We start from the raw sequence: 56282 nt of genomic DNA on the forward strand, positions 1-56282 counted from the left end.
TCATCGACGCCCTCTGCCAGGACGACCTGGTCGGCGGTTTCTTGTGCTTGTGTCATTGTCCCCTCCGCTCTGCGTCCCGCATCATAGCACGGGTGCAGCGCCCACTTGGAAAAATGCCGCGCCCGGGTCTCTGGGGGCGCGGCACTACTGTCAGGCCATTCAGGCCGGTGACGGTTTACTTGCTGAAGATCTTGTCGGCGGGGATATCCGCACCGGCATTCTCAACGAACCATTTTGCTGCACCGGGGTGCCACATCATGACTTTGTTCTTGTCCCAGTTCTCGGGCAGGGTCGATGCGGCGGCACGGTGGATGCCCTGCATCCGCTCGTTGTCCGACATGACCGTGTCCACGACCGCATAGACAAAGCTCTCGGGCAGGTCGCAATTGGCGATGGTGAAGTTCCACATCGACACCGACCGCGCCGGCGCTTCCAGCGTGGTGTAGGTATCCGCCTTGATTTCAAAGGCCGACACCGGGAAGGCCTCCATGATCTTGGCCTGTTCCTCTTCGGTGAACTCGATGATGTTCACATCCGTCTGCACTTCGAGCTGGCTGACCGCGGGCACCGGCACACCGGCAGCAAAGGCGATCACGTCGAGAAGACCGTCCTGAAGCTGCCCGCCAAGGTCGGACCAGCCGCCATTGCGGCGCTCGAACTTGACGCCCAGCTCTTCCATCATGCGCGGGAAATAGGTGTCCGAGGTCGAGCCCGCCGGACCAAAGCCGATCCGCGCCCCATCCGGGATATCCGCGATGCTTTCGATGCCCGACGAGGCCAGCGCAGTCACGCTAAAGGGCGTCTGATACATCGGGAACATGGCACAGGCATTGGTCATCTGCAGACCGGGGGCAATCGGGTTGGTCCCTGCCAGCGATTCCGCCGCCGGGCCCATGGTGGTCATGCCGAACTGTGCCTCGCCGGTGTGCACCAGTGCCATGTTCTGCATCGGGCCGCCGGTGACTTCGCCGCCGCCAGTGATGCCGAGCTCATCCGCCACAAGGTTGGCCCAGCCCGAACCATAGGCGAAATAGGTGCCGCCCTGGCTTGCCGTGCCCACGGTAAAGCTCTCGGGCCAGCCGGTGCGATCCTCGTCACCTGCCGCGAAAACGCTCGTCGTGCCCAGCGCCGTGGTCAGGGCAAACGCAGTAATTTTGCCGAGTTTCATAATAGGTCTCCTCCAAATGTCTCACCGGCATTGTGCCGGTCTCCCATGTGGGGCCGTATTGTTAAGCCTCGCCGCGCCAATGCAACGCGGGCGCGCCCGCTTTTTGGCCGGAATGCTGATTTAATCGGCGTCATGGGTGGGAAAGGGGACATGCGCCTCTGTGCCATGTCCCCCTGACGGTACATCGCAGCGGATTTGGGCCTGAAATCACGCAGAGTAGGCCCGCGATTGATCCTGAAACTGCCCGAAAACTGACCGCAAACGGGACGCAAACGGGAGGCCGGGGCCTAGCCTTCGGCGATAAACGCCTCTCGCGACAGCCCGTATTTCTGCATCTTCTCATAGAGCGCCTTGCGCGACAGGCCGAGCGCCTCATAGGTCTCCTTGAGACTGCCGCCATGCGCCGTCAGGCTCGCCGCGATGAGCGCCTTTTCATGCGCCGCCACCCGCTCGGCCAGCGTCGCCTCCGGCTGATCCGCCGCCGGCCCGATGTCGAGATCAAGCCCAAGCGCAAACCGATCCGCCGCATTGCGCAGCTCGCGCACATTGCCGGGCCAGGGCCGCGCCGCCACCGCGTTGAGCACCGCGCCGGGAATATCGGGCACCGCAAGTTTATACCGCGCGGCGGCCTCAGCCACGAGCGTGGTAAAGAGCTTGGGCACATCCTCGCGCCGCTCGGTCAGATCGGGAATGCGCAGCGTCACCACATTGAGCCGATAGAGAAGATCGGGCCGAAACGTCCCCTCCGCCGCCGCCGCCCTGAGGTCTTGCTTGCTCGCCGCGACAAAGCGCACATCGAGCGTCACCGGCTCGTTCGAGCCGAGCCGCGTGATCGTCCGGTTCTGGATCGCATGCAAAAGCTTGGCCTGCATCGGCTGCGCCATGCTCTCGATCTCGTCGAGAAACACGGTCCCGCCGCGCGCATGTTCAAACCGGCCCGCCCGCGCCCGCATCGCGCCGGGAAAGGCCCCCGCCTCATGGCCGAACAGCTCGCGTTCGATCAGGTCGGCGGGCAGGGCGGCACAGTTGATATGGACGAACGGCTTTTCCGACCGCGCCGAAGCCCGGTGCAGCGCCCGCGCCGCGACCTCCTTGCCGGTGCCGGTCGCGCCTTCGATGAGAACATCCGCCTCGGTCCCGGCAATGGCGCGGATATGCTGGCGCAGCCGCACCATCGCATCCGACCGACCCGTTAGCCGCGCCTCGATCACGTCGCGCCGCCCCACCTGCCGCCGCAGCGCCCGGTTCTCGAGCGTCAGCCGCCGCTGTTCCAGCGCCCGCCGCACCGAGGACACCAGCCGCGTCGGCGAATAGGGCTTCTCGAGAAAATCATAGGCCCCGTCGCGCATCGACTGCACCGCCAGATCGACATCGCCATGACCGGTGACCAGGATCACCGGAATGGCGGAATCGATCTCCAGCGCCCGCGCCATGAGCTCGAGCCCATCCATCCCCGGCATCCGGATATCGGTCACCAGAATGCCGGGAAAATCCCGCGCCACATGCGACAGCGCCTCGCTCGCATCCGCGAAACAGGCCACATCGAGATCTTCGAGCTGCAGGCTCTGCGCCGCCGCCAGCCGCAGATGATCCTCGTCATCAACGAAAAGGATGGTTTCCGGTCTCATTGCGCCGCCACCTCGTCCTCGGCCACCCGATCCCGCGCATCATCAAGCTCGACGGCAAAGATTGCGCCGCCCTCGGGATGGTTGCGCGCGCTCAGCGTGCCGCCGAAATCGCGCACGATATTATAGGAAATCGACAGCCCAAGCCCGAGCCCCTTGCCCGGGCTCTTGGTGGTGAAAAACGGATCGAACAATTGCGCCATCGTGTCGTCGGTAAGCCCCTCGCCATGGTCGCGAACCTCGACGATCCAGCGCCCGCTGTCCAGCCCGGCCACCCGGATGCCGATCTCGGGGGCGGGCTGCGTCTCCATCGCGTCGAGCGCATTGGCCAGCAGATTGACCAGCACCTGTTGCAGCCGCACCTGCCCGCCCATCACGAAAATATCGCCCTCGGGCCGGTCGATGGTGATCCGCGCCTCGGCCGCCTTGATCCGGTTGTCCATCAGCGACAGCACATCCTCGAGCACCGGGATAAGCGGTACTGGTCCGATCTTTTCCTGCGGCCGCCGGGCGAAATTGCGCAGATGTCGCGAGATCGCCGCCATCCGGTCGGCCATCTGCAGGATCAGCCCCATGTTGCTGCGCGCCTCTTCCTGCCGCCCCCGCTCCATCAGGGTGAGCGCGTTCTCGGCATAGGCCTTCACCGCCGCCAGCGGCTGGTTGAACTCATGGCTGAGCCCCGCCGACATCTGGCCAAGCGCCGCCAGCTTCCCGGCCTGCACCAGCTCGCTCTGCGTCCGGCGCAGTTGATCCTCGGTGGCGCGCCGCTCGTCCACTTCCTGCAAGAGCTGCCGGTTCGCGGCGTTGAGATCGGCGGTCCGCTCCGCCACCCGGTCGATGAGCGTCTCCTGATAGATCCGCTGCTGCGCCTGCTGTTCGAGCGCCCGCGCCCGCCGCTGCAAGAACAGCGCCGCCACCAGCCCGGCAAAGAGGCTCAGAAGGATGAGCAGCGCCAGAACCTGCCGCGCCTGCGCAATCGCGGGCCCGGTGGGGGTGAGCACCCAGACCCGCCAGCCCGCCGCCGCAATCAAGCCGACATTCGACAGATATTCCTCCGGCCCCTCCCGGGTCTGAATGCGCAGCAGATCGACCGAAGGCGCCACCGCCTCATGCGCCACATCGAGCGTGCGAATCCGTTCGAGCGGATATTGCCGCGTCGCATCAATCGCGGCGAGCACCCCATCGGCCACCGGCCCCAGCGTGTTGAAATGCCAATCCTCGCGGTCCGATAGAAAGATCACATTGTTCGGATCGGTGACGAGAATGGTGTTGTCGCCATTGCGCCAGGTTTCTTCGAACCCGTGCAACAGGATCTTCACCGCCACCACCCCGAGGATCTCGGTCTCGTCGATGATCGGCGCCGCAAAGTAATAGCCCCGCTGCCCCGAGGTCAGGCCAAGCGCGTGAAACCGCCCACGCCCCTCGCGCATCGCATCGGTGAAATAGGGTCGAAAGGCAAAGCTGCGCCCGACAAAGGAATCCTCGCGCCGATAGTTACTGGCCGCGATGGTAAGCCCCTTGGCATCCATCACATAGATATCCGCCAGATCGAGCGTCAGCGCCGTCTGCCGCAGCTGTTCATTCACGAAAGGCAAGAGCCCGACATTGGTCGGATCATGCAAAAGGTCCGTCAGGATCGGCCGCTCGGCCAACAGCGCCGGCAGCGCCTCGGACCGCGACAGCGCCCCGCGCAGCGATTCCGTGGCGATCCGCAAAGTGGCGCTCTCGCGGTCGCTGGTCTTGGCCAGAAAGGATCGCTCGATCCGGGGCAGCGCCGCAAGGCTGAGCCCGATCGCCACCAGAACCAGCAACAGCAGGTTCCGCATGGCGCGGCGCATGTGATCGGATCGGGGCGGCGACGGGGCTTTCATAGCCCCGATTATGCGGCGCGGCGGGGCAATTGCCCAGAGCCTCCGTGCCGCCTGCGCTTGCAGGCCGCAAGCCCTGCCCGGGGCGGGATTTTGCCGCGCCTCGCCCCTATTGAGGGTCATTTTCCCCATTGTTATATGCTAGGGACCCCGATACCCCCGCCCACTGACCCCAAGATGACCCAAGAAAGCAGCCCCGTGACCGAGCCGCGCCAGAAAAAAGTAGAACGGCACGCCCGCCTCTCCGTCGCCCCGATGATGGATTGGACCGACCGGCATTGCCGCTATCTGCACCGGCTCCTGTCGCGTGAGGCGCTGCTTTATACCGAGATGGTGACAGCCCCGGCGCTGGTGCGGGGCGGGGCGATGCATCTGCTCGATCACGCGCCCGAGGAACATCCCGTGGCGCTGCAGCTTGGCGGCTCGGACCCCGAGGAACTGGCCGAGGCGGCTCGGCTTGGGGCCGAGGCGGGCTATGACGAGATCAATCTCAACTGCGGCTGCCCCTCGGACCGGGTGCAATCGGGCACCTTTGGCGCGGTGCTGATGACCGATCCGGGCCGGGTGGCCGACTGCTGCGCCGCGATGATCGCGGCCACCGATGTCGAGGTCACGGTGAAATGCCGCATTGGCGTCGACGACCAGGACCCCGAAGAGGTGCTGCCCGAGTTTCTCGCGCGCGTCGGGGCCGCCGGGGTGGGGCGCTTTACCATCCACGCCCGCAAGGCCTGGCTCAAGGGGCTGAGCCCCAAGGAAAACCGCGACATCCCGCCGCTCGATTACGATCTGGCGCGGCGCATGATCGGGCTTTTCCCGTCGCTGCATCTGTCGATCAACGGCGGGATCGCGACGCTCGATCACGCGGTCGAGCTGCTCGATCAGGGCTTTGACGGGGTCATGCTCGGCCGGGCCGCCTATCATCAGCCCGCCGATATTCTCTGCGCCGCCGACCGCCGCATTTTCGGCCATGACGGGCCTGACAGCACGGCCGAAGACGCGGTGCAGGCGATGCTGCCCTATATCGAGGCGCATCTCGCCGCGGGCGGGCGGCTCAACCAGATCACCCGCCATATGCTCGGCCTCTTTGCCGGTCGTCCCGGCGCGCGGGCCTGGCGGCGGATGCTGTCCGAGGGCGCGTCGCGCCCCGGTGCCGGCCCCGAGCTGGTCGAAGAGGCGCTGACCCAGATCGCCCCCGATCTCGCCGCCTGATATCTCGCCGCCTGAGAGGATGGGCTGACCCAAGCATCACCGCTTTTCCCCGGCCCGAGCCGCGTGTACACCGGACGGGACACGAACCCCGGAGACCGCCATGCCCGACACCACCCTCCTGTTGCAGATGCTTGCCCTTCTGATGGTCATCGGCGGCTTTGCCGGCGTGCTGGCCGGGCTTTTGGGCGTCGGCGGCGGCATCGTTCTGGTCCCGGCCTTCTACTATGCGTTTCAGACCCTTGGCTATGACGGCCCGCAGCTCATGCAGATGTGTCTCGCCACCTCGCTCGCCACGATCATCGTGACCTCGGTGCGCTCGGTCCTGAGCCACAACAAGAAGGGCGCGGTCGATTGGGACATCCTGCGCGGCTGGGCGCCGGGCATCGTCATCGGCGCGCTGATCGGCGTCTGGGTGGCCTCGGGGCTGCGCTCGGCCACGCTCACCGGCATCTTTGGCATTCTCGGCATCACCGTCGGCCTCTACATGGGGCTGGGCCGCGCCCATTGGCGGCTCGCCCCGGAGATGCCGCAAGGTGTCACGCGCATGATCCTGTCGCCCATCCTCGGCTTTCTCTCGGTGCTCATGGGCATCGGCGGCGGCAGCTTTGGCGTCCCGCTGATGAGCCTCTATGGCCGCCCCATTCACCGCGCCGTGGCCACCGCCGCGGGCTTTGGCATCCTGATCGCCGTGCCCTCGGTGCTGGGCTTTCTGCTGCTCGAGATCGACCCGGCGCATCGCCCGCCCTTCACCCTTGGCGCGGTCAATCTTGTGGCCTTTGTCGTGGTCATCGCCATGACGCTGATCACCGCGCCCTGGGGGGTCAAGCTCGCCCATGCCATGGACCCGAAACCGCTCAAACGGGTCTTTGCGGTCTTTCTCACCCTCGTGGCGCTCAACATGCTGCGCAAGTCGATGGGATGGTAGAGGCACTGGCCGAGACGGGCTGGGCGCTCTTCCCGGCCGAGGACGCGGTGAGCCGCTGGGCCCATCACGCCCGCGCCGCCGCCCTCGACCGCATTGTCACTGACGCCGCCCATCGCGAGGCCTGGCTCGATTGCGAAGGCACCTGGTTCGTGGGCGTCGATACGCTGCTGAATGACAGGGATGGCGCGCTGCCCGACGGCCCGCCGCTTTCGGGCACAGCCTATGAGGCGGCCCGCGCGACCTATGGCGCGCTGCCGCTCCATGCCGGGCAGGTGTCGATCACCTATCCCGGCTACCCCCGCCCCCGCGCGGGCGAGAGCGACGCCGCCCTGCGCTACCGCCGCGACCGCGACGCGGCCCATGTCGACGGGCTTCACGCCCAAGGCCCCGACCGCCGCCGTCATCTGCTCGAACGCCACGCCTATATTCTCGGCCTGCCGCTGAGCCACGCGGATCGCGGCGCAAGCCCGCTGGTCGTCTGGGAGGGCAGCCATCACATCCTGCGCCGCAGCCTGACCGAGGCGCTCTCAGGCACCGCGCCTGAGGATTGGGCCAGCGTCGATTTGACCGACATCTATCAGGCCGCCCGCCGCGAGGTATTCGACCGTTGCACAAGGGTGGAACTGCCCGCCAGCCCCGGCATGGCGACCTTGGTGCACCGGCTGGCGCTGCACGGGGTCGCGCCCTGGTCAGAGGGCGCCGAGGCCGAAGAGACCGGGCGCATGATCGCCTATTTCCGTCCTGAATTCGAAGATGTGACCCAGGACAGCTGGCTCACCGCCCCCTAAGCCCGCCTCTTAAACCTCTGCGCCAAACCCGCCTCAGCCGTCGCGCTTGAGCCGCGCCGCCCGTCCGCCGCGCCGCTTGCGCAGCATCGTGCCCCGGTCCGGCAATTCCGCCATGATCTCGCGCCGCTGATCCGGCGTCATCCGCGACCATTCGCGGATCTCGTCGATCGACCGGAGACAGCCGGTGCAAATCCGCGCCTCGGGATGCACGACACAGACCCGCACACAGGGCGATTCGATCTCGTCTCGGGTCCAGACCTGATCCTTACTCACAATGACCTCCCGATATGGCGCAACCGATCGAGCGCCCCTTGCAGGATATAGGAGGCGGCGACATGGTCGATCACCTCTGCGCGACGCTTTCGCGACGTATCCGCCTCCAAAAGCGCCCTTTCCGCTGCCACGGTCGACAGACGCTCATCCCAGAACCCGATGGGCAGATCGGTGAGCTGCGCAAAATTCCGGGCAAAGGCGCGGGTGGACTGACAGCGCGGGCCTTCCGAGCCATCCATATTGCGCGGCAGGCCGAGCACCACGCCAACCACGCTGCGCGCCGCGATAAGCTCTTGCAGACGCGCCGCATCGAGGGTGAATTTCTGCCGCTTCACGGTCTCAAGAGGCGTCGCCACCCCGCGCATCCCGTCGGACACGGCGACCCCCACGGTCTTGGTCCCGAGATCGAGCCCCATCAGCGCGCCCATCGCGGGCAGGCCCTCGGCAAAGCTCTCAAATGCGTCATGGATCATTCTGCCACCCCGGCTTGGCTCGCGGCCCCGTCGATCAGGTCAATCGCCTGCGCATTGCCGGCAAAGACCTCGCGCGCCTCTTGCGCGATGGCGCGGGCGCGGTCGCTCTCGCCCAGAACGCCCAGCGCCGTGATGAGCCGTGCCCATTCCTGCGGCGTGCCGCCCCGTGAGGCCAGCCGCTCGGACAATTGCCCGACCATGCCGCGCACAAAGGCGGCGCGATCCTCGGCGCTCATGTCTTCTGCGGCGGCAATGTCATCGGCATTTGGCCCCGGCAGCGCCGGGCTCTCGGGCAGGTCATAGCGCACGCCGGCCCGCGCCGCGACCTCGGGGATCATCGCCCGGATCGGGGTCAGCCAGGGCGCATCCGGCGCGCTCGTCCGCAGCAGCCCGTCCCAGATCCGCAACGTCGCATCGGCCCGGTCCACCTGCAGATAATAAAGTCCAAGGTAATAGAGCGCGGTCTCCTCGCCCGGCTCCCGCCGCAGCGCCGCCCGCAGCGCCGCCTCGGCCTCACCCGACACCGTGCCGCCCGCCGCCGAAATCATCAGATCGGCCAGGAGCGCATGATCGCGCCCCGTCGCCGCTTCGCCCTTGATTTCGACAATCCGCGCCTGCGCCTTCCGCGCCGCCGCAAAATTGCCAAGCCGCGCCTCGTTGCGCGCCAAGAGGCCAAGCCCCTGCAAATCATCGGGATTGCCCGCCACCGCTTCGCGCAGCTTCTCCATCAGCGCCAGAAAATCGCCCGCCACCTGCGGATCGGTCTGCGGCGTCTCGGCCTGCGCCGCCTCAAGCTCGGCCTGAGTCGGCAGGTTGGCCCGCATCCGCTCGGACGCGGCCAGCCGGTCCGACAGCGGCAGATCGCCATAGCCCGGCGCGCCAAGCAGCATGTAGAGCGCCGCAGCACCCCCCACCAGCCCGAGCACCAAGACCCCGGCCAACACCCGGCTCGGCCCCTTGGGCTGATCGCCCGCCGGGCCTTGCGCCTGCAGTTGCGCATCGGCGGTCAGAATGCGGCGCGACACTTCGGTGCGCAGCCGGGCCGCCTCGGTCTCGGTCAGCACCCCGCGTTCGAGATCGCGGTCAACGCCCCGCAACTGATCGCGATAGACCCGCAGATCATAGGCCGCCGGGGCCTCGTCACCGATCCGCCCGCGCAGGAGCGCCCGCATCAGCACAAGTGCCGCCAGCGCCGCCAGCCCGACCGAGATGATCCAGAACGCCCAAAAGCCCATAAACCTGCCACTCTCCTTAGCTCTCTGTGCATCTAACCTCTGTCACGGCGCGGCGAAAGGGGTTTGACCGCGCCGCGCCGCTTGGCCGCAGCGGGACAGCCGCATCTTCGCGGCGCGAGGGCAGGGGCGGGCAAGCGCCCGGAAAATGCACCCACGTCGGAAATTGGGCATTGCATGTCGCACTGCCGATGTGGTCCTCGGGCAGAATGCCGCACAAGGGCCCATGCCGCCTTGCGGCCCGATTCTGCCACAACCCCGGAAGTGATCATGAAACGTTATTCCGCCTTTGCCGTCGCCCGTGAAGCGCTGAACTATCACATGGGCTGGGAACGCGCCTGGGCCTCGCCCGAGCCCAAGAAGAAATACGACGTGATCATCATCGGCGCGGGCGGTCATGGCCTCGCCACCGCCTATTACCTTGGCAAGAATTTCGGCATCACCAATGTGGCGGTGATCGAAAAGGGCTGGCTCGGCGGCGGCAACACCGGCCGCAACACGACGATCATCCGCTCCAACTACCTGCAGGACGCCTCGGCGGCGATCTATGAAAAGGCCCGCTCGCTCTACGAGACGATGAGCCAGGACCTGAACTACAACGTGATGTTCTCCCCGCGCGGCGTGATCATGCTGGCCCAGACCGAACATGAGGTGCGCGGCTATCAGCGCACGGCGCATGCCAACGCGCTGCAAGGGGTCAAGACCGAGTTCATCAGCCCCGCCCGCGTCAAGGAAATCGTGCCGATCATCAATCTCAGCGGGCCGCGCTACCCGGTGCTTGGCGGGCTGTGGCAGGCCCGCGGCGGCACCGCGCGTCACGATGCGGTGGCCTGGGGCTATGCCCGCGCCTGTTCCGACATGGGCATGCATATCATCCAGAAATGCGAAGTCACCGGCGTCCGCCAAGAAGGCGGCAAGGTGGTCGGCGTCGACACCTCGCGCGGCCCCATCGACTGTGACAAGCTGGGCATGGTGGTCGCGGGCAACGCGGGCCATGTGGCGGGCATGGCGGGCTTCCGTCTGCCGGTCGAATCCGTGGCGCTGCAGGCGCTGGTGTCCGAGCCGATCAAGCCCTGCATGGATTGCGTCGTCATGGCCAACACCGTGCATGGCTACATGTCGCAATCCGACAAGGGCGAAATGGTCATCGGCGGCGGCACCGACGGGTTCAACAACTACACCCAACGCGGCAGCTTCCACCACGCCGAGGAAACCGTGCGCGCGCTGATCGAAACCTTCCCGATGATCGCCCGGCTCAAGATGCTGCGGCAATGGGGCGGCATCGTCGATGTCACCGGCGACCGCTCGCCGATCATCGGCAAGGCCCCGGTCGAGGGCATCTTCATCAACTGCGGCTGGGGCACCGGCGGCTTCAAGGCGATCCCCGGCTCGGGCTGGGGCTTTGCCGAACTGATGGCCAAGGGCTATTCGCCGCTCACCGCCGAATTCGGTCTCGACCGCTTCCACCAGGGCCGCTTTATCGACGAAAGCGTGGCCGCCGGGGTGGCGCACTGATGCAGGCCCTGATCCGGCATAGGCGGCAGGCTGCCGCCGGGCTGTCAGGCCCATGGAACCAGAAGCGGGGGGATGGCGTTGAGGCGCTGAATACACCCACTTCTGGAGGCGCATCATGTCTGACCATACCGACCACACGGAACACAACCACACCACGACCAGCAACAATGGCTTCATTGCCTTCGTCGTCGGCGGCCTCGTCGTCGCAGTGCTCGTCGTTGTCTGGCTCTTCTACGGTGGCTCTGACCTCGATGGGGCGCAAGACGTCAACATCTCGGTCGAAGGCGCTGGCGAAGCCGCGCAATCCGTCGGCGACGCGGCAAGCGACGCTGCCGAATCCACCGGCGAAGCTGCCGAATCCGCGGGCGAAGCTGTCACGCCCAGCGAATAACAACCTATCTACAGTACCGTCTTTGCGATCAGGGCGGCGCCTTCCGGCGTCCGCCCTTTTCGCGTGCGGTGCCCCCCTGAAGGAGAGTGTCACATGCTGATCCTGGACTGTCCGTGCTGCGGCGTGTCGGGCGAGGAAACCGAATTTCACGCCGGCGGCGAGGCGCATCTCAAGCGTTTCGGCCCCGGCTCGTCGGATGCCGAATTCCACGATTACCTCTTCACCAAGGAAAACCCCAAGGGCGTGCATCTCGAACGCTGGCGCCATGCCAATGGCTGCGGCAAATGGTTTCTCGCCGCCCGCGATACGATGACACTCGAGGTCTATGGCACCTATAGCGCCCAGACCACCGAACCCCCGCAAGACATCAAAGACAAGATCTCGGCAAAACGGCCGGGTTGGAGCTGGAGAGAGTTCTCATGAGCACACGTCTGGCACAGGGCGGCCGCCTCCTGAACAAGGGCCGCGCGATGGAATTCACCTTCAACGGCAAGCGTCTGCGCGGCTTTGAAGGCGACACGCTGGCCTCGGCACTGCTGGCCAATGATCAGATGCTGATCGGCCGTTCGTTCAAATATCACCGGCCGCGCGGCATCGTCGCCAGCGGCGGCGAAGAGCCCAACGCCCTCGTCGGCCTCGGCACCGGCAACAAGTTCGAACCGAACCAGCGCGCCACCACGACCGAGCTCTTCAACGGGCTGAGCTGCACCAGCCAGAACCACTGGCCGAGCCTCGAGTTTGACATCGGCGCGGTGAACTCGAAACTGGGCCGCTTCCTGCCGGCGGGCTTCTATTACAAGATGTTCATCCATCCCCGGCCGCTCTGGAAACATGTGTACGAGCCCTTCATCCGCCGCTCGGCGGGTCTCGGCAAGGCACCGACCGAGCGCGACGAAGACCGTTACGAACATCTCTACGCCTTCTTTGACGTGGTGGTGATCGGCGGCGGCGTCGCCGGTCTGCAGGCCGCGCGCAGCGCCGCCGAGGCGGGCGCAAAGGTGCTGGTGATGGAACAGACCGCCCATTGGGGCGGCCGCGCGCCGGTCGATGGCGGCACCGTCAACGGCCAGCCTGTGGATAACTTCGTGGACGAAACTCTGGCGGCCCTGCGCGACATGCCGAATGTCACCCTGCGCAACCGCATGATGGGCGCCGGCGTTTACGATCATGGCTATGTTCTGGGCTACGAACGGGTCACCGATCATCAGCCCTCGGCCCCCGGTCCGCGCCACCGTCTCTGGCGCATCCGCGCCGGTCAGATCATCACCGCCACCGGCGCCATCGAACGCCCGCTGAGCTTTGCCGGAAACGACATTCCCGGCGTCATGCTGGCCTCTGCCGTGCGTGATTATGCTGTGAATTACGGGGTTTCCGCCGGTGACCGCACCGTTGTCGTGACCAATAATGACGACGCCTACCTGACGGCCATCACCCTTAAGAAACTGGGCCTCGACGTGCCCGCCATCATCGACGCCCGGAGCGCGGGCGGCGGTGCGCTCGCCGATGAGGCGCGCGGCCTCGGCATCCGGGTCGAGACCGGCAAGGGCGTGGCCAAGGTCAAGGGCGGCAAACGCGTCACCGGCGTCAGCCTCTGCAACCAGGCCGGCGAAGGCGCCGAGATCGAAGAGATCGCCTGCGACGCGGTCGCCATGTCCGGCGGCTGGTCGCCGGTGGTGCACCTCTGGTCCCATTGCGGCGGCAAGCTGGTGTGGGATACCGCACAGGCGCATTTCCGCCCTGATGTGGATAACGCCCCCACCGGCGCCAAGGGCGAGGCTTTCGTCATCGCCGCAGGCACCGCCAATGGCGAATTGTCCCTCGCCGGGGCGCTCGCCGATGGCCATGAGGCCGGGCGCGAAGCGGCCCGCCGTCTGGGCCTCAAAGCCTCTGCCTCCGACGCCCCCAAAGGCGACAGCCCCGCTGAGGCCGCGATCGAACCGGTCTGGATGATGCCGCAAGGCGCGCCGATCAAGCTGCGGATGAAATCCTGGCTCGATTACCAGAACGACGTAAAGGTCTCGGACGTGCAGCTCGCCGCCCGCGAAGGCTTTGAATCCGTCGAACACGCCAAGCGTTACACCACGCTCGGCATGGCCACCGATCAGGGCAAGCTCAGCAATATCAACGGGCTCGCCATCCTGTCGGACGCGCTCAATCAGCCGATCCCGCAGACCGGCACCACCACCTTCCGCCCGCCCTATACGCCGATCTCGCTCTCGGCCATCGCGGGCGAGGCGCGTGACGAGCTGTTCCAGCCGATCCGCCGCACGCCCATTCAGGGCTGGCATGATGACAATGGCGCGGTCTATGAACCCGTCGGCCAATGGCGTCGCCCCTATTGCTTCACCCGGTCGGGCGAAGACAATCACGCCGCCGTCAGCCGCGAGATCCGCCAGACCCGCGCGCGTCTCGGCCTGCTCGACGCCTCGACACTGGGCAAGATCATCGTCAAGGGCCCGGATGCCGGGAAATTCCTCGACATGCTCTACACCAACATGATGTCGACGCTGAAACCGGGCAAATGCCGCTATGGTCTGATGTGCAACGAGAACGGCTTTCTCATGGATGACGGCGTTGTCGCCCGCATCGACGAGGACACGTTCCTGTGCCACACCACCACCGGCGGCGCAGAGTCGATCCATGGCCATATGGAAGACTGGCTGCAATGCGAATGGTGGGACTGGAAGGTCTATACCGCCAACGTGACCGAGCAATATGCCCAGATCGCCGTCGTCGGCCCCGAGGCCCGCAATGTGCTGGCCGAACTGACCGAGGAGGACATCAGCGCCGAAACCCTGCCCTTCATGGGCTGGTCCGACATCACGCTCGACGGCATCCCGGCGCGCGCCTACCGGATCTCCTTCTCGGGCGAGCTGAGCTATGAGATCGCGGTCGCCGCAGGCCATGGCCGGGCGCTCTGGGATCGTCTGATGGAGGTCGGCGCCAAGCATGACGTCATGCCCTACGGCACCGAAGGGCTGCATGTGATGCGGGCCGAAAAGGGCTTTATCATGATCGGCGACGAGACCGACGGCACGGTGATCCCGCAGGATCTCAACATGCAATGGGCGATCTCGAAGAAGAAAGAGGACTATCTCGGCAAGCGCGCCCAGGAGCGGAGCCATATGGCCGATCCGACCCGCTGGAAACTTGTGGGTCTGGAAACGCTCGACGGCTCGGTGCTGCCCGATGGCGCCTATGCCACCGAGGAGGGCGTCAACGAGAACGGCCAGCGCAAGGTGCAGGGCCGCGTCACCTCGACCTATTATTCGCCGACGCTCGACCGCGGCATCGCCATGGGCCTCCTGCGCCACGGCCCCGACCGCATGGGCGAAGTGATCGACTTCCCCAAGGTCGATGGCACGGTGGTTCAGGCCCGGGTCGTCGACCCGGTCTTCTACGACAAGGACGGAGAAAAGCAGAATGTCTGATGCCAAAAGCGCCCTCCCCGGCGCCCGCTACGAGGGCTTCGTCAAGCTTCGTGAAATGGGCCTGCAAGGCATGATCACCCTGCGCGGCGATCTCGCTTCGGCCAAGCTGGCGGCGGCGGTGCAAACCGCCACCGGCACCGCCGTGCCCGGCCAGCGCCAGATCGTCACCGAAGGCGACCGCGCCGCCGCCTGGATGTCGCCGGACGAGCTGTTGCTGCTGGTACCCTATGCCGAGGTGGCCGACATCATCGCCGCGATCGAGACCGCGCTGGCGGGCGAGCATTTCCTCGCCGTCAACGTCTCGGACGCCCGCGCCATGTTCCGCCTCGAAGGCGCGCTCTGCCGCGATGCCATGGCCAAGCTCAGCCCGGTCGATTTCAGTGAAGCCGCCTTCTGCCCCGGCGATTTCCGCCGCTCGCGCATGGCCCAGATCGCCGCCGCCATGTGGATGCCCGATGGGCAATCGCTGCAGGTGATCTGCTTCCGCTCGGTGGCGCAATATGCCTTCGATCTGCTGAGCGCCGCCGCCGCCCCCGGCAGCGAACCGCGCCTCTACGGCTGATCCGGCACAAGACAGGGTATCTGGCCCGGAACAAGGCCGAAGGCCGCCGGGTCAGCGCCTGCCCGTCCCATCGGGCTGGCGCTTTGGACAGGGGCGCGCGATATGGCACTGCACGGTGACGTGGCCCGATAAACCGTCAGGCCCACAAGCGATCAGCGCCACCCCACGGGCATCCGCCGTTCCCCGCAAGCGCTACGACCTCAAGCGAGGCGAAACCGCCACTCGCCCCACCTAATAGCGTTCCAGCGAGATCAGTGAGAAGACCGCCCAGCCCGGAACAAGGCCGAAGGCCGCCGGGCCAGCGCCTGCCCGTCCCGGCGGGCTGGCGCTTCTGCGGGCTCCCCGTGCGATGGGCAGGGCAGAGGCAGGAGGCGCGATAAAGCGCCTTTCACCAGCCTATGGCGCGCCACCCCACGGGCAGGCCCCAGCCCCACGCGCCTCTTGATAGATTTCCCGCAAATAAACAGGTCAGTGAGAGGACCGCCCTGCCCGGAACAAACCCGCAGGCCGCCGGGCCCCCGACACCACATCAGACGGGCCAGAGCTTGCCCGGGGGATGGCGCTGCCCGGCCTGTGACTTGACGCTTTATAGTCCCACGCCCTCGGACACTCGCCTCCCGCGCGCCCGTGGCCAGAGCGCCAGCCCGCCGGAACGGGCAGGCGCTGGCCCGGCGGCCCTGCGGGTTTGCCCCGGGCCCGAGCTTTTCCCCGGCATATCCGGCAAATCCCCGCCGCGCCCCTTGACCTCTGGCCCGTTCGGCCTCAATCAGGTGCATGAAGACCGATTTTCATAACCGATGAAGGGAGCCCAAGACATGGCATTCGAACTTCCCGATCTTCCCTACGCACATGACGCCCTCGCCTCCAAGGGCATGTCCGCAGAGACGCTGGAATATCACCACGACCTGCACCACAACGCCTATGTGACCAATGGCAACGCCGCCATCAAGGGCACCGAGTGGGAGGGCAAGAGCCTCGAAGAGATCATCAAAGGCACCTACGACCCCAAGGCCGTCGCCCAGAATGGCATCTTCAACAACATCAGCCAACTCTGGAACCACAACCAGTTCTGGGAGATGATGGGCCCCGGCGAGAGCAAAATGCCCAGCGAGCTTGAAAAAGCCCTGACCGACAGCTTTGGCTCGGTCGACGAGTTCAAGAAACAATTCTCCGCCGCCGGCGCCGGTCAGTTCGGCTCGGGCTGGGCCTGGCTCGTCAAGGACAGCGATGGCAGCCTCAAGGTCACCAAGACCGAAAACGGCGTCAACCCGCTCTGCTTCAACCAGACCGCGCTTCTGGGCTGCGACGTGTGGGAGCACAGCTACTACATCGACTTCCGCAACAAACGCCCCGCCTATCTCGAGAACTTCCTCGAGAAGCTGGTGAACTGGGAAAACGTCGCGAGCCGCATGTAAGCGCCGCGACCGCCGGGCGACCCACCGCCCCGCACCAGATCAGCCGCCCGATGCCCCCTCGGCCTCGGGCGGTTTTTTCATGGGGTAGGGGGGGATATCGGGGCGGCCACACCCCCTCAAAACCCCCACTGTCGCTTTGCTGTCGTTTTACCGACGCAATACCGACGTGGCATTTTCGGGAGGTTTCAACCCTTGAGCTCCGCCGCCAGCGGCCGCAGCGCCTCGGTCAGCGCGGCGATGTCTGGCACCGTCTGAAACAGATCGCGGACGCTCTCATGGGCAAAGCCCTCGGCCACCACATGATCGATCAACCCGAGCAGCGGCGTCCAGTAGCCGTCGGTGTTCACCACGAAAATCGGCCGCCCATGCAGCCCGATCTGCGCCCAGGTCAGCACCTCGAAAAACTCGTCGAGCGACCCCGCCCCACCGGGCAGCAAGACGATCGCATGCGAGTTCGAAAACATCACCTTCTTGCGCTCATGCATCGTCTCGGTGATGACCAGCGCATTGAGGTCGCGCTTGCCCGCCTCGAGGTCCATAAGGTGTTGGGGGATAACGCCAAAATTATTACCGCCCGCCTGCTGATTGGCCCGCGCGACAAGCCCCATGAGCCCGATATCCCCGGCCCCGTAGACCAACCGCCAGCCCTCAGCCGCAAGCGTCCGGCCCAGCGTTTCTGCGGCCTCCGCATAGGCCGGGTTTCCCCCGGTTTTCGAGCCGCAAAAGACACAGACGGACAAAGGGGTCATACCGGGGGCCTCGCTTGGATAAACTGTTGTTTTGACCCGTGATAGCGCCGTTGCTATGCTCCGGCAACTGCGCAGGACAAGCGCGGGACGACGGAAGGGTCGAGATGAAAAAGACACTGGGGATGGGAGACAGCCCGGCCATGATGGCTCTGGGCGGTCTGGTGGCGGCAGGCTTGGTGGCCGTGCTGCTCTTTCTGGCCGGGGTGATCCCCGATCGCTGGGCAGTGACGGACGCCCCGCCGACACCGGTTCAGACCGTCGCCCAGCCGGTCGAAACCTCGCCCGCCGAACAGGCGCCGCAATTGCCGCCCGCCCCGGAAATCAGCCTCTTCCGCCTCGATCCCGACGGCAGCGCCGTGGTGGCGGGCAAGGGCACGCTGGGCTGGCAGGTGATCATCACGCTCGAGGGCGAAGACCTGCATCAGGCGACCCTCGACGGCAAGGGCCAATTCGCTGAATTCGTGACGATTTCTGCCCATGATCAGCCGCGCATCCTGTCGCTCAAGATGACCCAAGGCGCCGACGGCCCGATGATCCGCGCCCCGCAAGAGGTGATCATCGCGCCGAGCATGACCGTGACCTCCGCCCCGCTCGAGACGCCGGAAACCCCGTCGATCGCCGCGCTCGATCTGCCCGAGGTCACCCTCCCTGAAACGCTGCCCGACACCGACACTGGCAGCCCCCAGACAGCGGCCCCGGCAGAGCCTGAGACGGCCCAGCCCGAAGCGACAGAGCCCGCGCCCCAGACCGTGCTCATGGCCGATGCCGAGGGGGTCAGCGTCCTGCAAGGCGGCGATCCCGCCCCCGAGGTGCAAAGCCGCGTCGCGCTCGATGCGATCACCTATGACGACACCGGCGATGTGGCACTTTCGGGCCGCGCGGCGGGCGATGGCTTCGTGCGGGTCTATCTCGACAATCAGCCCATCACCACCTCGCGGATCACCGAGGCCGGCCGCTGGCGCAGCGCGCTGCCGCAGGTCGACACCGGGCTCTATACGCTGCGCGTCGACGAGGTGAACGCCGATGGCACCGTCACCTCGCGGGTCGAAACCCCGTTCCGCCGCGAAGATGACGAGGTGCTCGCCGCCCGCGAGGCGCTGGCCGCCGATCCCACCGCCCGCGCCCGCATCGTCACCGTGCAACCCGGGGCGAGCCTCTGGGCCATCTCGCGCGAAACCTATGGCGAGGGCATCCTCTATGTCCGCGTCTTCGAAGCCAATCGCGACCGCATCCGCAACCCTGATCTGATCTACCCCGGTCAGGTCTTTTCCCTGCCAGAATAACCCTTTGCCGCCACGCCTCGCGCCGAGCACAGCCCATGTGCGGGGCGCAGACCGGCTTTCTCGCCCGGACTTCTGGAAAACCGGCAGGGGCCGGGTTAGGTGTGGGGCAATGAAAGGTCCCGCCCATGCCGCCCTCTGATCCCACGCAACCCACCACGCCAATGCCCGCCGATGGCTGGGGGGTGATCCGCCGCGTCGCGCCCTATCTCTGGCCCGAGGGCGAGGCCTGGGTCAAACGCCGGGTGATCGTCGCCCTGCTGCTCTTGCTGGTGGCCAAGCTCATCGCCGTCGCCACGCCGCCGCTCTACAAGGCCGCCGTCGACAGCCTCGCGGGCGACGCGCCGAACGAGACCTGGCTGCTCGCCATCGGGGCCATCGGGCTCACCATCGCCTATGGCATGGCGCGGCTGATGACCGTGGGCTTTCAGCAATTGCGCGATGCGGTCTTTGCCCGCGTGGCCCAGCGCGCCCTGCGCAAGCTGGCGCTCGAGACCTTCACCCATATCCACCGCATGTCGATGCGCTATCACATCACCCGCAAGACCGGCGGGCTGAGCCGGATCATCGAACGCGGGGTCAAGGGCGTCGATTTCCTGCTGCGGTTCCTGATCTTCTCGATCGGGCCGCTGATCCTCGAACTGACGCTGGTGGCGCTGGTGCTCTGGGCGGTGTTCGACGTCTGGTATCTGGTGGTGGTGGTCGGGGTCATCGCCGCCTATGTCACCTTCACCTTCAAGGTCACCGAATGGCGCGTGAAACTGCGCCGCCAGATGAATGACCAAGACACCGATGCCAACCAAAAGGCCATCGACAGCCTGCTCAATTTCGAGACGGTCAAATATTTCGGCGCCGAAGGCCGCGAGGCCGCGCGCTATGACAAATCCATGGAAGGCTATGAGGCGGCAGCCCTCAAAACCGCCTATTCCTTGGCCATTCTCAACTTTGGTCAGAGTTTCCTGATCACCGGTGGGCTGGTCATCGTGATGGTCATGGCGGCGATGGGCGTACAGTCCGGCGATCTCACCGTGGGCGATTTCGTCATGGTCAACGCCTATATGATCCAGATCACCATGCCTCTGAATTTCCTCGGCACGGTCTACCGCGAAATCCGGCAGGCGCTGGTCGATATGGGCGAGATGTTCGGCCTGCTCGATCAGGCCCCCGATGTGACCGACCGCCCCGGGGCCAAGCCGCTGGCGGTGAGCGAAGGCGCGCTGCGGTTTGAAAATGTGCGCTTTGGCTACGAGGCCGAGAGACCCATTCTCAAGGGCATCAGCTTTGACGTGCCGGCTGGGCAAACCGTGGCGGTGGTCGGCTCTTCGGGCTCGGGGAAATCGACCATCGGGCGGCTGCTCTTTCGCTTCTACGATGTGCAGGGCGGGGCGATACGCATCGACGGGCAGGATCTGCGCGACGTGACCCAGCAGAGCCTGCATGAGGCCATCGGCGTCGTGCCGCAGGACACCGTGCTCTTCAATGACACGATCCGCTACAACATCGCCTATGGCCGCGCCGGGGCCACCGAGGAGGAGATCATCGAGGCCGCCCGCGCCGCCCAGATCCATGACTTTATCCTGACCCTGCCCGATGGCTATGACACCGCCGTCGGCGAACGCGGGCTCAAGCTCTCGGGCGGCGAGAAACAGCGCGTCGGCATCGCCCGCACCCTGCTCAAGAACCCGCCGGTGCTGCTTCTGGACGAGGCGACGAGCGCGCTCGACAGTGAGACAGAGCGCGGCATTCAGGCGGCGCTGGCCCGCGCCACTCAGGGACGCACGGCGATCACCATCGCGCACCGCCTCTCGACCATCGCCGATGCCGATCTCATCATCGTGCTCGAGGCGGGCGAGATCGTCGAAAGCGGCTCGCATGATGCGCTCTTGGCGCAGGACGGGCGCTATGCCGCGCTCTGGCGCACGCAACAGGCGGAACGCGTTTAGCGCATAGCGCCGATGGGCTGATGATGGGCCGGGTTTCCGAAACTCGCCCATCGGCGGTCATCTTCTGTCCATCTTTGCCCCGCATACCGCGCGCATGATCGACACGTTGCATTCTGCCCTGCCGCGCGCCCTGCGTCTGACCCTGCTGTTCGCGGCAGAGCTGGTGCTCGTCATGCTCGCGTTTCAGCTCTTTGCCTCCTTGGAATGCCGCGCCACCTCGGTCGAGGGCGCCTGCCGCGCGCTGCGCGGCGTCGGGCTGCGCGGTGTGTCGCTCCTGGTGCTGCTGGCGGTCTATTTCTGGGCGGTGCGGGCGGCCTGGCAGGCGTTCCTCCGGCTGGCCGCGGCGCGCAATGGCGGCACCCGCTGGGTGGCGCTGCATGTCGCGGGGCTCATGCTCATCATCCTGCCCATGGCGCTTGTGCCCGATCACGCGCTCAACCCGCTCTTTCACCGCATCCTGCCGCTGATGGTGCTGGGCGGCGGCATGGCGGCGGTGGGCGGTCTCTTCTGGCTGGCAGGGCCCCGTGACTGGCAGCAATGGCTGCGGCCCCGGCTGGTGCCGGTTCTGGCGCTCGTCCTCCTCGCCGCCCTCCTGCCAAATCTGGCCGAGGCCATCGGCCCGATCTGGTATTGGGAGACCCTGACCCAGATCACCTTTGCCGGGGTCGCCCTGATGCTCGCGCTGGTGGCCGATGTGCCGGTGGTCGACCCGGCGGCGCAGATCATCGGCACCAATGGCTTTCTGGTCGCAGTCGCCGATAGCTGTTCTGGCGTCGAAGGCTTTGTTCTGGTGAGCGCCTTTCTCGCGCTCTACGCCGTGCTCTTTCGCGACCGGCTGCGGCTCACGCGGTTCTGGCTCTGCGTCTGGCCCGTGGCGCTCTTGCTGAGCTGGCTCTTCAACGTCATCCGCATCACCGTGCTGATCATGATCGGGGCCTATGCCTCGCCCGACCTCGCGGTGAACGGCTTCCACAGCTTCGCGGGCTGGCTCTTCTTCATGCTGCTCGCCATGGCGGTGCTTTTGGTGGTCGACCGCATCGCAGGGCTGCGCCGCGTCCCCGGCCGCGACGCCCCGGCGATCCCGCTGGCCGAAGATGCGCTGGCCGCGCGCATTCTGCCCTTTGTCCTTTTCATGGTGGCGGGCGTGCTGGCCCAGAGCTTTTGGGCCGATCCGATCCTCGCCTACCCGTGGCAGGCGCTGATCATGGCGCTGTCGCTTTGGTGCTTTCGCGTGCCCCTGCGCGCCTACCTCTGCCGCCCCTCGGCGCTGGCCTTGGGGGCCGGGGTTTTGGTGGGTCTTCTATGGGTCAAATCCGCACCGTCGTCTTACAGCCCAAATACCGACGCGTTACAGACCCTGTCTCAGGCCGGTCTCCTCCTCTGGATCGCGGCGCGCTGTCTCGGCACCACGCTGCTCGTCCCGGTGATCGAAGAGCTCTTCTTTCGCAGCTATCTTCAGGCCCGCCTGACCCAAGGACTGACCGGCCCGCTGGGCCGCCCATTTGCTGTTTTACTGGCGATTGCCGTCTCCGTCGGCTGCTTTGCCCTGCTGCATGATCGCTGGATCATGGCCGCCGTGGCCGGCGTCATCTTTGCCGCGCTCTATCACCGTCGTGGGCGTCTCGCGGACGCCGTCGCGGCCCATATGGTGGCCAATCTGATCATCGCCATCGCCGCCGCCTCGACCGGCGACTGGGCCCTGATCTAGGCGGCGCATATGAAAAGACCGGCGGACCCAAAAGGGCGCGCCGGTCCTTGTTTCCTTGACCGATCCGGGCTTAACCGCGGCGGCGCTTGAGCTCCCAAGCCAGTGCCAGCATCGCCATCACAGCCGCCAGCGCCAGCAGGCCAGAGCTTGCATCGATTTCCGGCACCGAGCTCACATTGCCCGACCCGCCGGTCGACCCGTGACCCCAGCGTTCATAATACCAGTCCCAGAACCACCAGCCCCGAGATTGTGCCGAAGCCGCCCCGGCCGTGGTCAGCACGGCGAGCGTCGAAAGAAATGCCGTTTGAGTAATACGCAGCATGATATCTCCCCAAGAAATGACCTGCAGATAGCTTAGCTAATGCCTTCGAAAAAAAGCAAAGTTTAACCACAGTTTTGCCAGATTTCACCAAAATCGGGAAACAGATTCCCCTTATTTCAAAGACTGTTCTCGCTTCATGGTCAATTCTGGCCGCAGACCCCCTCAGAGCCATCCTGCCTCAGAGTCGCGTCGAATCACGGGCCCTATTCTGCCGCGTTGAGCGGTGTCTTGGCCGCGCTGACCAAAGGGGTCGGAGGCGTGCCAACCGTCACATTCTCCGACCACAGGATTTCCGGCGGCGGTGTCCGCCGCGCCGCCCGGTCGAGCGCCAGATCCCGCGCCGCCCGGCTCGCCCGGCCCAGTGAAAGTGCCGCCAGAAGCCGCGACAGCCAGATCAGATAGGTCGTCGCCCAGACCCTTAGCGCCAGCATCGACGGCGTGAAAATCAACGTCAGAACGGTCGCGATCCCAAGGCCAAAGACCACCGCCGTCGCCAGCTGTTTCCACCAGAGCGCCGTCGGGCTGTCGAAGGAATAGCCGCCATTGACGAAATCGAGGCTGAGCCCGAACATCATCGGCGTGAGCCCGGCCATGGTGGTGATCGTGGTGAGCAGCACTGGACGAATACGCGCCTCGGCGGTCCGGGTGATCGCCTCGATCCGGGGCATATAGCGCGAATATTCCTGATAGGTGTCGATCAGAACAATGTTGTTGTTCACCACGATCCCCGCCAGCGCGACGATGCCGGTGCCGGTCATGATGATCGAAAATGGCTGGTTCATCACCATCATCCCGATCAGCACACCAGTTGTCGAGAGCACCACCGCCAAGAGCACCAGAACGGCATTATAGACGCTGTTGAACTGCGCCAGCAGGATGATGAACATGAGGCCCAGCGCCCCCAGAAAGGCCTTTTGCAGGAAGGCGCCGCTCTCGGCCTGATCTTCCTGATCGCCGGTCCATTCATAGGCGATCCCAGCGGGCAGCACCCCGCTGTCGAGCCACTCGGTCAGATGGGCGATCCTCTCGTTGGCATTGATCGGAACCGTTGTTTCATTGCCCTTTTCATCGCGATCTATGCGGGTGAGCCCGGTCTCGACGGCGGCCTTGATGTCGAAAAACCGGGTCTGGTCAATCCGGTCGATCTGGGCGAGACCCTGCACGGGTTTGCGGGTGATGAAATTCGACAGCGGCACGAGGCCTTCGTTGGTGCGGACCTTGAGCGTGTCGAGGGTGGAGAGGACGCGGTCTTTTTCGGGGAGGCGGACGCGGATGTCGATTTCTTCGTCGCTGGTCTCGACCGGCATGGTGTCCAGAAGGATCCCGCGGGTGACGAGCTGAACCATGGCGCCGACGGTGGCGACATCGGCACCAAACCGGCCAGCCTTTTCGACGTCCACATCGATCTGCCAGTCGATAGAGGGCAGGGGCAGCGTGTCCTCGATGAGCGTAAGCCCCCGAGTTTCTTCGAATTTCTCGCGTGCGGTCTCGGTGAAATCGCGCAGGAGCTGCCAATTGTCGCCCTTGATCCGCAGGTGAACGGGCTTGGCGGAGGCGGGGCCGCGTTCGAGGGCGAGGATCTCGATCTTGATGCCGGGGATCTGCGAAAGGCGGGCTGTGAGCTCGTCGATCGTGCGGTCGCCATCGGCCTCAGGGTCGGAGATTTGTCGTGTGAAATCAAGGCCAAAGAGGCTGAACCAGGTCTCGCGGCGGGTCGGGCGGTCCTCCCAGGCGATGAGCTCGATCTGGACCTGGCCGATGGTGTCGCGGGGCGGTTGCGCGCCGCCGGTGTTGTTGTTGAGCCCGCCGTCGCCGGCAAAGGCGAAGGCGCTTTTGACATTGGGGTGTTCGAGCACGATCTCCTCGGCCTGACGCACGAGGCTATCTTGTTGTTCCAGCGAGAGATTTCCGCGCGCGCGCACATAGACGATGGCGTTTTCCGGCTCGGATTCCACAAAGAATTCAACGCCGCGATTGTTGCCCATGTAGAAGATCAGCACCGAGCCGACGAGCACGAAAATCGCCGCAAAGGCCAAGAGCGGCGCGACCGGATTGGCGGCGATGAGGTGGATGAAACGGCCAAAAACGCTACGTCGGTGTTGCGTCGGTATCTCGTCGGCATCGCGACTGTGGCGATTTCGGACCATTCCAGCGGCCAATCGGCGGATCCGGGCAAAGCCCGCGCCGAGCCCGACAAAGAGCGCCACCACCGAGGCGAGCCCCAGAGCCGCCAGCGCCACCACCCCCAGCATGAGGACAAAGGCCCCGATGAGCGTCGGGATGACCGAGACCACAATCGCCCCCATATTCATCGCGCCAAAGAGCAGACCCACCAGCGCCATCAGCGCCGGGATCAGCGCCGCCGCAAGCATCAGCGCCGCAATCGCCACCGGGAAGAGCAGCAGATGCCAGAGCAGCCGGCCCTGGCTCAGCGTGTCGATGCGCATCGACAGCCAGCGCTCGATCCGGCCCGTCACCCCGCCGACCACCGGCAGGTAAACCAGCGCCACCAGCAGCGAGGCCGAGAGCACAAAGATCAGCGTGACCGGCAACATGCCCATGAACTGCCCCGGAATGCCGGGCCAGAAGAGCATCGGCAAAAAGGCACAGAGCGTCGTCGCGGTCGAGCTCACCACCGGCCAGAACATCCGCTTGGCCGCCTCGACATAGGCGTGCATCGGGCCGGAGCCCTCAGAGATCCGCTTGTCCGCATATTCGACCACCACGATGGCCCCATCGACGAGCATCCCCACCGCGAGGATCAGCCCGAACATCACCATGTTGGAGACGGTCACGCCCATCACGGCGAGCAGCGCGAAACACAACAGGAAGGAGGTCGGGATCGCAAACCCCACCAGAAGCGCCGGGCGGATGCCGAGGGCGGCGAGCATGACGATCATCACCAGCGCGATGGCGGTGAGCACCGAGCCTTCGAGCTGTTTCACCATGGAGGCCACGGTGCGCGACTGATCGCCGGAGGTGCCGACAGAGACCGTGGCGCGCAGCTCGTCCGGCCAGGAGGCGCGGGCGGCGTCGACGGTTTCGCGGACCAGCGCGGCAGTGTCGATGATGTTGAAGCCTTTGCGTTTGACCACCTGCAGCGCGACGGTGGTCTCGCCATTGAAGCGCGCGGTGCCGAGCCGGTCCTCGAAGGTGAGGTTGATCTGGGCCAGATCGCCGAGCGTGATCACCCGGTCGCCATTGGTCTTGATCGGCAGTTCGTAAATGTCGCGCGGCTCGTTGAAGGAGGCGGGGATTTTCACCGCGAAACTGCCCGTCTCGCTGCGGATCTCGCCCGCCGCGATGAGCTGATTGTTGTTGCGCACCACGTTGATCAGCTCGCCCGCGGTGACGTTATAGGCCTCGAGCCGGAGCGGATCGATCACCACCTCGACCATCTCGTCGCGATTGCCCGCGATCCCAGCCTCGAGCACCGGATCGAGCGCCTCGATCTGATCCTGCAGCGTCTTGGCAATCTGCGCCATGGTGCGTTCGGGCACATCGCCCGAGAGGGTCACGACGAGAATGGGAAATTCCGAGAAATTGATCTCGTTGATCGTGTATTTCTCGTAACCTTCGGGGAATTTCGCCTCGGCCGCGCTCATCGCGTCGCGGACATCGGCCATGATCTTGGTCTTGTCCCAGCCAAATTCGAACTCGAGCGCCACGCCGGCATAGTTTTCCGCCGCGGTGCCGGTCATCTTGTCGAGCCCGTCGAGATCGGAAAGCTCGGTCTCCATCACCTTGACCAGAAGGGTTTCGCTATCCTCGGCCGAGATGCCGGGGAAGGGGACAGAGACGAAGAGCGCCGGGATTTCGATGTCGGGCTCGCCCTCTTTGGGCAGGCTCAGATAGGCCATCGTGCCGGCGAGCACCGACAGCACGATAAAGGCCAGCACCATGCGGGCGCGTTCAGAGGCCCAGTCGACCAGCCCGGTCATTGCGCATCTGCCTGATAGCTTGGCCGAACCCGGACCCCGTCGGTGACATATTCCTGACCGATGACGATGACATCGGCGTTGTCGGGCAGACCGGCGAGCCAGACGCCCTCGGGCGTGTCGCGCAAGAGCTGCACCGGGCGGAAGGCGGCGGTGTCCTCTTCCGTGACGAGGCGCACGCCCATGTCGCCCTGATCGTTCAGGGTGAGCACCGATTGCGGCAAGAGATGCGCCGAAGCGCCATCGGCGGCGATCAGGATCTCGGCGGTCTGGCCGTCGCGGATCGCCAGATCGTCATTCTCGACGGTGACTTCGACCCGGAAGGTGCGGGTGACTTCGTCGGCGGAGCGCGACAGAAAGCTCACCTTGCCCGCGACCTGTTTGCCGGAGGCGAGCGTCGCGGTGGCGGGTGCGTCGAGCGTCACGCGGTCGACCTCGGTTTCCGGCACGAAACCCACGAGGATGATCGGATCGAGCTGCAGCACCGTGGCGCAAAGCGCGCCGGGTTGCAGCAGGCTGCCGCGTTCGGCGGTGTCGGTTTCCAACAGCCCGGCGAAGGGCGCGGTGATGGTGAGCCGGTCGATTTCCTTTTGCGCGGCGGCGATCCCGGCCTGGGCGCTTTCGATCCCGGCGCGGGCGGCTTCGATCCCGGCGGCGGCGCTTTCCAGCCCGGATTGCGCGGATTTGAGCCCGGCCTCGGCGCTGCTCAGCGTGGCTTCGGCACCGCGCACGGTGGCCTCGGTCGCGGCGACGCGGGTGTCGGAGGCATAGCCGCCCTGGCTCAGCCGTTTGGCGGCGTTGTCGTTGATCTGTGCCTCGCTCAGCCGGGCCTTGGCCTCTTCGACGCGGGCGCGGCTCTCGGCGACGCGGGCCTCGGCCTCGGGGACTTTGGCGCGGGCCTCGGGCAGGCGGGCGCGGGCCTCGGCGAGCCGCGCCTCGGCCTCGGCCAGCGTCGCCTCGCGGGTGCCGGGATCGAGCGCGCAGAGCGGCTCGCCCGCCTCGACAAAGCTGCCCTTGCGGCGCGGCTCGGAGGTCACGAGACCGGAGGTTTCGGCGCGCACCTCGACCTGGGCGTCGGCCTCGGTCCGGCCACGCAGCACCACGGCGCTGTCGATCTGGCGCGCGACGGAACGGGTGACGATCACCCCGGGCAGGGCGGCGCCCGTCTCGGCATCCGGCTCGGCACTCGTGTCGGGCGTCGCGGCGGCGGCGGTGTCGGGCGCGCCGAACCGGTCGCGTTCGAAGACGAAGAGATAGATCAGCACCATGACGACGATGGCGGCCAGGATCGGAAACAGACGCATCAAGCACCCAATGGTTTGGCTTTTCATCATCGGCCGGGCGGCGGGGCTGGGGCGAGGCTCTGAAAAGCGGGTTGTAACGAAAATAGCTGATTTGATCTAAACGGGCCAGTTTAGGGTACGTCTTTGCGCTTTGGCTTGCAATATGACGGATTGGCGCAACAGTTGCGGCCCTTGGCAGCGGCAAGGCGACAGGTTAAGACGGGGCAAATCGACCAAGGGGCCAGGCCAACGTGAGCGATACAGACAGCTTTATTAACGAGGTGAGCGAAGAGGTTCGCCGGGATCGGCTCTTCGGATTGATGCGGCGCTATGGCTGGATTGCCGTGCTGGCGGTTCTGCTGCTGGTGGGCGGCGCGGCCTATAATGAGTGGCGCAAGGCGAATGAGCGCGCGGCGGCAGAGGCGCTGGGCGACGGTATTCTCGCAGCCTTGGAACAGGATGAGGCCGAGGCCCGCGTGACGGCGCTGCAGGCGATTGACGCGCCGGACCCGTCGGCGGATGCGGTTGTGACGCTGCTCGCGGCGGGGGAATCGCTCGGCTCCGATCCCAAGGCCACGGCAGAGGCGCTGGTGGCGCTGGCCGAGCGCGGCGATGTGCCGATGGTTTACCGCCAGATTGCCACGCTCAAGGCGGCGGCGATCGGCGCAGAGGGGCTGGCGGCCGAGACGCGGCGCGAGCTGCTCGATGGGCTGGCGCTGGGCACTGGCACGATCCGGGTGCTGGCCGAGGAACAGCTTGCCTATCTCGACATCGAGACCGGCAACCAAGAGGCGGCCTTGACCCGGCTTGAGGCGCTCTATGTGGATGCCGAAGCGAGCGAAGGCCTGCGGCAGCGGGTCGGTCAGATCGTTCTGGCGCTTGGCGGCGAGCTGAGCGGCGAGGCCGCCAGCGATGTTGCACGGCAGGCGGACGGCGGTTAACGTCGCAAACGACAGCCAATTAGGGGGCGCAGAGTGGTGACCAGACAGATTGCGATCGCGGGGTTGATTGCCCTTGGTGCGCTGGCCGCATGTGCCAAGCGTGAGCCGATCCTGCCGGGCGTGCGCGAAGAGATTCGCGAGGACGCTGGCGAAGAATTCGGCATCGTCACCAACGCACAGCGGACCAATCAGGCGCTGCCGATCCGGCTCGCTCCGGTGACGGCCAATGCCAATTGGGTGCAGCGCAGCGGCTCGCCGATGACCCGGGTGGCGCATCCGGCGCTGTCGGCAGCACCGCAGCGGATCTGGTCGGCCTCGATCGGGTCGGGCGACGGGCGCAAGGCGCGGATCACCGCCGATCCGGTGGTCGCAGGCGGCCGTGTCTTCACCCTCGACAGCGCGGCCACGGTGGCCGCGACCTCGACCGGCGGGCAGGTTCTCTGGACGCAGAATCTCGTGCCGCCCAATGATTCCGGCAATGACGCGAGCGGCGGCGGGCTGGCCTTTGGCGATGGCAAGCTCTTCGTCACCTCGGGCTTTGGCATGATCAGCGCGCTCGACCCGGCCACCGGGCGGGTGATCTGGGAGCAAAAGCTGCGCGGCACCGGGTCGGGCAGCCCGACGGTCTATGACGGGCTGGTCTATCTGGTCTCGGCCGATGACGAGGCCTGGGCGCTCGACACTGACAATGGCCGCATCAAATGGCAGCTCAGCGCCGCCCCCGATGCCAACAATATCCTCGGTGGCCCGGCCCCGGCCGTCTCCGAGAAATACGCCGTCTTTGCCTTTGGCGCGGGCGAATTGCAGGGCGCGTTCCGCAAGGGCGGTCTGCGGCTCTGGGATGCGCAGGTGGCCGGTCGCCGCAGCGGTCTGTCGCAATCGCTGGTGGCCGATGTCACGGGCGATCCCCTGATCATTGGCGACCGGGTCTATGTCGGCACCCATTCCGGCCGTCTGGTGGCGCTCAAGCTGGGCAATGGCGAGCGGATCTGGACCGCGACCGAAGGCCCGCTGAGCCCGGTCTGGCCGGCTGGCGATGCGCTCTTCCTGATTTCGGACCGCAACGAGCTCATCCGGCTCAACGCCGAGGATGGCACCCGCGTCTGGTCGCAGAAACTGCCCTTCTTCGTGAAGGAAAAGCCGCGCAAGAAGGCACGCATCTATGCCCATTACGGCCCGGTTCTCGCTGGTGGTCAGCTTGTCGTGGCCTCGAGCGATGGCAATCTGCGCTTTTACGATCCGGTGTCCGGCGCGCTGCGCCGCACGGTCGAAATCCCCGGCGGTGCAACCAGCAACCCGGTGGTGGCGGGCCGCACGCTCTATGTCGTGTCGACCAACGGGCAATTGCACGCTTTCCGTTAGGCCCGCGATAGGGTAAGGGGGCAGCTTGATTGCTGCCCCACCTCTGCCCGGAGCCGAGAGAATGAGTTTTACACTGGCCATCGTTGGACGCCCGAATGTGGGCAAGTCCACCCTGTTCAACCGTCTGGTTGGCAAGCGTCTGGCCTTGGTCGACGACCAGCCGGGCGTGACCCGCGACCTGCGCGAGGGCGAAGCACGGTTGGGCGATCTGCGCTTTACCGTGATCGACACCGCCGGTCTCGAAGATGCCACCGACGATTCGCTTCAGGGCCGGATGCGGCGCCTGACCGAACGGGCGGTCGATATGGCCGATATCTGCCTCTTCGTGATCGACGCCCGCACCGGGGTCACCCCGATTGACGAGGTGTTTGCCGAGATCCTGCGCAAACGGTCCGAACATGTGATCCTGGCCGCCAACAAGGCCGAGGGCGCGGCGGCGGATGCCGGTGTGATCGAGGCCTATGGCCTTGGCCTTGGCGAGCCGATCCGCCTGTCGGCGGAACATGGCGAAGGGCTCAACGATCTCTATTCGCAGCTGATGCCGCTGGCCGATGGCTATGCCGAGCGCGCCCGTCAGGATGCGCCGGAAACCGATGTCACCCTGACCGAGGAAGAGGCCGAGGCCGGTGCGCCCGACGACCCGCACAAGCCCACCGAGGCGCGGCCGCTGCAGGTGGCCGTTGTGGGCCGTCCCAATGCCGGGAAATCGACCCTGATCAACAAGATCCTCGGCGAAGAGCGTCTGCTCACCGGGCCGGAGGCGGGGATCACCCGCGACGCGATCTCTCTCAAGATGAATTGGGACGGGGTGCCGATGCGTGTCTTTGACACGGCGGGCATGCGCAAAAAGGCTAAGGTGCAGGAAAAGCTCGAGAAACTGTCGGTGAGCGACGGTCTCAGAGCGGTGAAATTCGCCGAGGTCGTCGTCGTTCTTCTCGACGCGGCGATCCCGTTTGAACAGCAGGATCTGCGCATTGCCGACCTCGCCGAACGCGAGGGGCGGGCGGTCGTGGTGGCGGTCAATAAATGGGATATCGAGGACGAGAAGCAAGAGAAGCTCCGCGCCCTCAAAGAGGCGTTTGAGCGGCTCTTGCCGCAGCTGCGCGGCGCGCCCCTGGTCACCGTTTCGGCCAAGACCGGACGGGGGCTCGACCGGCTGCATGCGGCCATCGTCAAAGCGCATGATGTGTGGAACCGGCGGGTCAGCACGGCGCAGCTCAACCGTTGGCTCACGGGGATGCTCGAGCAGCATCCGCCCCCCGCGCCGAGCGGTCGCCGGATCAAGCTGCGCTATATGACACAGGCGAAAACGCGTCCGCCGGGGTTCGTTGTGATGTGCAGCAACACCGAGAAAATGCCGGAAAGCTATACCCGCTATCTGGTCAATGGCTTGCGCGAGGATTTCGACATGCCGGGGACGCCGATCCGGCTGCATATGCGCAGCCAGTCGGACAAGAACCCCTATAAGTCGAAGAAGAAATCGACGCCGTCGCGGCTGCGCAAACACCTGGGCAAAGGGCCTGCCGACAAAAAGTAAACGGGGCGCGACGGGCCGGGAATGGCCCGTCGGTATCCAGTCGGTATTGCGTCGGTAAAACGACAGTGGCGGTTTTGCCGCTCGCGGTCGCCGTTAACCGATGCGGCGCGGGCCGTCGGCGAGTTGCTTGATCGCCAGCACCGCGAGGATGAGCACGCCGCCGGCTGCCAGTGCCAGCACCACGGCGGGGCCGTCGGGGAGGTTGGACACGGCAATCGCCACCAGCGCCCAGATCACCGCCACCGGCAGGCCCAGAGCGCCCGGGCGGCTCAGCATCAGACCGATGGAGAGCATCAGGGCCAGGATGAGCGCGATCACCGCCGCGAGAATGCCGGTGCCGACGCCAAAGCCGCCGAGCAACAGCCCGATCGAGACGGAAGACGCGGCGGTGAGCCAGCCCGCATAGAGCCCGACGGGCACCAGCGCCCACCAGGCGTCGCGGGCAGGCGCGCGCAGCCAGGCCAGGACCGCGCCGAACCACATCAGCCAGATCATCAGCGTGGCGACCACCGGGCTTTGCTGGGCGACCCAGAGCCAGCCCACGCCCAGCGCCAGCGAGAAGAAGAGCGGCGCGCGCATCGGCGCCCAATCGGGCGCGTCGCGCCGTGCCCAGACGCCATAGGCGCCATGGGCGATGAGCCAGAGGTAGAGCAGCCCCCAGATCGCGAAGGCATAGCCTGCGGGCTGCACCGGCGGATCGACCTGCGGCACCGGGAATTGATCGGGCGCGTAGCCGCCAAATCCCGGTGTGGCGAGCGGGGCTGCGGCAAAGAGCAGGGCGGCGAGGAGGACGAGATAGGGCATGGTATACCGGTATTTGAGGCGTGGGATCTTTGGCGTAGCCTCAAGGTAGCTCTGTTTGGCGTCAGTCAAGGCGCGGTGTTTTTGGGAGGTTGGGTATGACCCGCATCATCATCCTGTGCGACGGCACGTGGAATTCGCCCGATATCGTGATGCCCACCCATCTCGTAGAGCTGAGCCGCCTGTTGGTGAATGACCCGCGGCAGGGGCAGGTGGTGGCCTATTTCGCGGGCGTTGGCACCGACCGGCGGTTCGACGGGGCGGTGGGGCGGTTTTTGAACAAATGGGGCGGCGGGGCCTTTGGCTGGGGCCTCGATGACAAGGTGAAACAGGCCTATCAATTCATCGCCAAAGCCTATCGGCGGGGCGATGAAATACAGGTCTTTGGCTTTTCGCGCGGTGCCTATACGGCGCGGTCGGTGGTCGGGATGATCCGCAAGTGCGGGCTGATCGAGGACACCAGCCCGGCGGCGGTGAACCGGGCCTTTGCGCTCTATCGCAAGCGCGGCGCGCGCAATGCGCCGGATGCGCCGCATATCCGCGAAGCGCGGCGGCGGATGTCGCCGGGGTTTGCGACGTCGCAGGAGGATCTCGATTGGCGCGGCGATGGCTCGGAGCTCGTCCGGGTCGGATTTGTCGGTGTCTGGGACACGGTGGGCGCGCGGGGCATTCCCCTCTCGCTCTTTGGGCCGGTGGCGAGCCTGTGGAACCGGCAGTACAGGTTTCATGACATGCAGCTGTCGCGGCTGGTCGAACGGGCGCGCCATGCCGTGGCGCTCGACGAGCAGCGGCTGTTCTACCGCCCGGCGCTTTGGGACAATCTTGAGCGGCAGGGCAGCAGGCTCGGGCTCAACGGCGGGGTGCGGGGCGCGGCGCGGCCCTATCAGCAGCTCTGGTTCATCGGCACCCATGGCATTCTGGGCGGCAGTGCGGGCAATCGCGGGCTGAGCGCGCTGCCGTTGCAATGGGTGGTGGAGGGGGCGCCGGGGATCATGTTGCGGCCCGGGGCGCGGTTGCCGGGGGTGCCGGGCGATCCGCTGGCGGAAACGACGCTCTTGCCGCGCGACGAGGGGCTCTTGCGGCGTTGGCGCGAGGGGCCGGAGCGGATGGAGGATATCCATCCGTCGGTGTCGATCCGGGTGCAGACCCGGGCCAAGTATCGGCCCGGGTCGTTGCGCCTGTGACGGAGGGCTGGTTCAGACCAGCGTGCCGTCGGCGGCGAGGATCGTCTTGCCGCCGAGATAGGGGTGAAGCGCCTCGGGCAGGGCGACCGAGCCATCGGCCTGCTGGCCGTTTTCCAGCACCGCGATGAGGCAGCGGCCCACGGCGAGGCCCGAGCCGTTCAGCGTGTGCAGGAATTGCGGCTTGCCGCCATCGGCGGGTTTGAACCGGGCGTTCATGCGGCGCGCCTGAAAGTCACCGCAGACCGAGACCGAAGAAATCTCGCGATAGCTGTCCTGACCGGGCAGCCAGACCTCGATGTCATGGGTGCGGCGCGCGCCAAAGCCCATGTCGCCGGTGCAGAGCACCACGGTGCGATAGGGCAGGCCGAGCCGTTCGAGAATGCCCTGGGCGCAGGCGGTCATGCGGTCAAGCTCGGCGCGGCTCTCATCCGGGTGGGTGACCGAGACCATTTCGACCTTTTCGAACTGGTGCTGGCGCAGCATCCCGGCGGTGTCGCGCCCGGCGCTGCCCGCTTCCGAGCGGAAACATTGGGTATGGGCGACATAGCGGCGCGGCAGGTAATCGGCCTCGACGGTGAGCCCGTTGACGATATTGGTGAGCGTCACCTCGGCGGTGGGCACCAGCCACCAGCCATTGGTCGTCTCGTAGCTGTCTTCGCCGAATTTCGGCAATTGCCCGGTGCCATACATCATTTCCGGGCGCACCAGCACCGGTGTCCAGGTCTCGGTCAGCCCGTTTTCGTCGATATGGGTGTTGATCATGAACTGCGCCAGCGCCCGGTGGATGCGCGCCACCGCGCCCGACAGCACCACAAAGCGGCTGCCCGACAGTTTCGCGGCGGTCTCGAAATCCATCCCCGGCAGCACGCCGTCGAGCTCGTAATGCTCTTTCGGGGTGAAGTCGAAGACGCGCGGCGTGCCCCAGCGGTGGATTTCCACATTGTCGGCCTCATCCGCGCCCTGCGGCACGTCGTCGAAGGGCAGGTTGGGCAGGCCCATCAGCAGATCGGTGAGCTGTTGATCGAGCTCCTTGGCCTCGGCCTGCATGGCGGCGACTTCGGATTTCTTTTCGCCGACCAGCGCGCGCAGGCGTTCGAACTCGGCCTCGTCGCCCTTGGCCTTGGCGGCACCGACCTCTTTGGAGGCGCGATTCTGTTCGGCCTGGGCGGTTTCGGCGGCATGGATCAGCGCGCGGCGTTTTTCGTCCAGCGCGAGGATTTGCGACGATGCGCCATCAAGCCCCCTCAGCGCCAGGGCGGCGTCGAATGCGGCGGGGTTGTCGCGGATGGCACGGATATCATGCATGTCTTTGGTCCTTGCGGCGGATGATTCACTGAATTTCCCGCGTTATGCACCAGTTTTCGCGCCACGGGTAGGGGCGAGGCGCCTGTGCGGCACTGTGGCGGGTTTTGGGATGAAGGGGTGTAGGTGAGAGGCTGGACAACGACCCAAGCGGGGCTCGTTACGGCTGCTTCCTTCCGGACCTGACCGGGTTGGCGAGGTGCCTGCCCGCGCCAACCTCTCACCGGGCTATGTAGTGGCAACGGGTCCCGAGTGCAAGACGGGAGTGGGGGGACGGGGGTCAGAGCGCGAGGCGGAATTTCTGGAACCCGTCGTCGTCGAGGTCGAGGAATTCGATGCCTGCGAACCGTGGCGGCAGCGGCACATGGCGCAGCCCCGGCCCGCTGCGGCAGACCACGGTGGTGCCTGGCATCGGGCGAAAGCGCCAGACAGGGTCTTCGGGCGGGGTGATCTGGCCGGTCTCTGCCAGGTCCGCGATGATCAGGTCGCGCAAGAGCGCGCGGCTCGGCATGATCCAGCGGTCGGGCGCGATCGCGGGGAACGGCCCGCTGCCGGCGGCGCGGTAATGGTTGGTCGCGAGCAGGAAGCGGTCGTCCTCCTGAACCGGTTTGCCCTGATAGCAGAGCGCGTGGATGCGGCTCGTGCCCGGCGCGATCTCTTCGCCGGTGAGGCTGAAACGCGGCGGCTGGGCGAGGTCGATCTCATAGGTGAGCCCGTCGATCACCTCAAAGATATGGCCGGGGGCCTCGAGATTGCAGAGCTTGGCGTCGCGCGCGCCGGGGGCCACCTGCAGATAGACCAGCGCCGCGCAATCGAGCCAGTGGCGCAGCTCGCGCCCGGTGACCACCGCGCCGATGAGCGTGTTGGGGAAGGCGTAGAGATCAGCGCCGTGGCGCAGCGCCAGCGGGCCGGCGGGGATGTCGGTGAAATACTCCGGGCCGCCGCGGCCGCCGGTCTTGAACGGGGCGACGGAGGAGAGGATCGGCAGATCGGCGAGCGGGCCGCCTTCGACGGCGCGGGCCAGGGCGCGGCGCTGGGCCCCGGCGACCAGCCGTTCGGCGGGGTTGTGCCCCAGGAGCGACAGGTAGCTATGGAGCGGCGCCGAGGTGGTGCCGATGCTGCGCCGGGTCTGGGCAAGCGTCGCGTGATGGGCCGGGGTGAGCCGCGCGTCGAGCGCCGGATCGGGGGGCAGCGTCTCGGCATGATGCGGCGCGACGGGCAAGGCCCGGGCGGTGGCCGCGCAGAGCCGCCAGCGATCGTCACGGCGCAGCAGGTCAAACTCGATCACCCCGAGATGCGAGCCGCGAAACCCGGGCATCACCGTGGCGGTGCCGTTGATCCGGCCCCGGCTTTCATCGATCTCTGTGCCGGGGGCGGCCAGAGCCTTGCCGCCGGGAAAGACGTCATGGATGTGACCGGTCACCAGCCCGTCGATCCCGGGGATGCGCGACAGCGGCAGGGCGGCGTTTTCCAACCCGGGGAGCGAGGCCTCGGGGCCAAAGCCGGTATGGGCCAGCACGATCACCAGATCGGCCCCCTCGGCGCGCAGCGCCGGGACCAGCCGTTCGGCGATGTCGGTCATATCGGTGCAGGTGATATGGCCGTCGAGATGATGCCTGTCCCAGGTCAGGATCTGCGGCGGCACCAGGCTCAGCAGTCCGATGGTCAGCGGATAGGTCGCGCCCGAGGCGCAGGTGACATCGCGGTGCAGCAGCAGTTGCGAGGCCCAAAACCGGTCCTCTTCGCGCGCCGGGGTCAGATTGCTCGCCACATAGGGAAAGCGGGCCTGACCCGTGGCGCGTTGCAGCCAGGCGAGGCCGAAGTTGAATTCATGATTGCCGAGACCCGCCGCGTCATAGCCAAGCGCATTCATCGCGTCGATGATCGGGTTGAGCGTGTCCTCGGAGGGGGTGTCGGGGGCGGTGTCGGGGGCCGGGGTCCGCGAGAAATCCGACAGCGGCGTGCCCTGCAGCATGTCGCCATTGTCGACGAGCAGCGTGTTCGCGGTCTCGGTCCGGAGCCGTTTGATCAGCGTCGCGAGCCGCGACAGCCCATAGGGCTGATCCGCCTGATCGGTGAAGTAATCATAGGGGAGCAAATTGGCGTGCACATCGGATGTGGCCATCAGACGAAACAGGGCGCGATCCTGCACCTCGGTGTCTGTGGTCGGTGTGATACACGATGCAATCATCAAGGTAGTGGCTCGCAGTCAAACAAATTGTGACAAAATCGGAACGTAAGCTATCCTGAAGCTATCATCTATTTAGTATCAATCAATCGAAAGTTGTAGGCGTTTATTCTGGTATAAATTTTATTCCATAAATGTTTAGGTCGTAGAACGAAGACGCCGAAAACCGGTGCGGGGGCAGGATGAAACATGCGGAAGAGGTGACATTTGGCGGCGCCGGTCTCGACCGGTTGGCGCTGTTGCGTGAGGATGCCGAGGCCCTCGCGGAGGCGATTGCGCAGCGCGGCGCGGAGGTCATCCTTCTGTGGCGGGGCAAGCCTCTGGTGGAGGATGACAGCCTGTCGCGGCTGTGCCGTTTGCCGGTGGATCACCCGGTGGTGACGGCGGCCGGGGCGGTGGGCGCGGCGCGCTATCTGCTCGGGGCCGAGACGGCGGAGGGGCCGGTGATTCTGGCGCAGGATATCTCGGACTGGGAGCCGGCCGGGCAGGACGCGATCCTGCCGGATGTGTTTCTCGACGAGACCTTGCAGCATCATCCCGAACTGCCGCGTGCCAGCGGTTTTGCCGAGCTGCGGCGGCTGATGGCGCGGCTGAGCCGGGTCGATGCCGAGCTGGTGGCGATGGCCAAGGCGCTGCATAGCTGGCACGAGAGCCACGGGTTCTGTGCCGCCTGCGGCGCGCGCAGCGTGATGAGCAAGGGCGGCTGGCAACGCGATTGCCCGGCCTGCAAGAAGCCGCATTTCCCGCGCACCGATCCGGTGGTGATCATGCTGATCACCCGGGGCAATTCGGTGCTGATGGGGCGGTCGCCGGGCTGGCCCGAGCGGATGTATTCGCTGCTCGCGGGGTTTGTCGAGCCGGGCGAGACGATCGAGGCGGCGGTGCGCCGCGAGGTCTATGAAGAGACGCAGATCGAGGTCGGCGCGGTCGGCTATCTGGCGAGCCAGCCTTGGCCCTTTCCGACCTCGCTGATGATCGGCTGTCGCGGTGAGGCGCTCAGCGAAGAGATCACCATCGACCCGAAAGAGATCGAGGATGCGCTCTGGGTGCCGCGCGAGGAGATCATGCAGGCGATGGCGGGGGATCACCCCCGGATTGCCGCCGCGAGAAAAGGCGCAATTGCGCATTTTCTGCTGCGCAACTGGCTTGCGGACCGGCTGGAATGAAGCGAAAATACCGACATAACAGTATTTGGGGCATGACCGATCCATGAAATTTTCGTCAAAGGAAGATGTCGAGGCGCCGATTGATTTCGTCTTCGCGCAAGTGTCGGATTTCGCCTCTCTTGAACGGTCGGCCCTGCGGCGCGGCGCCGAGGTGCAGCGGGTCGATGACCTGACGTCGGCAGGGGCCGGGATGGCCTGGGACGCGGCGTTCGAATTTCGCGGCAAGCGGCGGCAGACGCGGCTCGAGCTGGTGGAGTATGACGCGCCCAACGCGATGAATTTCCTATCGACCTCGCAGGCGCTGACGGCGGATGTGGCGGTCGAGCTGGTGGCGCTGTCGCGCAAACGGACCCGGCTGCAGATGACCATCGACCTGAAGCCGCAGAACCTGTCGGCGCGGCTCTTGGTGCAATCGCTGAAACTGGCGCGCGGGTCGATCAAGCGCAAGTTCGACAAGCGCATGGTGGGCTTTGCCCGCGACATCGAACAGCGCCACGCGCGCTCTGCCTGAGCGGGGCGCGGGGCGGTCTTTGTGGGGCTGCCCGTGCGGGTTCATGACGACGTGCTTTAGGCCGGCCAAACACATCCAACAGAACAAACCGGGCGCTTGCATCAGCCAAATCGCCAGCCCAAGGGAGGGGCTGACGATGGCTCAGCCGCGTTGGGTCAGCCGCGTCGGGGGTCGGCGGGGTAGACGCCGAGGATTTTCACTTCGGTGGTGAAATAATCCAGCTCGTCCAGCGCGCGGGCCACGGCGGCGTCTTCGGGGTGGCCTTCGATATCGGCATAGAACTGGGTCGCGGTGAAGGTGTCGCCGACCATGTAGCTTTCCAGCTTGGTCATGTTGATGCCATTGGTCGCAAAGCCGCCCATCGCCTTGTAGAGCGCGGCGGGGATGTTGCGGACCTGGAACACAAAGCTGGTGATCATGCCGTGATCGCCGCGCTCGCTGTGATCGGGATCGCGGGACATGACGACGAAACGGGTGGTGTTGTTGCCCTCGTCCTCGATGTCGCGGGCGAGCACCTCGAGACCGTAGATCTCGCCGGCCAGCTCGCTCGCCAGAGCGGCGCGGTGGGGCAGCGCATCCTCGGCCACCTGACGCGCCGAGCCGGCGGTGTCGGCGCCGGTGACGCGGCGGATGTTGTGCTTGGCGAGGAAGTTGCGGCATTGGCCCAAGAGCATCGTGTGGCTCATCGCCTCGCGCACCTCTGAGAGCGGCACGCCGGGCAGCGCCATCAGCGCGATGCGCACCCGCACGAAGGCCTCGTTGATGATATGGAGACCGGATTCGGGCAGCAGATGGTGAATATCGGCGACCCGACCGAAGGTCGAGTTTTCCACCGGCAGCATCGCCAGCTCGGCCTCGCCCGAGCGCACGGCCTCGATCGCATCCTCAAAGGTGCGGCAGGGCAGCGGCGTCATATCGGGGTAGGTGTCGCGGCAGGCCTGGTGCGAATAGGCACCCAGTTCGCCCTGAAAGGCTATGGTTCCGGTCATGGCGGTCTCTTGATTGTTGCAGCCCGGGGTCGGGCAATTCGTCGCGCAAACTATACCTTGCACCCGGCTAGGGGAAGCGGATAGATACCCCGCAACAGATATGCAATGGAAGCGGGCCAATGTTCGATACTATGACATTCACCAAGATCCTCGGCGGGTTTTGCGGAGCTTTCCTGATTTTCCTGCTGGGGAAATGGGCGGCCGAGACGATCTATCACACCGGCGGTGGCCATGGTGAGGGCGAGCACGCCCAAGGCTATGCCATCGAAGTGGCGAGCGCCGAAGACGCAGGTGGCGGCGAAGACGGCCCCTCTTTCGAAGAGCTGATGGCCTCGGCCGATGCCAGCAAGGGCGCGAAAGTCTTTGGCAAGTGCAAAGCCTGTCACAAGCTCGAAGATGGTGCGAATGCGACCGGTCCTTATCTCTACGGTGTTGTGGGCCGTGCCGTGGCCTCGGCCGATGGCTTTGGCTATTCCGGGTCGCTCAAGCCGGTGGCCGACACCTGGACGCCTGAGAACCTGAACCATTTCCTCGAGAGCCCCAAAGGCTTTGCCCCGGGCACGACGATGAGCTTTTCCGGTCTGAAAAAGGCCGAGGATCGCGCCAACCTGATCGCCTATCTCGAAAGCGTCGGTGGCTGATCGGTCGCCTCGGAGACCTGAGTGTTTGAGAACCGCCCGGCCTGCACGCCGGGCGGTTTTTTCTTGGGCCAATAGGGTGATACTTGCCGATCGGGGCGGTGACAGGGGGAATGTCGCTTGATTGTCCCTAGGTCACGGATTTAGCTTGCAAAGACAGTGACTGAGGCCAAATCAATCCCCAAAGGGAGGAAAGTTCATGACGGCATCGACAAACGCGCTCACAGGGGCCCGGAGTATGGGGCGGACTTGGGTGGCGAGGGGGCTTGGCGCCGCGATGCTGGGGATTGGGGTCTTCCTTGCCGGGGGTCATGCGGGGAGCATGGCGCAGGCGCAGAGCGCGGATGCCGCCGCCGAGACATCAGAGGCCTCTGAGGTCGAGATCATCAAGACCCATGGCTATTCCTATTTCGGCAATCTGAGCTATCCGGCGGATTATCCGCATTTCAACTACGTCAATCCCGACGCGCCCAAGGGCGGCGAGATTTCCCTCGCCCTGAGCGGCACGTTTGATTCGATGAACCCCTATACGCGGCTGGGCCGGGCCGGGGCGCTGTCGACGGTGATGTATGAGAGCCTGCTGGGTCAGGTGCTGGCCGGCAGCGGTGCCTTGCCCGCCGATCAGGAAGACGAGATGTACGGGCTCTTGGCCGAGAGCCTCGAATATCCGGTGACCAAGGATTGGGTGATCTTTCACATGCGCCCCGAGGCGCGGTTTTCCGACGGCACGCCGGTCACCGCCCATGATGTGGCCTTCAGCCACAATCTGCTGCTCGATCAGGGGCTCAAATCCTATGCGGAGGCGGTGCGCAAACGCATCCCCAAGGTCGAGGTTCTCGACGATCACACGATCAAGTTCTACTTTGCCGAAGGCATCTCGCGGCGCAGCCTGATCGATCAGGTCGGCACGGTGCCGGTCTGGTCCAAGGCCTGGTACGAGGAGACCGGCGCGCGGCTCGACGAATCGCGGATGGAGATTTCGCCGGGCTCGGGGCCCTATATGCTCGAAGAGGCCGATCCGCCGCGGCGCATCACCTACAAGCGCAACCCGGACTATTGGGGCTGGGACCTGCCGATCAACAAGGGCCGGCATAATTTCGACCGTATCCGGCTCGATTATTTCGGCAATTCCGACAGCGCCTTTGCCGCGTTCCGGGCGGGCGAGGTGACCTTCCGCACCGAGAGCGACGCCAAGCAATGGGCGAGCTTTTACGATTTCCCGGCGATCGAGAAGGGCTGGGTCAAGCGCGAGGAGCTGGCCAATGGGCAGCCGCCGGCGATGACGGGCATCGTGTTCAACCTCGGGTCGGACGTGTTCAAAGACCGTCGGGTGCGCGAGGCGGTGGCGCTGGGGTTCAATTTCGAATGGACCAATAAATCGCTCAACTTCGGTCTCTATGAACAGCAGCGGTCCTTTGCGACCGGCACCCATCTCGAGGCGCAGGGCGTGCCCGAGGGCGAGGAAAAGGCGTTTCTCGAAGGGTTAGCGGCCGAACTGCCCGAGACGGTGCTGACCGAGGCGCCCTGGGAGCCGCATGTGTCGGACCCGGATCGGCTCGTCACCCGCAAGACCCTGCGGCAGGCGATGAAGCTCTTGGATGAGGCGGGCTGGCCCGTGGGGGCGGATGGCAAGCGTCAGAACGCCAAGGGCGAGCCGCTGCGCATTGATTTCCTGGCCTCGGCCAATGCCGATGCGAGCGACCGGGCGCTGGCGGAAAACTATATCTCGAACCTCGAGAAGATGGGGATCGATGCGCGGCTCGAGATTGTCGATGCGGCGCAATACACCAAACGCGAGCGGGACCGGGATTATGATCTGGTCTTTGACGGCTATCCGGCGCTCACCGGCACTGGCACCGGGCTGGCCCAGCGCTTTGGCTCGGAGGCGGCGGAATATTCGCTCTTTAACCCGGCGGGGCTTGCCAGTCCGGTGGTCGATGAGATCATCGAGAAATCGCTGCTCACTGAGAGTCAGGAAGAAGAAGACATGACCGTGCGCGCCCTCGACCGGGTGCTGCGGCATGAGTTCTTTGTCCTGCCCACCGGCTATGCGCCCGATTACTGGGTCGCCTATTGGGATATGTATGGCCATCCCGAGCCGCAGCCGCCCTATGCGCTGGGGGCGCTCGATTTCTGGTGGTATGATGCGGAGAAGGCCGCGGCGCTCAAGTCCGCTGGCGCAGTGAGGTAAGCCGCCAATGGGGGCCTATATTCTTCGCAGGCTGTTGCTGATCATTCCGACGCTTCTCGGGATCATGGTCATCAACTTTGCCTTGGTGCAATTCGTCCCCGGCGGGCCGGTGGAGCAGATCATCGCCAATATGCAGGGCGAGGGTGACGCGTTTTCGAGCATCTCCGGCGGGGCGGGGGACACCACCACCACGGCGGGCGAGTTCGAGAACGAAGGCTATCTCGGTGCACGCGGTCTGCCGCCCGAGTTCATCAAGGAGCTCGAGGCGCAGTTCGGTCTCGACAAACCGCCGCTCGAGCGGTTCCTCAATATGATGTGGAACTACATGCGGTTCGATTTCGGCGAGAGCTATTTCCGCAAAGTGTCGGTGACCGATCTGGTGCTGGAAAAGCTGCCGGTGTCGATCACGCTCGGCCTGTGGTCGACGCTTTTGGCCTATCTCATTTCGATCCCTCTCGGCATTCGCAAGGCGGTGCATGATGGATCGCGCTTTGACACCTGGACGAGCGGCGTGATCATCGCGGCCTATGCCATCCCGTCCTTTCTGTTCGCGGTGCTGTTGCTGGTGCTCTTTGCCGGGGGCAGTCATTGGCAGATATTCCCGCTGCGTGGGCTGACTTCGGACAATTTCGAAGAGCTGACCCTCCTGGGCAAGGTGGGCGATTACCTGTGGCATATCGTGCTGCCGGTGACCGCCATGCTGATCGGCAGTTTCGCGACGCTGACCCTGCTCACCAAGAACAGCTTTCTCGACGAGATCAAGAAACACTATGTGATGACGGCGCGGGCCAAGGGGCTTAGCGAGAGCCGGGTCATGTATGGCCATGTCTTTCGCAATGCGATGCTCATTGTGATCGCGGGCTTTCCGGCGGTGTTCATCGGCGTGTTTTTTGGCGGCAGCCTTCTCATCGAGACGATCTTCACGCTCGATGGGCTGGGGCGGCTTGGCTATGAGGCGGCGGTGGGGCGTGACTATCCGGTGATGTTCGGCACGCTGTTCATCTTTGGCCTGATCAGCCTCGTGGTCGGCATTCTCAGCGACCTGATGTATGTGCTGGTCGATCCGCGCATCGATTTCGACCGGCGGGAGGGATGAGCATGTTCAACCCGTCCCCCCTGACCCGCAGGCGCTGGCGCAATTTCTGCCGCAACCGGCGCGCCTATTGGTCGCTCATCCTGTTCAGCGTGATTTTCTCGATCACGCTGATGGCCGAGTTCGTCGCCAATGACAAACCGATCCTCGTGCAATATCGCGGCGAGTACCGGATGCCGATTTTCAAATTCTACCCTGAGACCGCCTTTGGCGGGGATTTCCAGACCGAGGCGATCTATCGTGATCCCGAGGTGGAATGTCTCATCGTCTCGGGCGGGCTTGATGCCTGTTTCGACGACCCGGAAGGGGTGATCGAGGACGCGCAGGATGGCGAGGTCGCGGGCGAGGCGATCGAGAAGGGCTGGACGCTCTGGCCGATCATTCCCTATTCCTACGATACGGCGGTGGACCGGCCCGGCGCGGCGCCTTTGCCGCGCAATAGCGAAAATTGGCTCGGCACCGATGACACCAAGCGCGATGTCATGGCGCGGGTGATCTATGGCTTTCGCCTGTCGGTGCTGTTCGCGCTGATCGTCACCGCGCTGTCGACGGTGATTGGCGTGCTGGCCGGGGCGGTGCAGGGCTATTTCGGCGGGTGGGTCGATCTGGTGTTTCAGCGGGCGATCGAAATCTGGAGCTCGACCCCGCAGCTCTATGTGATCATCATCCTGTTTTCGATCCTGCCGCGAAGTTTCTGGCTCTTGGTGGGGATCACCGTGCTCTTTGGCTGGATGGCGCTGGTGGGGGTGGTGCGGGCCGAGTTCCTGCGCGCCCGCAACCTCGAATATGTGCGCGCGGCCAAGGCGCTCGGTGTTGGGAACCTGCGCATCATGATGCGCCATATGCTGCCCAATGCGATGGTGGCGACGCTCACCATGCTGCCCTTTATCATCACCGGCACGATTGCCCTTTTGGCAATGCTCGATTTCCTTGGCTTCGGTCTGCCGAGCTCGGCCCCGAGCCTCGGCGAGTTGACCCGCCAGGCGCAGTTTAACCTGCAGGCGCCCTGGCTCGCCTTTACCGCCTTTTTCACCTTTGCCATCATGCTGTCGCTTCTGGTCTTCATCTTTGAAGGCGTGCGGGATGCGTTTGACCCGAGGAAGACATTCGAATGAGCCTTCTGAAGGTCCGCGATCTCTGCATCAGCTTTTCTCAGGATGGGCAGCGCAAGGCCTGTGTGCATGGCGTGTCCTTCGATGTCGACCGGGGCGAGACCGTGGCGCTGGTTGGCGAAAGCGGCTCGGGCAAGTCGGTGACGGCGCTGAGCACCGTGTCGCTGCTCGGCGGGTCGGCCCATGTCGGTGGCTCGGTCACCTATGACGGGCAGGAGATGATCGGCGCCAGCGAGAAGCTCTTGCGGCAGGTGCGCGGCAACGACATCAGCTTTATCTTCCAAGAGCCGATGACCTCGCTCAACCCGCTGCACACGCTGGAAAAGCAATTGGCGGAGAGCCTTGAGCTGCATCAGGGGATCACGGGCGCAGCGGCGCGGGCGCGGATTGTCGAGCTGCTCACCCGGGTTGGCATTCGCGACCCGGAAACGCGGCTCTCGGCCTATCCCCATCAACTCTCGGGGGGTCAGCGGCAGCGGGTGATGATCGCCATGGCGCTCGCCAACAAGCCCGATATCCTTATCGCGGACGAGCCGACCACGGCGCTCGATGTGACCATTCAGGCGCAGATTCTCGAGCTGCTGGCCGAGCTCAAGCGCGAAGAGAACATGGGACTTTTGTTCATCACCCATGATCTGGGCATTGTCAGCCGCATCGCCGACCGGGTTTGCGTGATGAAGGATGGCCGCATCGTCGAGCATGGGCCGACGCGCGAGGTGTTCGACGCGCCGCAGCATCCCTATACGCAAAAGCTATTGGCGGCGCGGGCGGCGGGGCGGCCCGAGCCGGTGGCCGAGAACGCGCCCGAGATCGTGCGGGCCGACAATCTGCGGGTCTGGTTCCCGATCCAGAAGGGCCTGCTCAAACGCACGGTGGGCCATGTGAAGGCGGTCAATGACGCGTCTCTTTCGGTGCGGGCGGGCGAGACGCTGGGTGTCGTGGGCGAGAGCGGGTCCGGCAAGACCACGCTCGCCATGGCGATCATGCGGTTGATCAGCTCGGAGGGCGGGTTGCGCTTTCTCGGGGAGGATATGCGAAAATGGTCGACGCGGGCGCTGCGGCGGCATCGCAAGGATATGCAGATCGTGTTTCAGGACCCGTTCGGCAGCCTCAGCCCGCGGATGACCTGTGCCCAGATCATCGCCGAGGGGCTCGGCGTGCATGGCAATCCGGATGGCCGTCCCGAGCGCGAGCTGGTGGCCGAGGTGCTGCGCGAGGTCGAACTGCCCGAGGACAGCATGGACCGGTTTCCGCATGAGTTTTCCGGCGGGCAGCGGCAGCGGATCGCGATCGCGCGGGCGATGATCCTGCGGCCCAAGCTGGTGGTGCTGGACGAGCCGACCTCGGCGCTCGATATGACGGTGCAGGTGCAGATTGTCGATCTGCTGCGCCGGTTGCAGCAGAAATACGGGCTGGCCTATCTGTTCATCAGTCACGACCTTAATGTGGTGCGTGCCATGAGCCACAAGATCATGGTGATGAAACAGGGCGATGTGATTGAGGCGGGGTCGGCTGAGGAGCTGTTCGAGCGTCCCCAGACCGACTATGCCAAGAGCCTGTTGCAGGCGGCGATGGAGCGTGACGGCTGATCAGTCGCGACGGCGGCCTTCGGTATGCGCGACCAGTTCAGCCTCGCGGCGGTCGTCAAAGCGGGTGCGCCGGCCCCAGTGGTTGTAGCTTTGCGGCTGCATGCGGGCGGCGGTTCTGAAGCTCTGTGCAAGAATTCCCAACATGGTTTCGATCCTTTTTCTGTGGTTTCCATGGTTGGAATATGCGCCTATCATGGCTATTCTGCTAATCAGCAATAAATCCGATATGTAAGGTTTAATTACATGATAGATTGGCTGACCCTGCCGCCGCTGACCGCGCTGCGTGCCTTTGCGGCCTTTGCGGAGACCGGGTCGGTGATCTCGGCGGGCACCGCGCTCAACGTCAGTCACGCGGCGATCAGCCAGCAGTTGCGGGCGCTCGAGACCCATATGGGCGTGGCGCTGGTGGACCGGAGCGGGCGGGCGATGGCGCTCACTGTCGAGGGGCGACAGCTCGCCTCGGCGCTGCGCACCGGGTTTGGCGCGATTGCGGCTTCGGTCGAGGCGCTCACCGGGGCGGATGCGGCGCGGCCCTTGCATATCGCCACGACGCCGATGTTCGCGGCGGGTTGGCTCATGCCGCAGATGCCGCAGTTTCACGAGGCCCATCCCGGCACCCACCTGATCCTCAGCGCCTCGGCCGAGCTGCAAACGCTCGACCCCGGCGGCATCGACGTGGCGCTGCGCTATGGGGCGGGGGATTGGCCGGGGGTGGAGACGCAGCTTTTGCTGCGCTCGCCCATGTTGCTGGTGGGGGCGCCCAGCCTAGTGGGCGAGGACCCGATCTGCAACCTGTCGGTTCTGGCGCGCTATCCCGTGCTGCAGGATATGGGGCGGTCAGAGGCCAATCTTCTCTTGGAAGAGATGGGGGTGATCGGCCCCTCGGAGGGACCGCCGGCGCGGCGGGTGCAGCTTCCGGGGAATTTGCTTTTGGATGCGGCGCGGGACGGGCAGGGGGTGGCCGTGGTGACGCGCGCCTTTGTCGAGAAGGACCTCGAGGCGGGGCGGCTGCGGCTGCTCTATGAGCATCAGAGCGACAATGGGTATTACATCGTGACGCGGCCGGGCGTGCAGCGCCCGGTGACCAAGACCTTCATCCGTTGGCTGATGGGGCGGGGCGCGGCAGCGGGGGCCGCCTGAGGCCCCTTAGCTGCCGGGATCGACCATGAAGCAGGTGACCTGCTTGGCCTGCAGGCGGCGGCAGGCGAGATCGGCGGTTTCCCGGGTCAGCCCCATGAAATTCGCATCATAGCCGCCGCGCCGTTCCACCACCTTGCGCAGCGCGTCATCCAGCGTGCCAACCTCGCTCAGCGCGGTTTTCAAGAGCACCTTGCGGGCCTTGTACTCGCTCGGATAGCGGCCGACGTTGATGCCCCAGTTGCGCCCGCCGGAGGTCGAGACGCGGGTCACCACCTGCGGTTCCGGCGCGGTTTCGGGCAGCGCCGCGAGCACCAGATCCTTGGGCCGGGCGGCGGGTTTCACGCTCACCAGAACGGGGTCGGGCAGCTCGATATCAGTGACCGGGGTGGCGGCTGCAACGACGGTATCCTCTTGCGGGGCGACCTCGGGCGTTTCGGGCTTGAGCTCGATCGCCTGGGCCAGCGCCTGCTGAATGTCGTCCTGAACCACTGTGGGCAGGGTCGGTGTCGCGGCGACATCGGCCTCGGCCACAAGGGTGGCAGTGTCGGGGGTGTCTGGGACCGGGCGGGCGCTTGGCCGCAGGCTCTTCTTCACAGCGGCGGCAGCGGCGAGGCGCACGGTTTTCGAAGTGCCGCCCGGGGTGCCGTCCGGCGCATCATCCGAGCCGCCGATCTTGCCATAATAGGGCGGGCGTGCGGGTTTGTTGACCGCCACACGGCGCGGCGCGCGCGCGAAGCCCAGATCGAGAAGCTCGGCCACTTCGGCGTTGCGGCTGTGCGAGGAGCGGCCGCCAAAGACGGTGGCGATGATCCGTTCATTGCCACGCTCGGCGCTGGCGACGAGGTTGAACCCGGCGGCGCGGGTGTAGCCCGTCTTGATGCCATCGGCGCCCTTGTAGGCGCTCAGCAGGCGGCGGTTGGTGTTCGACACGCTGCGCACGCCCGCGTCGGTTTCGACCCGCGAGAAGAGATTGTAATATTCGGGGAAGTCATAGAACAGGTGCCGCCCGAGCGTCGTCATGTCCCGCGCGGTCGACAGATGGCCGTCCTCGGTCAGGCCATGGGCGTTCTTGAAGGTGGTGCGCGTCATGCCCAGCGCCTTGGCGGTGCGGGTCATGCGGCGGGCAAACCGGGCCTCGGAGCCCTCGATCGCCTCGCCCAGCGCGGTGGCCGCGTCATTGGCGGATTTGACCGCAGCGGCGCGGATCAGGTAGCGCAGCTTGATCTTCTGGCCGGCCCGGAGCCCCAGTTTCGAAGGCGGTTCGCTCGCCGCGTGGCGCGAGATGGTGATCGTGTCGTCGAGGCTGATCTCGCCGTTTTCCACCGCCTCGAAGACGACATAGAGTGTCATCATCTTGGTCAGGGAGGCCGGGTGAAGCCGGCTGTCAGCGTTTCGTGAATGCAGCACCTCGCCAGACCTTGCGTCGATGACCATGGCTGCATAGGGGGCCGCTGCGGCGCTCAGGGGGACGATCACGACCATCCATAGCGTGGCCAATGCCAGCAATACCCAGCGGAGCGGCTGCCGTTTCCGCGTTTTCATGACTCTGCTCTTCTACTGCCTCGTGCCGCCGATTTTTCGGCTGACTTGTTTTATTGAAATGACGTTAGCACAGGTGGCTCTTCATTTAAAGTATTCATTTTCAACGGTTTTATGGTGAGTTTCGAGCGTTTCCTTCTACATGTAGGGGGTCTGGCGTTGGGCTCTCACCACACCTGCCAATGTGGCGAAAAAGTGTCGGCAGAGATTTGCCGGGCGGCCTGGGCCATCGGCGTGGCGCGTCGCGGGGTAAGCGGGCGTTAACCACAGTCTCAGAAAGCCCCCGGTCGCCGGGGATTGGAGCGAAATTCTTAAACCTTCTTTAGGCGGGCCGCGTCATCCTGATCGCCGGGTAACGCGGAGACTGACATGGTTGCGAAGGGTAGGGCGAAATGGGCGGATATACCGCCGGATCATCAAGATCCTCTGTCATATGCGGTGTCGGCGCGGGACCGGTCGGTGATCGAAATGGTCGATGCGGCGGTGCGCCACAAGCAGGTCATGCTGGCCTATCAGCCGGTGGTGCCGGCGCAGAATGTGGATCACGTGGCCTTTTACGAGGGGTTGGTGCGGATCCTGGATGAAACCGGCCGGATTATCCCCGCGCGCGAGTTCATTGATGCGATCGAGACCACGGAAACCGGGCGGATCGTGGATTGTCTGGCGCTGGAAAAGGGCATGCTGACCCTGGCCGAACACTCGGATCTGCGGCTGTCGATCAATATGTCGGCGCGGTCCATCGGCTATCCGCGCTGGATGCAGGCGCTCGAACGCGGGATGCGCCGCGATCCGACGGTGGCGGAGCGTCTTATCCTCGAGATCACCGAAAGTTCGGCCATGGTGGTGCCCGAGCTGGTGACCGGATTCATGGAGAAGCTGCAGCATAAAGGGGTGAGCTTTGCGCTCGATAATTTCGGCGCGGGCTATACCTCCTTTCGCTATCTCAAGCAGTTCTATTTCGACATTCTCAAGATCGACGGTCAGTTCATTCGCGGCATCGCCCGCGACCCGGACAATCAGGTGCTCACCTCGGCGCTCGCCACGATTGCCAAGCAATTCGACATGTTCACCGTTGCCGAAAGCGTCGAGCGGGCAGAGGATGCGGCCTATCTTCAGGCCATCGGGATCGACTGTCTTCAGGGGTATTTCTATGGGGCGCCGTCGGTGCGCCCGGCCTGGCTCGTCAGGGATGACAGGCGGGTGCGCGCCTGAGCCGCGCCAGCGTGACGTTGCTGCGTTGCAATGGCTGGGCTACATTTCCCGAGAACCGGGGGGGAATCATGCCTGGGCGCGTCTCTGCGCCCGGATCCTGTCCGGCCAGAACTTTTTAGGTGGGGACATACTCTATGACTAATGTTGTGATCGCTTCGGCTGCGCGGACGGCCGTGGGTTCGTTCGGCGGATCTTTTGCCAATACTCCTGCGCATGATCTCGGCGCAGCCGTGCTGAGTGCCGTGTGCGAACGTGCGGGCGTCGATAAGGGCGACGTGTCGGAAACGATCCTCGGTCAGGTGCTGACCGCAGGCCAAGGCCAGAACCCGGCGCGTCAGGCGCATGTGAATGCAGGTCTGCCCATCGAGAGCGCCGCCTGGGGCATCAACCAGGTCTGTGGCTCGGGTCTGCGGGCCGTGGCGCTGGGCGCACAGCATATCATGCTCGGCGATGCCAAGATCGTGGCGGCCGGTGGTCAGGAAAACATGACGCTCAGCCCCCATGTCGCGCATCTGCGCGCGGGCCATAAGATGGGCGATGTGAAATATATCGACTCGATGATCCGTGACGGTCTTTGGGATGCGTTCAACGGCTATCACATGGGTCAAACCGCCGAAAACGTTGCCGAGAAATGGCAGATTAGCCGCGAGCAGCAGGATGAATTCGCGCTCGCCAGCCAGAACAAGGCCGAAGCGGCGCAGAAGGCCGGCAAGTTCGACGATGAGATCGTGCCCTTTACCGTATCGACCCGCAAAGGCGACATCGTGGTGGATAAGGACGAATATATCCGCCATGGCGCGACGCTCGAGGCGATGCAGAAGATGCGCCCCGCCTTTACCAAGGACGGCTCGGTCACCGCGGCCAATGCCAGCGGCCTCAACGATGGGGCGGCAGCGACCCTGCTGATGAGCGCGGAAGAGGCCGAGAAACGCGGCATCACCCCGCTGGCGCGGATCGTGTCCTATGCGACCGCCGGTCTCGACCCGGCGATCATGGGCGTGGGCCCGGTCAACGCCTCGCGCAAGGCGCTCGAGAAAGCCGGCTGGAAAGCCAGCGACCTCGATCTGGTGGAGGCGAACGAAGCCTTTGCCGCCCAGGCCTGCGCGGTCAACAAAGAGATGGGCTGGGACCCTGAGGTGGTGAACGTCAATGGTGGCGCCATCGCCATCGGTCACCCGATCGGGGCCTCGGGCTGTCGCGTGCTCAACACGCTGCTGTTTGAAATGCAGCGCCGCGACGCCAAGAAGGGCCTTGCCACGCTTTGCATCGGTGGCGGCATGGGCGTCGCCCTCTGCGTCGAGCGGGGCTAAGCCCGCGCGGTCTGAACGACAGAAAGGCGCCTCGCAAGGGCGCCTTTTTTATAGGCATTTATCATTCTGTCACAAAAAGATGCCAAAAATAGCTGCGCTGCGGCAATTTTATTTCGGTAATAATATTGCGCATTCGGAGCGGTAAGGATAACCAAGTTACAAAGGTAACTGAGTCTACAGGAGAGTAACATGACCAGAACAGCCCTCGTCACCGGTGGCAGCCGCGGTATTGGTGCCGCCATTTCCAAGGCTCTGAAGGCCGAAGGCCACACAGTGGCCGCCACCTATGCAGGCAATGACGAGGCCGCCGCTGCCTTTACCAAGGAAACCGGCATCCAGACCTACAAATGGAATGTCGCGGATTACGAGGAGAGCGCCGCGGGCATCGCCAAGGTCGAAGCCGATCTCGGCCCGATCGACATCGTCGTGGCAAACGCCGGCATCACCCGCGATGCGCCGTTCCACAAGATGACCCCCGATCAGTGGAAAGAGGTGATCGACACCAACCTGACCGGCGTCTTCAACACCGTGCACCCGGTCTGGCCCGGCATGCGCGAGCGCAAGTTCGGGCGGGTCATCGTCATCAGCTCGATCAACGGGCAGAAGGGGCAGTTCGCGCAGGTGAACTATGCCGCGACCAAGGCGGGCGATCTGGGCATCGTGAAATCGCTGGCGCAGGAAGGCGCGCGCGCGGGCATCACCGCCAACGCCATCTGCCCCGGCTATATCGCCACCGAAATGGTCATGGCGGTGCCAGAGAAGGTGCGCGAGTCGATCATCGCACAGATCCCGGCGGGCCGTCTTGGCGAGCCGGAAGAGATCGCACGCTGTGTGGCCTTCCTCGCCTCGGACGATTCGCAATTCATCAACGGGTCGACGATTTCGGCCAACGGGGCGCAGTTCTTCGTCTGAGCCTGCGCAGAGGCAGGAATGGCAAGGGCCGGTCGTGGAGGCGACCGGCCCTTTTCCCTTGTGGCGGCGTGTAACGGTCGCGGAAGGGGTTGGGTGTTCAGCGACGCCCGAAGAGGCGCTGCCAGAGGTCCCGGATCAGATCGCCGCGGGCATCATGGGCGCGGGTATAGGCGCTACGGGTTTTGCGATCGGATGCAATTTCAAACATCTAAACTCTCCTCAGATTGGTAAACTTGAACTGTAGCAAATATGCGCCTTATGAACCTTGGCGACAAACGAGAGTTTCTATTTGTTCAGTTAAGCTGTATTTAACTGAAATGGCTGACCGTCTTCCTCCCCTGACCGCCCTGCGTGCCTTTGAGGCCGCCGCCCGGCATATGTCCTTTCAACGCGCGGCAGGGGAATTGCACGTGACCCCGGCGGCGCTTTCCTTTCAGATCAAATCGCTCGAAGAGCATCTTGGCGCGCCGCTGTTTCATCGGCTCAATCGGGCGGTAGAGCTGACCGAGGCGGGGCGGGCGCTGGCCCCCGGGGCGCGGGACGGGTTCGAAATGCTGGAGGTGGCGTGGCGGGCGGCGCGGCGGATCACCGATCATATGTCGCTGACGGTGACGGCGGGCCCGGCCTTTACCGCGATCCTGCTGGCGCCGCGGCTCTATAGCTTTGCGCAGGCGCATCCCGAGATCGAGCTGCGGCTGAGCGCCGGGCTGTCGCTGGTCGAGTTGACCCATAGCGATGTGGATGTGGCGATCCGCTTTGGCTATGGGCCGGATGGGCCGGAGCTCTTTTCAGAGCCGTTCCTGCAGGAATGGGCGACGCCGATGATGTCGCCTGCGCTGGCGGCGGAGTTTGGCACAGGTGAGGGGATGGCGGAGGTGCCGCTCATCCATCAAGACGACATCCGGTTCCTGAGCCCGGCGGTCGATTGGCCTGCGTGGTTCGCACAGGCCGGCCTGCCCGAGCGGAACTGGACCGGGCAGCGGTTTTCGCAGGCGGATCATGCGCTTGATGCGGCGCTGTCGGGGGCGGGGGCGGTGCTTGGCCGGGGCAGCCTGACCAATCGGATGCTGCGCGAAGGGCGGCTTGTTGCGCCGTTTCGCATGGCGCTGGCCACCGGGGCGCATTATCGGTTCATCTGCGCAAAAGGGGCCGAGAGCCGGCCCCAGATTGCTGCGTTTCGCGAGTGGATCATGGCCGAGACCGCAATGATTTCGGCGCATGATCGCGATTTCGACATTGTCGAACCGCCCCGGTCCTAACGGGGCAGGCTAGGCCGTCAGGCGGAGATGGACAGACGTTCGATCTCTTCCTTGAGCTTCAGCTTTTGTTTTTTGAGAGAGGCGATTTCCAGATCGTTCGATCCAGGCGCTCGCTGCGCTTCTTCAACTTTCACCGAGAGGTTTTGGTGTTTTTTCTTCAATTCCTCGACATGCGAACTCAGGCTCATTCATGGTCTCCTCTCATCTGAACAACGTGAACGGGATGAGTGCAGCACAGTTTCATATATTTGTCACGCTGCGCGCGCAGCATCTTGCCGCAGGAAACGGTAAGGATTTTAGCGAGCCAGCCCGTCAAACCCGAGGGACGCGCCAGAGCGCAGCACGCAAGCCGTTGCATCCGTGTAATTTTCCCGGTCGCCGGGATGTTCATCCCCAGCGTGCAAAATCCATGGCGCATGCAAGCGAAAATTTGCACGTCCCTCCTTGCGGCCCCGCAACAGGCAGAGCCGGGCCTCGCGTCCGCGCCGTGGCGCGAGGGGGAGAAGTTCGAGGCTGCCGAGATGCGCGGCCATGTGACCGAGCAGATCGGGCAGGCGTTCGGCGCGATGGATGAAGGTGACGCTGCCCCCCGGCGCGGCGCGGCGCGCGGCCATCTCGACCCAGAGCGCGAGCGGCGTGGCCTCGCCCATGGCGGTCTCGCGGCCCTTGTGCTGGGCGGGGCGGCTGGCCTTGCGGTCGAAATAGGGCGGGTTGACCAAAACGTGATCGAAACGGCGCGATTTGATCGCCTCGGGCATGGTGGCGAGATCGCCTTCGATCACCTCGAAGGGCAGACCGTTGGCCGTGGCATTGGCGCGGGCCAGCGCGGCATAATCGGGCTGTAGCTCGAGCCCGGTCACGGCGACACCCGGCACGCGCGCGGCGAGGCAGAGCCCTGCGACCCCGACACCGCAGCCCAGATCAAGCGCTGTTTCACCTTCCCGAGCCGGAACAGAGGCCGCGAGCAGCACCGGATCGACCCCGGCGCGATAGCCCTGAACGGGCTGCGTGATGGTCAGTCGGCCGCCCAGAAACGCGTTCTGGGTGGTCTCAGCCATCGGTGGCAATCCCGTTGTCCTGCAGCGCGCGCTCGGCCCTTGCGTGATCTCGTTCGCGCACCATCAACCGGCGCGGGAATATGCCTATTCCGCCCTCGAGGACGCTCATATTTACGTCCATTTCAAAGCAGTCTATACCCTCGCCCTGAAGCAATGCTTGGGCAAAGGCAATGGTCGCGGGATCGGTGCTACGGAGCAGAAGTTTCATGGGATGACATAAAGGGAGCCATCGGCGAATGTCGAGTGGCGAGACGGATTTACGCATGAGCCTCGATGACGCAGCGACGAAACCGCATGACCGTTTGGCACGTCAATTTGCCCCGAAAATGGAGGCGGTCAACGCGCTGATCCGGGCGCGGATGGCGTCGGAACACGCGCCGCGCATCCCCGAAGTCACGGCGCATCTGGTTGAGGCGGGCGGAAAGCGCCTGCGCCCGATGCTCACCCTCGCGGCGGCGGCGATCTGTGGCTATGAGGGCGACCACGACGAGCGGCTCGCGGCGACGGTCGAATTCATCCACACCGCCACGCTTTTGCATGATGATGTGGTGGATGAGAGCGGTCAGCGCCGGGGGCGGCCGACGGCGAACCTGCTGTGGGACAATAAATCGAGCGTTCTGGTCGGCGATTACCTCTTTTCGCGGTCCTTTCAGCTCATGGTCGAGACCGGATCGCTTCGGGTGCTCGATATTCTCGCCAATGCCTCGGCGACCATCGCGGAGGGCGAGGTGCTGCAGCTGACCGCGTCGCGCGATATTGCGACGACGGAGGCCACCTATCTCCAGGTGGTGCGTGGCAAGACGGCGGCGTTGTTTTCGGCGGCGACCGAAGTGGGTGGGGTGATTGCCGGGGCCTCGGACGAGGTGACCGGGGCGCTTTATGATTATGGGGATGCGCTCGGCATTGCGTTCCAGATTGCCGATGATCTCTTGGATTTCCAAGGCGATAGCGCCAAGACCGGCAAGAATGTCGGGGATGATTTCCGCGAGCGCAAGCTGACCCTGCCGTTGATCAAGGCGATTGCCAAGGCGGATGAGACCGAGCGCGCCTTCTGGCGGCGGACGATTGAGAAGGGCGCGCAGGGCGAGGGTGATCTCGACCATGCGATTGCGCTGTTGCACAAGCATCGCGCGCTCGAAGAGACGCTTGC

General features: G+C 65.0%; 48 protein-coding genes and 1 other RNA gene (1 of these 49 cut by a window edge). 29 read left to right on the top strand and 20 right to left on the bottom strand.

All coding sequences use genetic code 11. The features are described 5' to 3' along the window. Positions 1 to 175: 175 nt before the first annotated feature. The 3 genes from ISM_RS09165 to ISM_RS09175 form a co-directional block, all read right to left on the bottom strand. Entirely contained in the window at positions 176 to 1168 is a 993-nt protein-coding gene (locus ISM_RS09165; RefSeq protein ID WP_009813867.1) for a TAXI family TRAP transporter solute-binding subunit, read from the bottom strand. 287 nt (positions 1169 to 1455) lie between these two features. Beyond that, entirely contained in the window at positions 1456 to 2796 is a 1341-nt protein-coding gene (locus ISM_RS09170) for a sigma-54-dependent transcriptional regulator (RefSeq protein WP_009813868.1), read from the bottom strand. After that, a complete protein-coding gene (locus ISM_RS09175; protein WP_040617984.1) occupies positions 2793 to 4631 on the bottom strand; it encodes a sensor histidine kinase in 1839 nt (612 codons plus the stop codon). The genes ISM_RS09170 and ISM_RS09175 overlap by 4 nt, the downstream gene beginning before the upstream one ends. A gap of 207 nt (positions 4632 to 4838) precedes the next feature. On the opposite strand from ISM_RS09175, the gene dusA reads away from it, so the two are divergent. The 3 genes from dusA (at position 4839) to ISM_RS09190 (ending at position 7583) form a co-directional block, all read left to right on the top strand. After that, a complete protein-coding gene (gene dusA, locus ISM_RS09180; protein ID WP_009813870.1) occupies positions 4839 to 5870 on the top strand; it encodes a tRNA dihydrouridine(20/20a) synthase DusA in 1032 nt (343 codons plus the stop codon). 100 nt (positions 5871 to 5970) lie between these two features. Continuing rightward, on the top strand, positions 5971 to 6795 hold the full coding sequence (locus tag ISM_RS09185; RefSeq protein WP_009813871.1) for a sulfite exporter TauE/SafE family protein: 825 nt from the start codon (positions 5971 to 5973) through the stop codon (positions 6793 to 6795). Continuing rightward, the gene (locus ISM_RS09190; protein ID WP_009813872.1) at positions 6789 to 7583 is read left to right on the top strand and encodes a hypothetical protein; all 795 of its coding nucleotides are present in this window, start codon (positions 6789 to 6791) and stop codon (positions 7581 to 7583) included. The genes ISM_RS09185 and ISM_RS09190 overlap by 7 nt, the downstream gene beginning before the upstream one ends. A gap of 33 nt (positions 7584 to 7616) precedes the next feature. Here ISM_RS09190 and ISM_RS09195 read toward each other — a convergent pair whose 3' ends face one another. Genes ISM_RS09195 through ccmI form a run of 3 tightly spaced genes read right to left on the bottom strand, consistent with a single transcriptional unit; the run spans position 7617 to position 9564 of the window. Continuing rightward, positions 7617 to 7856 carry a DUF1289 domain-containing protein gene (locus ISM_RS09195; protein WP_009813873.1) on the bottom strand — a complete coding sequence of 80 codons (240 nt, stop codon included), beginning with the start codon at positions 7854 to 7856 and terminating at the stop codon, positions 7617 to 7619. Beyond that, the gene (gene ruvX, locus ISM_RS09200; RefSeq protein WP_009813874.1) at positions 7853 to 8329 is read right to left on the bottom strand and encodes a Holliday junction resolvase RuvX; all 477 of its coding nucleotides are present in this window, start codon (positions 8327 to 8329) and stop codon (positions 7853 to 7855) included. The genes ISM_RS09195 and ruvX overlap by 4 nt, the downstream gene beginning before the upstream one ends. Beyond that, positions 8326 to 9564 carry a c-type cytochrome biogenesis protein CcmI gene (ccmI, locus tag ISM_RS09205; protein WP_009813875.1) on the bottom strand — a complete coding sequence of 413 codons (1239 nt, stop codon included), beginning with the start codon at positions 9562 to 9564 and terminating at the stop codon, positions 8326 to 8328. Before ccmI ends, ruvX begins: the two co-directional genes overlap by 4 nt. 267 nt (positions 9565 to 9831) lie before the next feature. Between ccmI and ISM_RS09210 the strand changes: the two genes are divergently transcribed. From ISM_RS09210 to ISM_RS09235, 6 genes are all read left to right on the top strand, one after another. Continuing rightward, positions 9832 to 11076 carry a sarcosine oxidase subunit beta family protein gene (locus ISM_RS09210; protein WP_009813876.1) on the top strand — a complete coding sequence of 415 codons (1245 nt, stop codon included), beginning with the start codon at positions 9832 to 9834 and terminating at the stop codon, positions 11074 to 11076. A gap of 115 nt (positions 11077 to 11191) precedes the next feature. After that, positions 11192 to 11467 carry a hypothetical protein gene (locus tag ISM_RS09215; RefSeq protein WP_009813877.1) on the top strand — a complete coding sequence of 92 codons (276 nt, stop codon included), beginning with the start codon at positions 11192 to 11194 and terminating at the stop codon, positions 11465 to 11467. A gap of 93 nt (positions 11468 to 11560) precedes the next feature. After that, on the top strand, positions 11561 to 11890 hold the full coding sequence (locus tag ISM_RS09220; protein ID WP_009813878.1) for a sarcosine oxidase subunit delta: 330 nt from the start codon (positions 11561 to 11563) through the stop codon (positions 11888 to 11890). Further along, positions 11887 to 14898 carry a sarcosine oxidase subunit alpha family protein gene (locus tag ISM_RS09225; protein ID WP_009813879.1) on the top strand — a complete coding sequence of 1004 codons (3012 nt, stop codon included), beginning with the start codon at positions 11887 to 11889 and terminating at the stop codon, positions 14896 to 14898. Before ISM_RS09220 ends, ISM_RS09225 begins: the two co-directional genes overlap by 4 nt. After that, entirely contained in the window at positions 14891 to 15460 is a 570-nt protein-coding gene (locus tag ISM_RS09230) for a sarcosine oxidase subunit gamma (protein WP_009813880.1), read from the top strand. Before ISM_RS09225 ends, ISM_RS09230 begins: the two co-directional genes overlap by 8 nt. Before the next feature lie 815 nt (positions 15461 to 16275). Beyond that, positions 16276 to 16875, top strand: a complete 600-nt coding sequence (locus ISM_RS09235) for a superoxide dismutase (protein ID WP_009813881.1) — start codon at positions 16276 to 16278, stop codon at positions 16873 to 16875. A 185-nt stretch (positions 16876 to 17060) separates the two neighbouring features. Here ISM_RS09235 and ISM_RS09240 read toward each other — a convergent pair whose 3' ends face one another. Then, positions 17061 to 17624, bottom strand: a complete 564-nt coding sequence (locus ISM_RS09240) for an LOG family protein (RefSeq protein WP_009813882.1) — start codon at positions 17622 to 17624, stop codon at positions 17061 to 17063. 104 nt (positions 17625 to 17728) lie between these two features. On the opposite strand from ISM_RS09240, the gene ISM_RS09245 reads away from it, so the two are divergent. The 3 genes from ISM_RS09245 to xrtE all read left to right on the top strand — a co-directional run bounded on the left by ISM_RS09245 (position 17729) and on the right by xrtE (position 22555). Further along, a complete protein-coding gene (locus ISM_RS09245) occupies positions 17729 to 18907 on the top strand; it encodes a LysM peptidoglycan-binding domain-containing protein (protein ID WP_009813883.1) in 1179 nt (392 codons plus the stop codon). 125 nt (positions 18908 to 19032) lie between these two features. Then, positions 19033 to 20847, top strand: coding sequence for an ABCB family ABC transporter ATP-binding protein/permease (locus tag ISM_RS09250; protein ID WP_040617985.1), 1815 nt, complete (start codon positions 19033 to 19035; stop codon positions 20845 to 20847). 94 nt (positions 20848 to 20941) lie between these two features. Continuing rightward, the gene (gene xrtE / locus ISM_RS09255; protein WP_009813885.1) at positions 20942 to 22555 is read left to right on the top strand and encodes an exosortase E/protease, VPEID-CTERM system; all 1614 of its coding nucleotides are present in this window, start codon (positions 20942 to 20944) and stop codon (positions 22553 to 22555) included. A 70-nt stretch (positions 22556 to 22625) separates the two neighbouring features. Here xrtE and ISM_RS09260 read toward each other — a convergent pair whose 3' ends face one another. From ISM_RS09260 to ISM_RS09270, 3 genes are all read right to left on the bottom strand, one after another. Next, the gene (locus ISM_RS09260) at positions 22626 to 22877 is read right to left on the bottom strand and encodes a VPEID-CTERM sorting domain-containing protein (RefSeq protein ID WP_009813886.1); all 252 of its coding nucleotides are present in this window, start codon (positions 22875 to 22877) and stop codon (positions 22626 to 22628) included. A gap of 203 nt (positions 22878 to 23080) precedes the next feature. After that, on the bottom strand, positions 23081 to 26818 hold the full coding sequence (locus ISM_RS09265) for an efflux RND transporter permease subunit (protein ID WP_009813887.1): 3738 nt from the start codon (positions 26816 to 26818) through the stop codon (positions 23081 to 23083). After that, positions 26815 to 28119: an efflux RND transporter periplasmic adaptor subunit gene (locus ISM_RS09270; RefSeq protein ID WP_040618427.1), complete on the bottom strand. Its 1305-nt coding sequence runs from the start codon at positions 28117 to 28119 to the stop codon at positions 26815 to 26817. Before ISM_RS09270 ends, ISM_RS09265 begins: the two co-directional genes overlap by 4 nt. A gap of 230 nt (positions 28120 to 28349) precedes the next feature. Between ISM_RS09270 and ISM_RS09275 the strand changes: the two genes are divergently transcribed. From ISM_RS09275 to der, 3 genes are all read left to right on the top strand, one after another. Then, on the top strand, positions 28350 to 29039 hold the full coding sequence (locus ISM_RS09275; RefSeq protein ID WP_050754130.1) for a hypothetical protein: 690 nt from the start codon (positions 28350 to 28352) through the stop codon (positions 29037 to 29039). Positions 29040 to 29075: 36 nt separating this feature from the next. Further along, complete coding sequence (locus ISM_RS09280) at positions 29076 to 30401, top strand: PQQ-binding-like beta-propeller repeat protein (RefSeq protein ID WP_009813890.1); 1326 nt, start codon at positions 29076 to 29078, stop codon at positions 30399 to 30401. Positions 30402 to 30462: 61 nt separating this feature from the next. After that, a complete protein-coding gene (gene der / locus ISM_RS09285; RefSeq protein ID WP_040617986.1) occupies positions 30463 to 31938 on the top strand; it encodes a ribosome biogenesis GTPase Der in 1476 nt (491 codons plus the stop codon). Positions 31939 to 32031: 93 nt separating this feature from the next. Here the strand turns inward: der and ISM_RS09290 are convergent, their stop codons facing one another. After that, the gene (locus ISM_RS09290; protein ID WP_009813892.1) at positions 32032 to 32742 is read right to left on the bottom strand and encodes a tryptophan-rich sensory protein; all 711 of its coding nucleotides are present in this window, start codon (positions 32740 to 32742) and stop codon (positions 32032 to 32034) included. Positions 32743 to 32837: 95 nt separating this feature from the next. Here ISM_RS09290 and ISM_RS09295 point away from each other — a divergent pair, with 95 nt between their 5' ends. Further along, entirely contained in the window at positions 32838 to 33923 is a 1086-nt protein-coding gene (locus tag ISM_RS09295; RefSeq protein WP_009813893.1) for a DUF2235 domain-containing protein, read from the top strand. Between the two features lie 12 nt (positions 33924 to 33935). Here the strand turns inward: ISM_RS09295 and serS are convergent, their stop codons facing one another. From serS to ISM_RS09305, 3 genes are all read right to left on the bottom strand, one after another. Continuing rightward, on the bottom strand, positions 33936 to 35228 hold the full coding sequence (serS, locus tag ISM_RS09300; RefSeq protein ID WP_009813894.1) for a serine--tRNA ligase: 1293 nt from the start codon (positions 35226 to 35228) through the stop codon (positions 33936 to 33938). A 121-nt stretch (positions 35229 to 35349) separates the two neighbouring features. Further along, positions 35350 to 35448, bottom strand: an RNA gene (gene ffs, locus ISM_RS17975) — signal recognition particle sRNA small type. Between the two features lie 57 nt (positions 35449 to 35505). Continuing rightward, positions 35506 to 37416, bottom strand: a complete 1911-nt coding sequence (locus ISM_RS09305; RefSeq protein ID WP_009813895.1) for a bifunctional 2',3'-cyclic-nucleotide 2'-phosphodiesterase/3'-nucleotidase — start codon at positions 37414 to 37416, stop codon at positions 35506 to 35508. A gap of 179 nt (positions 37417 to 37595) precedes the next feature. Between ISM_RS09305 and nudC the strand changes: the two genes are divergently transcribed. Beyond that, a complete protein-coding gene (gene nudC / locus ISM_RS09310; RefSeq protein WP_009813896.1) occupies positions 37596 to 38579 on the top strand; it encodes an NAD(+) diphosphatase in 984 nt (327 codons plus the stop codon). A 43-nt stretch (positions 38580 to 38622) separates the two neighbouring features. After that, on the top strand, positions 38623 to 39090 hold the full coding sequence (locus ISM_RS09315) for an SRPBCC family protein (RefSeq protein WP_009813897.1): 468 nt from the start codon (positions 38623 to 38625) through the stop codon (positions 39088 to 39090). 155 nt (positions 39091 to 39245) lie between these two features. Here the strand turns inward: ISM_RS09315 and ISM_RS09320 are convergent, their stop codons facing one another. Then, positions 39246 to 40079: a prephenate dehydratase gene (locus tag ISM_RS09320; RefSeq protein WP_009813898.1), complete on the bottom strand. Its 834-nt coding sequence runs from the start codon at positions 40077 to 40079 to the stop codon at positions 39246 to 39248. A gap of 119 nt (positions 40080 to 40198) precedes the next feature. On the opposite strand from ISM_RS09320, the gene ISM_RS09325 reads away from it, so the two are divergent. The 5 genes from ISM_RS09325 to ISM_RS09345 all read left to right on the top strand — a co-directional run bounded on the left by ISM_RS09325 (position 40199) and on the right by ISM_RS09345 (position 46702). Next, the gene (locus ISM_RS09325) at positions 40199 to 40720 is read left to right on the top strand and encodes a c-type cytochrome (protein WP_009813899.1); all 522 of its coding nucleotides are present in this window, start codon (positions 40199 to 40201) and stop codon (positions 40718 to 40720) included. Between the two features lie 196 nt (positions 40721 to 40916). Then, positions 40917 to 42908 (top strand): extracellular solute-binding protein, encoded by a 1992-nt coding sequence (locus ISM_RS09330; RefSeq protein ID WP_040617987.1) that lies wholly within the window; start codon positions 40917 to 40919, stop codon positions 42906 to 42908. A gap of 7 nt (positions 42909 to 42915) precedes the next feature. Further along, positions 42916 to 44004: a microcin C ABC transporter permease YejB gene (locus tag ISM_RS09335; RefSeq protein ID WP_009813901.1), complete on the top strand. Its 1089-nt coding sequence runs from the start codon at positions 42916 to 42918 to the stop codon at positions 44002 to 44004. Positions 44005 to 44006: 2 nt separating this feature from the next. Then, positions 44007 to 45116: an ABC transporter permease gene (locus tag ISM_RS09340; RefSeq protein WP_040617988.1), complete on the top strand. Its 1110-nt coding sequence runs from the start codon at positions 44007 to 44009 to the stop codon at positions 45114 to 45116. Continuing rightward, a complete protein-coding gene (locus ISM_RS09345) occupies positions 45113 to 46702 on the top strand; it encodes an ABC transporter ATP-binding protein (protein ID WP_009813903.1) in 1590 nt (529 codons plus the stop codon). Before ISM_RS09340 ends, ISM_RS09345 begins: the two co-directional genes overlap by 4 nt. Here ISM_RS09345 and ISM_RS18270 read toward each other — a convergent pair whose 3' ends face one another. Continuing rightward, on the bottom strand, positions 46703 to 46846 hold the full coding sequence (locus ISM_RS18270; protein ID WP_156783360.1) for a hypothetical protein: 144 nt from the start codon (positions 46844 to 46846) through the stop codon (positions 46703 to 46705). 99 nt (positions 46847 to 46945) lie between these two features. Between ISM_RS18270 and ISM_RS09350 the strand changes: the two genes are divergently transcribed. Continuing rightward, on the top strand, positions 46946 to 47842 hold the full coding sequence (locus tag ISM_RS09350) for a LysR family transcriptional regulator (RefSeq protein ID WP_009813905.1): 897 nt from the start codon (positions 46946 to 46948) through the stop codon (positions 47840 to 47842). A gap of 6 nt (positions 47843 to 47848) precedes the next feature. Here the strand turns inward: ISM_RS09350 and ISM_RS09355 are convergent, their stop codons facing one another. After that, positions 47849 to 49384 (bottom strand): D-alanyl-D-alanine carboxypeptidase family protein, encoded by a 1536-nt coding sequence (locus tag ISM_RS09355; RefSeq protein ID WP_156783361.1) that lies wholly within the window; start codon positions 49382 to 49384, stop codon positions 47849 to 47851. A 366-nt stretch (positions 49385 to 49750) separates the two neighbouring features. On the opposite strand from ISM_RS09355, the gene ISM_RS09360 reads away from it, so the two are divergent. The 4 genes from ISM_RS09360 (at position 49751) to gcvA (ending at position 54074) form a co-directional block, all read left to right on the top strand. Beyond that, complete coding sequence (locus ISM_RS09360) at positions 49751 to 50593, top strand: EAL domain-containing protein (RefSeq protein WP_040617989.1); 843 nt, start codon at positions 49751 to 49753, stop codon at positions 50591 to 50593. Positions 50594 to 50727: 134 nt separating this feature from the next. Continuing rightward, entirely contained in the window at positions 50728 to 51903 is a 1176-nt protein-coding gene (locus tag ISM_RS09365) for an acetyl-CoA C-acetyltransferase (protein ID WP_040617990.1), read from the top strand. 189 nt (positions 51904 to 52092) lie between these two features. Beyond that, positions 52093 to 52815, top strand: a complete 723-nt coding sequence (gene phbB / locus ISM_RS09370) for an acetoacetyl-CoA reductase (protein ID WP_040617991.1) — start codon at positions 52093 to 52095, stop codon at positions 52813 to 52815. A 317-nt stretch (positions 52816 to 53132) separates the two neighbouring features. Continuing rightward, entirely contained in the window at positions 53133 to 54074 is a 942-nt protein-coding gene (gene gcvA / locus ISM_RS09375) for a transcriptional regulator GcvA (protein ID WP_009813911.1), read from the top strand. A gap of 17 nt (positions 54075 to 54091) precedes the next feature. Here the strand turns inward: gcvA and ISM_RS17980 are convergent, their stop codons facing one another. The 3 genes from ISM_RS17980 to ISM_RS09385 all read right to left on the bottom strand — a co-directional run bounded on the left by ISM_RS17980 (position 54092) and on the right by ISM_RS09385 (position 55340). Then, entirely contained in the window at positions 54092 to 54262 is a 171-nt protein-coding gene (locus tag ISM_RS17980) for a YdcH family protein (protein WP_009813912.1), read from the bottom strand. 108 nt (positions 54263 to 54370) lie between these two features. Beyond that, positions 54371 to 55132: a tRNA1(Val) (adenine(37)-N6)-methyltransferase gene (locus ISM_RS09380; RefSeq protein ID WP_009813913.1), complete on the bottom strand. Its 762-nt coding sequence runs from the start codon at positions 55130 to 55132 to the stop codon at positions 54371 to 54373. Then, a complete protein-coding gene (locus tag ISM_RS09385) occupies positions 55125 to 55340 on the bottom strand; it encodes a putative signal transducing protein (protein ID WP_009813914.1) in 216 nt (71 codons plus the stop codon). Before ISM_RS09385 ends, ISM_RS09380 begins: the two co-directional genes overlap by 8 nt. A 55-nt stretch (positions 55341 to 55395) precedes the next feature. On the opposite strand from ISM_RS09385, the gene ISM_RS09390 reads away from it, so the two are divergent. Next, positions 55396 to 56282, top strand: the 5' portion of a protein-coding gene (locus tag ISM_RS09390; protein ID WP_009813915.1) for a polyprenyl synthetase family protein. 115 nt of this gene lie beyond the right edge of the window; the window shows 887 of its 1002 coding nt (coding positions 1-887); its start codon is at positions 55396 to 55398; its stop codon lies beyond the right edge, outside the window.

The organism is Roseovarius nubinhibens ISM, from assembly GCF_000152625.1.
Lineage (GTDB): Bacteria > Pseudomonadota > Alphaproteobacteria > Rhodobacterales > Rhodobacteraceae > Roseovarius > Roseovarius nubinhibens.

Bases quoted from the DNA above. Each gene is read 5' to 3' on its own strand.
- ISM_RS09165 (WP_009813867.1), bottom strand. From the start codon at position 1,168: ATGAAACTCGGCAAAATTACTGCGTTTGCCCTGACCACGGCGCTGGGC.
- ISM_RS09170 (WP_009813868.1), bottom strand. From the start codon at position 2,796: ATGAGACCGGAAACCATCCTTTTCGTTGATGACGAGGATCATCTGCGG.
- ISM_RS09175 (WP_040617984.1), bottom strand. From the start codon at position 4,631: ATGCGCCGCGCCATGCGGAACCTGCTGTTGCTGGTTCTGGTGGCGATC.
- dusA (WP_009813870.1), top strand. From the start codon at position 4,839: ATGACCCAAGAAAGCAGCCCCGTGACCGAGCCGCGCCAGAAAAAAGTA.
- ISM_RS09185 (WP_009813871.1), top strand. From the start codon at position 5,971: ATGCCCGACACCACCCTCCTGTTGCAGATGCTTGCCCTTCTGATGGTC.
- ISM_RS09190 (WP_009813872.1), top strand. From the start codon at position 6,789: ATGGTAGAGGCACTGGCCGAGACGGGCTGGGCGCTCTTCCCGGCCGAG.
- ruvX (WP_009813874.1), bottom strand. From the start codon at position 8,329: ATGATCCATGACGCATTTGAGAGCTTTGCCGAGGGCCTGCCCGCGATG.
- ccmI (WP_009813875.1), bottom strand. From the start codon at position 9,564: ATGGGCTTTTGGGCGTTCTGGATCATCTCGGTCGGGCTGGCGGCGCTG.
- ISM_RS09210 (WP_009813876.1), top strand. From the start codon at position 9,832: ATGAAACGTTATTCCGCCTTTGCCGTCGCCCGTGAAGCGCTGAACTAT.
- ISM_RS09215 (WP_009813877.1), top strand. From the start codon at position 11,192: ATGTCTGACCATACCGACCACACGGAACACAACCACACCACGACCAGC.
- ISM_RS09220 (WP_009813878.1), top strand. From the start codon at position 11,561: ATGCTGATCCTGGACTGTCCGTGCTGCGGCGTGTCGGGCGAGGAAACC.
- ISM_RS09225 (WP_009813879.1), top strand. From the start codon at position 11,887: ATGAGCACACGTCTGGCACAGGGCGGCCGCCTCCTGAACAAGGGCCGC.
- ISM_RS09230 (WP_009813880.1), top strand. From the start codon at position 14,891: ATGTCTGATGCCAAAAGCGCCCTCCCCGGCGCCCGCTACGAGGGCTTC.
- ISM_RS09235 (WP_009813881.1), top strand. From the start codon at position 16,276: ATGGCATTCGAACTTCCCGATCTTCCCTACGCACATGACGCCCTCGCC.
- ISM_RS09240 (WP_009813882.1), bottom strand. From the start codon at position 17,624: ATGACCCCTTTGTCCGTCTGTGTCTTTTGCGGCTCGAAAACCGGGGGA.
- ISM_RS09245 (WP_009813883.1), top strand. From the start codon at position 17,729: ATGAAAAAGACACTGGGGATGGGAGACAGCCCGGCCATGATGGCTCTG.
- ISM_RS09250 (WP_040617985.1), top strand. From the start codon at position 19,033: ATGCCGCCCTCTGATCCCACGCAACCCACCACGCCAATGCCCGCCGAT.
- xrtE (WP_009813885.1), top strand. From the start codon at position 20,942: ATGATCGACACGTTGCATTCTGCCCTGCCGCGCGCCCTGCGTCTGACC.
- ISM_RS09260 (WP_009813886.1), bottom strand. From the start codon at position 22,877: ATGCTGCGTATTACTCAAACGGCATTTCTTTCGACGCTCGCCGTGCTG.
- ISM_RS09265 (WP_009813887.1), bottom strand. From the start codon at position 26,818: ATGACCGGGCTGGTCGACTGGGCCTCTGAACGCGCCCGCATGGTGCTG.
- ISM_RS09270 (WP_040618427.1), bottom strand. From the start codon at position 28,119: ATGCGTCTGTTTCCGATCCTGGCCGCCATCGTCGTCATGGTGCTGATC.
- der (WP_040617986.1), top strand. From the start codon at position 30,463: ATGAGTTTTACACTGGCCATCGTTGGACGCCCGAATGTGGGCAAGTCC.
- ISM_RS09290 (WP_009813892.1), bottom strand. From the start codon at position 32,742: ATGCCCTATCTCGTCCTCCTCGCCGCCCTGCTCTTTGCCGCAGCCCCG.
- ISM_RS09295 (WP_009813893.1), top strand. From the start codon at position 32,838: ATGACCCGCATCATCATCCTGTGCGACGGCACGTGGAATTCGCCCGAT.
- serS (WP_009813894.1), bottom strand. From the start codon at position 35,228: ATGCATGATATCCGTGCCATCCGCGACAACCCCGCCGCATTCGACGCC.
- ISM_RS09305 (WP_009813895.1), bottom strand. From the start codon at position 37,416: ATGATTGCATCGTGTATCACACCGACCACAGACACCGAGGTGCAGGAT.
- nudC (WP_009813896.1), top strand. From the start codon at position 37,596: ATGAAACATGCGGAAGAGGTGACATTTGGCGGCGCCGGTCTCGACCGG.
- ISM_RS09315 (WP_009813897.1), top strand. From the start codon at position 38,623: ATGAAATTTTCGTCAAAGGAAGATGTCGAGGCGCCGATTGATTTCGTC.
- ISM_RS09320 (WP_009813898.1), bottom strand. From the start codon at position 40,079: ATGACCGGAACCATAGCCTTTCAGGGCGAACTGGGTGCCTATTCGCAC.
- ISM_RS09325 (WP_009813899.1), top strand. From the start codon at position 40,199: ATGTTCGATACTATGACATTCACCAAGATCCTCGGCGGGTTTTGCGGA.
- ISM_RS09330 (WP_040617987.1), top strand. From the start codon at position 40,917: ATGACGGCATCGACAAACGCGCTCACAGGGGCCCGGAGTATGGGGCGG.
- ISM_RS09335 (WP_009813901.1), top strand. From the start codon at position 42,916: ATGGGGGCCTATATTCTTCGCAGGCTGTTGCTGATCATTCCGACGCTT.
- ISM_RS09340 (WP_040617988.1), top strand. From the start codon at position 44,007: ATGTTCAACCCGTCCCCCCTGACCCGCAGGCGCTGGCGCAATTTCTGC.
- ISM_RS09345 (WP_009813903.1), top strand. From the start codon at position 45,113: ATGAGCCTTCTGAAGGTCCGCGATCTCTGCATCAGCTTTTCTCAGGAT.
- ISM_RS18270 (WP_156783360.1), bottom strand. From the start codon at position 46,846: ATGTTGGGAATTCTTGCACAGAGCTTCAGAACCGCCGCCCGCATGCAG.
- ISM_RS09350 (WP_009813905.1), top strand. From the start codon at position 46,946: ATGATAGATTGGCTGACCCTGCCGCCGCTGACCGCGCTGCGTGCCTTT.
- ISM_RS09355 (WP_156783361.1), bottom strand. From the start codon at position 49,384: ATGAAAACGCGGAAACGGCAGCCGCTCCGCTGGGTATTGCTGGCATTG.
- ISM_RS09360 (WP_040617989.1), top strand. From the start codon at position 49,751: ATGGTTGCGAAGGGTAGGGCGAAATGGGCGGATATACCGCCGGATCAT.
- ISM_RS09365 (WP_040617990.1), top strand. From the start codon at position 50,728: ATGACTAATGTTGTGATCGCTTCGGCTGCGCGGACGGCCGTGGGTTCG.
- phbB (WP_040617991.1), top strand. From the start codon at position 52,093: ATGACCAGAACAGCCCTCGTCACCGGTGGCAGCCGCGGTATTGGTGCC.
- gcvA (WP_009813911.1), top strand. From the start codon at position 53,133: ATGGCTGACCGTCTTCCTCCCCTGACCGCCCTGCGTGCCTTTGAGGCC.
- ISM_RS17980 (WP_009813912.1), bottom strand. From the start codon at position 54,262: ATGAGCCTGAGTTCGCATGTCGAGGAATTGAAGAAAAAACACCAAAAC.
- ISM_RS09380 (WP_009813913.1), bottom strand. From the start codon at position 55,132: ATGGCTGAGACCACCCAGAACGCGTTTCTGGGCGGCCGACTGACCATC.
- ISM_RS09385 (WP_009813914.1), bottom strand. From the start codon at position 55,340: ATGAAACTTCTGCTCCGTAGCACCGATCCCGCGACCATTGCCTTTGCC.